This is a genomic window from Lacticaseibacillus parakribbianus, assembly GCF_025490915.1.
Taxonomy (GTDB): Bacteria; Bacillota; Bacilli; order Lactobacillales; family Lactobacillaceae; genus Lacticaseibacillus; species Lacticaseibacillus parakribbianus.
The window spans coordinates 1-56,005 of the sequence record NZ_JANQBA010000013.1 but is presented as its reverse complement, the minus strand read 5'-3'; the positions used below and the strand labels follow the sequence as shown (position 1 = coordinate 56,005).

Below are 56,005 nucleotides of genomic sequence, written 5' to 3'. Positions count from 1 at the left end.
TCAGGGCCGCGGCCTCCCGCAGCCGAGACTCGGCCTCAAGCGGCACGCGACCGAGGGGATCCAGGCCAACGTTAAGCAGGTAGTTGATGCCCAGGCCGTTCAGGTGTTGCAGCGTGGTCGCCAGCTGCTGCGGCGTTTTCCAGTTGTGGTCCTGGTAGGAGAAGCCCCAGGAGTCGTTCATCGTGCCGGCGGATTCGTACAGCCCCAGCGGCGACGGCTTGAAGCCACCGATGTCGTTGTAATCCACGTTGGTGGTGGCGGCCGGGTCGATCGCCTGGGGAATCTCGTTGTCGCCGAGCACCACGTAGTCGTACTGGCCGTTGCCCAACCGCGAGTTGATCAGGCAGTCGGGCTGCAGGCGCTTGACCGTGTCGTACAGGGCCTGGCTTTGGGCCTTGCTCAGCGTCATCGGCACGTCGAACCAGGCGGTGGCGATGTCGCCGTAGTTTTGCATCAGCTCCGTGACCTGCGGCAGAATTTTGGCGGAAAAGCACTGGGCAAAATCCTTGCGCCGCGTGTCGGGAAAGTCCCAGCTGTTGTCCCAGGTGGTGCCGGAGTTGCCCACGTCGTTGCTCAGGTAACCGCCGCCGTTGGGCTCGTGCCAGTCGAGGTCCTGCGAGTAGTACAAGCCAAAGCGCAGCCCGGCGCGGCGGCAGGCCGCGGCGAGCTCACCGATCACGTCGCGGTGAAACGGCGTTTGCGCCACGACGTTGTAGTCGGACACGGCCGAGTCGTACATCGCAAAGCCGTCGTGGTGCTTGGCGGTGACCACGAGGTAAGACATGCCACAGTCCTGCGCCAGCGCGACGATGCGGTCGGCGTCGAAGCACAGCGGGTTGAAGCCCTTGGCCAGCTGCGCGTAGTTGGCAATCGGAATCTGGAGCTTGGACTGAATCCACTCCGCGTAGGCGCTGGCCGCCTGACCGCGGTAGGCCCCACCCAACAGCGAGTAGAGTCCCCAGTGAATCATCATGCCGTACTTCGCCTGCTTGAACCAAGATACATTGTCAGTCATTAGTTTCGCCTCCGCGACCAGTGTACCAGAGAAAACGGTTTCGGGCACGGGACATTTTTGGGCCAGGCGCCGCGCCGCCGCCAGCCTCACGCTAGCCGGTCGCCTAAGCGTCCGGCTTCGCCCTGGTTCGTCGGGCTACGTGCCGCAACGCCAGTGCGTCCAGCTAAGGCCAGCCACTGGGCCAAGTGCGGCCCAATGTCTAGCCTTGTGTTGGCCGACTGGCTAACTGCGCGGCACTTCGCCCTGGTTCGTCGGGCTACGCCAGGCAACGCGGGAGCGGGTAGCGACGCCGCGGCACTCGGGGCCAAGCCCGGGCCCCAAGCACCACGGCTAGGCTACCCGTCCCGCTAAAGGCGCCTGGCTTCGCCCTGGTCCTCGTCGGGCTACGCGGGGCATCGGCGACGCGTCTAGCTCAGGCCGTCACCTGGGCCAAGTGCGGCCCAGCTGCCAGCCTCACGCTAGCCGGTCGCCTAAGCGCCCCGCTTCGCCCTGGTTCGTCGGGCTACACCAGGCAACGCGGGAGCGGGTAGCGACGCCGCGGCACTCGGGGCCAAGCCCGGGCCCCAAGCACCACGGCTAGGCTACCCGTCCCGCTAAAGGCGCCTGGCTTCGCCCTGGTTCTCGTCGGGCCACGCGGGGCATCGGCGACGCGGCTAGCTCAGGCCGTCACCTGGGCCAAGTGCGGCTCAGCTGCCAGCCTCACGCTAGCCGGTCGCCTAAGCGCCCCGCTTCGCCCTGGTTATATCATCTCCAGCGGCTGTTTGTGGGTTGGCCGGCGGAAGGCGCGGTCGATGCTGGCCAATTCGTCTGGGGTGAAGGTGACGTCTCGGGCGGCGAGGTTTTCTGTCATGTGAGCCGGGGTCGCCGCCTTGGGGATGCTCAGCACGTGGTCGCGCATGGTCCAAGCCAGCACCAGCTGGTGGTCGCTCAGGTGCTTGGCCCGAGCGATTTCTTGAACCTGGCGCGGCAGGCGAATCGAGCGACCGGCCCCGGAGCCGAATGGTGAGTAGCCGATCAGGCCGATGCCGCGCTTGGCCTGGTAAGGCATCAGGTCGTACTCAATGCCGCGCGACTGCAGGTTGTAAAGGACCTCGTTGGCCTGAATCTGATCGCCGCCGGGCAGGGCCGCCAGCTCCTTGAGGTCTGCGACATCGAGATTGGAGACGCCGAACGCCCGGATGAGGCCGGCCTGCTGCAGTGCCTGCATCCCGGCAAGCGTTTCGCGCAGCGGCGTTGAGCCGCGCCAGTGCAGCAGGTACAAGTCGAGGTAATCGAGGCCGAGGCGGTGCAAGCTGCCGGCCAGGGCGACCTTCATCTTGGCCGCGGTCGCATGCCAGGGGTAAAACTTGGAGACGACGACCAGGTCGTCGCGATTGTAGCCGCGAATCGCGTCACCGACTAGGGTTTCCGCGGCGCCGTCGCCGTACATCTCGGCGGTGTCGATCACGGACAGACCGTGGTCGAGGCCGCATCTCAGGCTCGCGATTTCCTGCTCGGTTTGCGCCGGGCTGCCTTCGCCGAGGTACCAGGTGCCGATGCCCATCGCCGGCACCTTCCGGCCGGCTAACTGCGTATTTTTCATCACACACACTCCCTTCGAGATGATTGTAGCCAAAACGGCCCTCGCGTGGGAGGGCCTGGCGAACATTATTCGGCGTCGTAGGCCGCCTGAAATAGCGCGATCAGCTCTTCCTTGGTGCCTTTGCGCGGATTGGAGAAGGCGTTGCCGTCCTTCAAGGCGTTCTCGGCCATCAGTGGAAAGTCCACCGGCTTGGCCCCTAAGGCCTTGATGGAAGCGGGAATGCCGACGTCTTGGGCCATCTGCCGCATGTGGCGGATCGCCAGCTCCGCGGCCTCGCGCGTGGTCAACCCCGCAGTGTTTTCACCCATGGCCAAGGCCAGCGAAGCAAACCGATCCGGGCAGGCCAGCAGGTTGTACTGCTCGACAATTGGCAGCAGCAAGGCGCAGCAGACCCCGTGCGGCGCGTCGTACTGGCCGCCCAGCTGATGGGCCATCGCATGGACGTAGCCCAGGTCGGCGTTGTTGAAGGCCATGCCGGCCAGCATCTCGGCCTCGACCATACCGGTGCGAGCCACCAGGTCGTGGCCGTTGGCAACGGCCGGCCGCAGGTGCTTTTCAATCAGGCGAATCGCCTGCAGGCACTGGGCGTCGGTGATCGGGTTGCGGTTGAGCGACACGTAGGGCTCGATGGCCTGCACGTAGGCGTCCATGCCGGTGGCGGCGGTCAGCTTGGCCGGCACGTCCAGCTGCAGGGCCGGGTCGTTGAAGGACACCAGCGGGATGTTGCGCCAAGACACCACCACGAACTTCAGGTGCGTGGCCTCGTTGGTGATGACGCAGTGGCGCGTCAGCTCGGAGCCGGTGCCGGCGGTGGTGTTGACGGCCATCAGCGGTGGCAGCGCCGCCGTCAGGGTCTCGATGCCGGCCAAGGCGGTTATGTCGTCGCCGTTGGTCAAAATGATGCCGGTCCCCTTGCCGGTGTCGTGAGCCGAGCCGCCGCCGACGGTGATGATGCTGTCGCAGTGTTCGGCCAGGTACAGCGCCTTGGCCGCCTGAATGTTGCGAACCTTGGGGTTGGGCTCGACCGCGTTGTAGACGGCGTAGGTAATGCCGGCCGCGTCCAGCGAGGCGAGGGTCTGGGCAACCGGGCCGTTGGCAACGCCCTGCAGGAACTTGTCGGTGACAATCAAGGGGTGGTGCATGTTCAGCATCTGGGCTCGCTCACCGATTTTGGCGATGACGCCGGGGCCAAAGAAGTTGACGCTTGGCATCAGAAAATCAAAGTTTGTCTTCATGGGAAACCTCCGGTAATGTGAAGTGATGATCATTAACAGCCACCAGTGTAGCCGTCGCGGTCGGTGCCGCCAACGGACAGATGGTAGGCGGTGTCCGGTCTCAGCGGCGCGGTTGGTCCCCGCCGCGGGATGCCGGCCGCGGTGCCGGGCGGCGGTCGGCACCAGCCTTCAAAATACGGCGGCGTCTGGCCCAGCGGTGGCGCGGTGAACCGGGGCTACCGCTCGCCCGTGGTGCATGATACACTGAGCTAGTGAAATCATTAACTTTGTTCGCGGCGTAGCGACGCCAAGGAGGCGCAACATGGATTATCAATTGCAGGGCAGCGACACGTTTCCCATCGCGGTGGTTCACCTGGATCAGGGGCAGGCGGTTCAGATCGAATCCGGCGCGATGATTTACCACAACGGCCGCGTGGCGCTTGAGGGGCGGATGAACAGCAACGGCAAAGGGGGCCTGGGCGGCTTGATGAGTGCGATCGGCCGCAGCATGACCTCCGGTGAGTCCTTTTTCATCACCACGGCGACGGCGACGGCGGCTGCCGGCGAGCTGGCCGTGGCGCCGGGCAACCCCGGGGCGATTCGCGAGCTGACGGTTGATGATGACCACCAGTGGCGGCTGAACACCGGCGCCTTTTTGGCCGCGGATGCGACCACGGGCTACAAGATGGAGCGCCAAAGCGTCGGTCGGGCGCTGTTCGGCGGCACCGGCGGCCTGTTCGTGATGGCGACGCACGGCCACGGCACGATGCTGGTCAGCGCATACGGTGACCTGCTGGCGCTGGACCTGGCGGCGGCCGACGATTACGTGGTCGACAACAACCACGTGGTCGCCTGGGCCAGCACCCTGGATTACCGCATCGAGGCGGCTAGCGGCGCCTTTGGCTTCACCACCGGCGAGGGGCTGGTCAACCACTTCTCGGGCTCCGGCCGCGTCTACATTCAGACCCGCAACGTCGAGGCGCTGGCCGGGCTGGTGCAGCCGTTCCTGCCGGACAAGAGCAGCAACTGATTTTGGGCAAAAGCGCCAACCTGTGAAGGCATTGTGCCGGGCTTTGGCGTAGGCTGTGCGTATCGCGGCCAGTGGTCGCACCGATTGCGAAAGGAAGTTTACATCATGACGACAATTCTCGGCACCCGTTACCCCTTGATTCAAGGCGCCTTGGCGCAAATCTCGCTGCCGCCGCTGGTGGCGGCGGTCAGCAACGCCGGAGGACTGGGGGTTTTGACCACCACCAACATGACGGTCGCAGAGCTTGCGGCGGCCATCGCGGCGGTTCGCGCGGCGACCGACCAGCCGTTCGGGGTCAACCTGATGCTGCAACAACCCAACATGGCCGAAATCGTGCCTTACCTGATCGCGCATCCGGTGCCGGTGGTCACCACCAGCGCCGGCACCCCCAAGGCCTTTTGCCAGGCGATCCAGGCGGTGGGGACCAAGGTGGTTGCGGTGATTCCAAGCGTGAAGGTCGCGGTCAAAATGGCGGCGCTGGGCGTCGACGCCCTGGTCGCCGAAGGCATGGAGTCCGGCGGCCACATCGGCACGGAGACCACCTTCAGCCTGGTGCAGCAGGTGGCGGCCGCGGTCGCCCTGCCGGTGTTTGCTGCCGGCGGCATCGCCGATGCGGCCGGCGTCGCCGCGGCCCAGGCGCTGGGCGCCAGCGGCGTTCAGGTCGGCACCGCCTTTTTGGTGGCGAGTGAAACCCCGATCGCCGCGGCCTACAAGGACGCGGTGATCGCGGCCACGGACACCGACACGGTGGTCACTGGCCGGGCGCTGCACGACGCGGTGCGAAGCCTCAAGAACCCGCTGACCGCCGCCTACCTGGAGGCCGAGGCCGCCGGGGCCGACGCCGACTCGCTGCAGGCGATGACCACCGGCAGCCTGACTCGGGCAATCGCTGGCGACGTCGACCACGGCACCTTGATGGCCGGCCAGATTGCCGGCAAGCTGACTCGCGTCGAGCCGGTGGCGGCCATCGTGGCGCGGCTGTTTCCTAATTAAAGCGGCGTCGGCAACGCAAAATGGGCCACACCCAGGCAATCGGGTGTGGCCCATTTTCGGCGTCACTTGATGATTAGCGGCAGCACCAGCAGCGCCAAAACCGTGGCGGCCAAGACGGCGACGGAGACCAGGGGGTGCAAGAACAGGCTGACCAAGAGCAGCAACCCGCTGAGTACCATCGCGCGGCCCAGCCAGCGCAGGGCGGGTTTGGGCAGCGGCCGCCGCGGCTGCAACACGCGGCGGCTGTAGTCGGCCGGTACCGTCGGCAGGTAGTTGCCCATCGCCAGAAACATCACGGCGATCAGAAGCGTCGCGATGCGCCAGACATCGAGCCGCTGGCCCAGGCCGATCTGGATGGTGGTGATGTACAAAATGACGGTGAGAAGCGGCATCAGCCAGTCGACCACCCGCTCGAAGCGCGGGGCGGCCTGCTTGCCGCGCGGCACCAGCAGCACGACGGCCTGGAACACGGCCATCAGCACCGGCAGCCCGAAGACCACCAGAGGCCGCGGCGCCCAGCCGTTGGGTTGGCTGTCGATGCCCCAGTGAATGGCCATCGTCGCCGGCAGCCGGTTATACACCGCCAGGCCGTACAGGATTGGGGCGAGAATGACGGGAACGGTGACGGCAAGCATGCGTTTAGGATTCATCGTGGTGGCCTCCCAGGTCGTAGATCCAGCCCAAAAGCTCCTCGAACACGCTCAGGTTCAGGCTGTAATAGATGAAATTTTTGTCTTTGTTCAAATCGACCAGCCCGGCCTGGCGCAGCAGCTTCAGGTGGTAGGACACCGTGGCCTGTGACAGGTCGAACTGCGCGGCGATGTCGCCGGCGGATTGGTCGCCTTTTTTGAGCAGCTCCAGAATCTGGCGCCGCACCGGGTCGTTGATGGCCTTGAGGGTATCAGTGAGTGCCATGTGACCTCCTTGTGAGCGTGGGTGCATTGCGGCGGCCGGCTCGCCGCCTCACAGCCGCCGCCGGTTCAGCGCGACGATGGCCAGGGCCAGGCAGCCGCCGGTGATCAGCACCGTCAGGGCGAAGGCCGGGGCGACGCTGGTCAGCGTCTTGGTGCCGCGAACCCAGGGCAGCGCGTTGGTGGTCAGGCTCAGCGGGTTGAACCGCCGCAGGGGTCGCCACATGTCGCCCAGTCCCATCACCACGACGCTGGCCGCCACGGCGATGAAGCCGGCAAAGCTGCTTTGGGTGGCGGCCGACCCCAGCAGGGTGATGGCGATGACCATCAGGCCGTACAGGGCCAGCGGCCACAGCCCCTGCCAGACGTGCGGGGTCAGCGCGTCCTTGAAGTAGTAAGTGGTGTAGGCCCAGGTGACGAGAAAACTGCCGAGCAGGGCCAAAAGCCAGGTGGCCGCGGCCAGCGCGAACTTGGCCAGCACCACCGCGTAACGCGGCAGGCCCTTGGTCACGAGGTTCACCAAGGTGCCGCTTTTGACCTCGGCGGCGATGCTGCCGGACCAGACGATGGCGAAGAGGAAGATGCCGAGCTGGTCGATGTTTTTGTAAAACTGGGTCCAAGAATCGACGCTGGTCGGCGCCGGCAGCGTGATCTGAATGCCGTTGCCCATGCTCTTGAGTAGCTGCGGGGTCAGCCGCGCCACCAAGGGGCTCTCGAGGGCAAACAGCAAAAACACCAGCCCAATCAGCAGGAAGCGGCCGCGGCGCCAATGCACCAGCCCCTCCTTGCGCAGGAAAAACCAGGTCGCCTTCATCGTGTCACCTCCATGAACAGATCCTCCAGGCTCGGCTGCACCGGGCTGACGCGAACCGGCACCAGCCCCTGGGCCAGCAAGGCGGCCAGCGCCGGCTGCAGCGCCTGGGTTAGGCCTTGGGCGGCCGGCAGCAGCAGGGTGGTCGCAGTCACTGCGGTGGCGTCCGGTTGCGGGGCCGCACCGGCTGCCACCGGCTTTGCGGCCGCCGCGACGTGAAGCACGGCCGCCGCCTGTTGCGTGGTCGCGGCGTCCGCAAAACCCAGCGCCACCTTGGCCTGGGCGTGAGCGGCGAGCAGTGCCTTCAGCGGCCCCTGAGCCTGAAGGCGGCCACCGTGCAGGATGCCGACGTGGTCGCAGATGCGCTCGACGTCGCCGAGGATGTGGCTGGACAACAGGATGGTGGTTTCGCCGCGCAGGCTGGCCAGCAGGTCCAAAAACTCGCGGCGGCCGGTGGGGTCAAGCGCCGAGGTCGGCTCGTCTGCAATCAGCAGCCGCGGTCTGGCCAGCAGCGCCTGGGCCACCCCGAGGCGCTGCTTCATGCCGCGGGAGAAGCCGCGGATGCGCCGGCGGTTTTGCGGCAGGCCGACCGTCTTGAGCATCGCGGCGATGCGCTGCGGCAGCTCGCGGCCGTCGATGCCGGTCAGTCGACCGCACAGGCTCAGGTACTCGCTGGGGGTCAGCTCGTCGTAAAACTCGGGGACATCCGGCAGGTAGCCGATGCCGGCCGCCACGGCCGCGCCGCCGTAGACCACGGGGCGGCCGGCGACGGTGATGGTGCCGGCATCGCGCTGCAGCAGTCCCAAAATCAGCTTCATCGTCGTGGTTTTGCCGGCGCCGTTCTCACCGACGAAGCCGTAGATGCTGCCCTCCGGGACGGCCAGGGACAGGTCGGTCAACACCGGCTGGTCCTTGAAGGCCTTGCTCACGTGCTGCAGCTCAACCAGGGCCATCACTGCACCTCCCGGCCGAACAGCAGATAGGCGATGGCGCCGAAGGGGTGGATGGCAAAAATCGCGATCAGCCAGATCACCTTGTTGCCGTAGCGGAAGTGGTGGTGGCGCAGAATCGACACCAGCGCCGTGATCAACAGGCCCAAGTCGATGGCGACCAGCGGCAGCAGGAGGGGCAGGTTGTCTTTCAAAGCGGTCATGAGTTGACCTCCTATTTCGAATTTTGTCTAAATTATACGGCCGTCGCATGGGGAAGGCAATCACAATTTCGAATTTTGTCTAAATAGTCGCCACCAAAAAGGCGCCGCCGCACGTGGCGACAGCGCCTGGGCCAGCTAGTCGGCCAGCACCTTGAGAATGTCCGCGGTAATCAGCTCCGGGGTCAGGTGATCGCGCTGCAGCAGCTCGGCCGTGCTTTCGCGGTCGTTGAACTGGCGCTTGGCGCCGATGGTCAACACCCGCGTGGCGGTCGGGCCGAAGTGGGCCGCGACCTTTTGACCGAAGCCGCCGTCTAGGCTGCCTTCCTCGATCGTGACCACCAGCTGGTGGTCGGCCAGCTGGTCGAGGTCCGCTGCGGTCACGGCGTTGGTGCTGCGCGGGTCGGCCAACGTGGCATCGATGTCGTGTGCGGCCAACTGTTTGGCCACCGCCTGGGCGGTCGGCATGGCCGAACCCAGCCCCAAGAGCGCCACTTGGCTGCCGCGGTGCTGGATGTGCAGCCGCGTCGGCGCGAAGTCCGGATCAAGCGGGGCGTTGTGGACGCCATGGGCCGGCACCCGGATCGCGACGGGGCCGGCGGTTTGGCTCAGCGCCCAGTCCAGCTGGGCCAAGAGCTCCTCTGCGGTGGTCGGGGCCAGGTAGGTCAGGTTGGGGATGTTGGCCAGCATCGCGATGTCGAAGGTTCCCTGGTGCGTCGGGTCGCCGCCGGAGACCGCCCCACCGTTGAGAATCAAGACGGCCGGTAGCGCGTTGATGCCCAGGTCGTGGGAGAGCTGGTCGTAGGCGCGTTGCAAGAAGGTGCCGGAGTGGAACACCACCGGCCGCATGCCTTGCTGCGCCAGGCCGGCCGCCAGGGTGATGGACACCTGCTCGGCGATGCCGACGTCGATGTAGCGCTTGGGGTAGTCGGCGGCGAAGCGCTTGAGGCCAAACGAGCCGGGGATGGCGGCGTTCAGCGCGTAGATCGGCGCCGCGTCTTCTTGGATGTGCTTTTCCAGCCGGTCCAGAATCAGGCTGTTGTAGGACACGCTCGCACCCTGGTGCAGGGCGACGCCGGTGGTCAGGTCGAAGGGAACGTGCCAGTGCCAGTGTTCCTTGTCGATCTCGGCCGGGGCGTAACCCAGCCCCTTGTCGGTGTGAACGTGCAGCACAATCGGGTGGTCGAGGTTAGCGACCGCCTGGAAGGCGGCGATCATCGCCGCGACGTCATTGCCGTTGGGCTCGTAGCGGTAGTCCAAACCAATCGCCTTGAAGAGGTTGCGCTCGGCCTTGCCGTCGGTTTCCCGCAGCAACTTCAGGTTCTGGTAGATACCGCCGTGGTTCTCGGCGATGCTCATCTCGTTGTCGTTGACCACGATGATCAGCTGGCCGGCCAGCACCGCGGCGTTGTTCAGCGCCTCGTAGGCCAGGCCACCGGACAGCGAGCCGTCGCCGATCACCGCGACGATGTTGCCGGGCTCGTGCTTGTGATCCCGCGCGATCGCCATGCCGGTCGCCAGGCCGATGGAAGTCGATGTGTGGCCGATGGTGAAGAAGTCGTGGGGGCTTTCCTCGGGGGCGGTGAAGCCGGAGACATCGTCAAAATGGGCCGGGTCCAGCCAAGCCTGCTTACGGCCGGTCAGAATCTTGTGGGTGTAGCTTTGGTGTGAGACGTCCCAGACCACCTTGTCGGTCGGGGAGTCGAAGACGTAGTGAAAAGCGATGGTCAACTCCACGTCGCCGAGGTTGGGCCCGACGTGGCCGCCGGTTTGGGAGACCTTGTTCAGCAGGGCGTGGCGAATTTCCTGGGCGAGCTGGGGCAGTTGGGCCACGCTCAGCTTTTTCAGGTCCTTGGGTGAATCGATTTGTTCAAGTAGCATGTTAGACCTCACTTTTAACGTAATACTTATATTTTGATAGTGTGATCGGCATAAGTCAAGGCACCCCGGCCGCTAAAAAAGGCGCCTTTCCTAGGAAAGGCGCGGGATTACGGTTATTTGCGCTTGCCGAACAGTGGTTTTTCAAAAAGGCTGCCGACAATCAGGATGAAGATGGCCAGTGACCAGGTCTCGGCGATAAAGCCGAAGAACAGGAAGGCGGTGGTCAACACCGGCCAGTAAAAGGGCTGCAAGCCGGCCAGGTCGTGGGGCAAGACCCCGCCGTGGCGCGGCGCGGCGAAGGTTGCCGTCTGCCGGTCACGGGCGGTTGCGGCCGTCGCTTCACCGTCTTCGGTCCAGTCGTCTGCGGGGGCGTCTACGCTTGCGGCGGCGACTTTGGCGCGAGCCAGGCGACTGAAGCCGCTGGCCACGATGCCGGTGTAAACCAGGAAGTAGACGCCGATGGCGACGAACAGGAAGAAGGCGGCGCCGGCCTCGTCACCGGTGAAGTCACCGTAGTTGCTGAGAATCGGCGGAACCAGCGAGCCGATGCACATCAGGATGCCGCCGACCAGGCCGATGCTGTGCGGCCGGTTGTAGGCGTTGGCTTGACTTTGCGCCAGCGCCTGAGTGGCCGCGGTCACCGGCGCGTGTCGCACCGGCCGGCTGATGTCGCGGTAGCCCATGCTGGCGGCGATGATCAGGCCAACGCCCAGGCCGGTGCAGACCAGAAAGGCCACGGCGGCGAGGGGGCCGCCCTGGGTCGACAGCAGCGCGGTGAAGCCAAGCCCCGCGATGATCAGCGCGATGCCGAGGCTCAACAACTTGGCGAAGCGGTCCGTGCCGGCCCAAAAGCCTTCCGCCGCGTCTTCGTTAAGCGCAATCGCGCCGCCGTGCGAGGCCTGGTCGGCGGTTGGGGCGCCGGTCAGCGGTTGATCGACCTCCAGCGCGTCCATCACCTCGTCCACATCGCCGAACTCGCTGATCACAAGCCCCAGCGCCTCGGCCGGCCCCTTGCCCGAGGCGAGCTCCGCGTGGTAGTGGTCGGTCATCAGGTCCAAGAGGTCCTGCTTGGCCTTTCTGGTCTTCGGCGTGTCCGGCACCGCCTTGAACAACCCGTCTAGGTATGTCTGTAAAGTCTCCATGTCACTGCTCCTCCGCTAAAAACTGATTGACAACCCGCTGCACCTGGACCCACTCGGTTTTTTTACCGGCCAAAAAGGCGGCGCCCGCTGCGGTCAGGTGGTAGTACGTCCGGGGCCGGCCGTACGAGATCTCGCCCGGATACGCCGTGATGTAGCCGGCCTTGGTCAGTCGCGTGAAGGCCGAGTACAGGGTGGTCTCGCGAATTTCGTAGGCGCCAGCGGTGCGTTGCGTGATGCGTTGGGCAATCCGGTAGCCGTATGAATCGCCGTCTTGCAGGACGGTCAGAATAATGGCGTCGTTGTAGCCGCGGATGCCGTCGCTTGAAATCATGCGCTCACCTCACTACTTCGTCTGTCGGAGTAATCATAGCACGATTACCCCGACAGGTGAAGTAGTCCCTGAGACTGATTTTTGAGCCAGAGCGGCGGCCGGCGAATTGAGCGGGGCGGGTAGCGTAGGGGTGGTGATTGCGGCCCGAACCTGGCCGCGAGTGCCGGTCCGAGCTAGGCGCTCCCGCGTTGCCGGTTGGCGCTCGACGAAGCCGAAGCGGCACCGCCCGATCTGACTCTGCCGGCGACCAGGTGGGTGGTCGGCCTCAACCACGCGCCGGTGACAGCCGGCGGCAGGCAGCGGCACGGTTGAGCGGCGCCGAACGGCCTTGCCCGGCCCGGGCGGCAAGCGTAGACTGTGAGCAACGAGGAGATGACACCATGTTTATGTATCCAATCGATGACGAGCTAGCGCTGGCCCTGCCGCGGCCGGCGGTTGACGCGCCGGCGCTGTTTGCGCTGATTGCCGCCGACCGCGCTGCAATCGGGCGGTTTTTGCCCTGGGCGCTTGAGACCAAGGACGCGGCCGGGGAGCAGGCCTTCTTGACCATGACGCTGGCGCATTTTGGCACCGGGCAGTCGGTCAACTTGGTGATTTACTACCGAGGGCAGCCAGCCGGGACCATCAGCTTCAACGGCTTCGATGACGCCGGCGCCAGCACCGATCTCGGCTACTGGCTGGGGGCCGCCTTTCGCGGCAAGGGCATCATGCACCGGGCGGTGGCCGCGATGTGCGACCTGGCCTTCACCGAGTACGGGCGCAACCGCGTGGTGATTCGCGCGGCGGTGGACAACCCGGCCAGCAACGCCGTGGCGGCCAAGGCGGGCTTTCACCTGGACGGCACCCTGCGGCAGGGCGAGCGGCTTGCGGATGGCTTCCACGACGTCCACGAGTGGTCGCTGCTTCAAAGCGAGTGGGCCAAGGCGGCCGAGCCCGCGCAGGGGTGACCGCGTGAAACCCGGCGCGGCGGCCCGAAAGTTCTTCCTATATATTGCCCACCGGCGCTTTTTCTGATACGATGGGGCCAATATGCGTACCCAATCAAGGAGGAAAAATCACCTTTGCTTACTGTGAATAACGTGTCGATGACCTTCACCGACCGCACGCTGTACTCGGATGTCAACCTGAAGTTCACGCCGGGCAACTGCTACGGCATCATCGGAGCGAACGGCGCCGGCAAGTCCACGTTCCTGAAGATTCTGGAAGGAAAGCTCGCGCCGACCACCGGTTCCGTCTCGCTTGATCCGCACGAGCGGATGAGCAGCCTTAAGCAGGATCACTTCGCCTACGACGATCAGACCGTCCTGAACACCGTGCTGCAGGGCTACGCTCGCCTGTATGAGGTGATGACGGAAAAAGACGCGCTTTACGCAGATCCGGACTTCGACGAGGCCAAGGGGATGCGGGCCGCCGAGCTTGAAGGTGAGTTCGCCGAGATGGACGGCTGGAATGCCGAATCCGACGCCAGCCAGCTGCTGCAGTCCTTGGGCATCGGCGAAGGCCAGCACCAAACCCTGATGGGCGAGCTGTCCGAAGGCGAGAAGGTCAAGGTGCTCCTGGCCCAGGCGCTGTTCGGCAAGCCCGACGTGCTGCTGCTCGACGAGCCGACCAACGGGCTTGACCCGCAGACCATCGACTGGCTCGAGGACTTCCTGGCCGACTACGAGAACACCGTGCTGGTGGTCTCACACGACCGTCACTTCCTGAACGCCGTCTGCACCATGATGTGCGACGTCGACTTCGGCAAGATTCAGCTGTTTGTCGGCAACTACGACTTTTGGATGGAGTCTTCCAAGCTCGCCCAGCAGCTGCGCGCCAACGCCAACGCGAAGAAGGAAGAGCAGATTAAGCAGCTGCAGGAATTCGTCGCGCGGTTTTCGGCCAACGCGTCCAAGTCCAAGCAAGCGACCTCTCGCAAGAAGCAGCTGGAGAAAATCACGCTGGACGACATCAAGCCAAGCTCGCGCAAGTACCCGTTCATCAAGTTCGTGCCGGAGCGCGAAATCGGCAACGACCTGCTGCGCGTCGAGAACGTCTCCTTAACCGTCGAGGGCGAAAAGGTGCTGGACAACGTGTCCTTCATCCTGCGCCCGGGCGACAAGACCGCGTTCATCTCGCGGTCGGATGTCACCACCAGCTACCTGATGCAGATCGTCGCCGGCGCGATTGAACCGGACACGGGGACCGTCACCTGGGGCGTCACCACGTCTCGGGCCTACATGCCCAAGGACCTGAACCCCGAGTTTTCAGACGAACGGTTCGACATCCTGGAGTGGCTGCGCCAGTTCGCCAGCAAGGAGGAGTCCGACAACACCTTCCTGCGCGGCTTTTTGGGCCAGATGCTGTTTCGGGGCGACGAACCGCTGAAGAAGGTCACCGTGCTGTCCGGGGGCGAGAAAGTGCGGTCCTTCCTGGCCAAAATGATGCTGAGCAAGGCCAACGTCCTGCTGCTGGACGACCCGACCAACCACCTGGACCTTGAGTCGATCACCAGCCTGAACGACGCCTTGATCGACTTCCCCGGGGCCGTGGTCTTCACCAGCCACGACCACCAGTTCATCCAGACCATCGCCAACCACGTGATCGAAGTCGGGCCCAAGGGCGTGGTCGACCGCGCCGACACCACCTACGACGAGTTCATGCAACACGAGGTTGCCCAAGCCCAAGTCGCCAAGATCTACTGATCCCACGCTGCCCGGACATTATGTGTCCCGGGCGAATGGTAGAATAGGCCAGTACTTGCCTCAGCGCAAGTGCTGTGCCGGCCGCGATTCGGGGGAGTAGCGCCCGGCACAGGTCATCACCAGCCACACCACGAAAGGCACTGCCACAACGGGCAGGGCCTTTTTTCGGCTGCTGGGAACACGAAAAACCCCACCGCAAAACGGTGGGGTCGCCGAAGCCACCGGGCAGCGTACCGCTCGGTGGCCTTGGCCTGATGCTTGCTGGTTGCAATCCTTCGGTGGTCGCGCGTCGGTACGAGGCCGAGTCGCGGCTGCTTGGTACAAGCCACCGGTCAATGCCCCGCCGCAGCTACCTCGCAGTGCGAGTAGGCGGGACAATAAGCAATCGGTGGGTGGTGGTCCACACCCTGGTGGTCGGTCCCAATCGGAGGGGACCGTTGCGCGAAAACGTCGGCGTTGTTGCCTGGTTCGGCATGGCATGAGTGGGGTACTGGGAATGCTTATGTCCCGGACCGTTCCCCATAGACGGTGGCCGTGCTGCGGCTGTGATCAAAGCCGCCACCCCGTCCTAAGATAATCATCTGAAACCAGTGTAAGCCCTGTTATTTTAGTCGTCAACTATTAAGCTCACGCCTTTGAGCTCGGCGCGAACGGCCGGCTCAGGCCAGCGTCAGCAGGTCGGCCGGCGCCTTCAGGTAATGGGCAACCGGTGCTTCAACCGCGGGCGTGGTCCAGGTACACAAGGCGAAGGGAACGCCGGCCGCCTGGGCCGCCTGGGCGTCGGTTTCGGTGTCGCCGATGTACACTGCGTCTTGGGGCGTCGCGTTCAGGCGGCTCATCGCCAGCTCGATCGGGTCGCCGAAGGGCTTGCTGCGCGGCGCGTCGTGGGCCCGCACCACGGTTTGAAAGAAGCGCGAGAAGCCGAAGCGCTGGGCGTCTACGTCGTACTGCGCGGTGTTTTTAGAGGTGACCAGGCCCATGGCGACGTTGCGGTGGGTCAGCTCGGCCAAGGCGGCCTCGAGCCCGGGAAACCAGGCGACGGTGTCGGCGAAGGCCTGCGAGTCTTGGGTCCACTGGGCGACCATTGCCGTTGCGGCTTCGCCGGTGAACCCCAGCCGCTCGGCGGTGGCGCTGGACGGAATGCCGTTGGAAAAGCGCAGGTCGGTGATGCTGTAAGTGCGGTTGTAGCGACGCATGGTCTGCTGCAGGCCGCGCAGGTACATCGCGACCGAGTCGATCAGGGTGCCATCGATGTCAAAAATCAGAGTAGTCATGCTCAATTCCTTTCGCGAATCGGATACCCTCAGTGTAGCAGAAGCGGGAGTTGACAGGAACCTGAACGTGTGTTTGGATAGGTGCAGGAACGGATTCCGCAACACGCGGTCGGGCAGGGGCAGGCTGACGCCAGGCCGCTGCGCGGACTCGGGCCAAACCAGAATCACGCCACTGGTTCGGCGCGGCGTCCAACGCAATCACGCACACAATCACGCACAATGGAGGCATTAGGATGCGCATTTTACACACGGCCGACTGGCACATCGGCAAGAAGCTTGCGGGCTTTGACCTGCAGGCCGACCAGGACTTTGTGTTCGAGCAGCTGGTCGCCTGCGCCAAGCGCGAGCAGGTCGACGCCATCGCAATCGCCGGTGACCTTTACGACCGGGCGCTGGCCAACGAGGACGCGGTCGCGCAGGTCAACCGGATGCTGTACCGGCTGAACCGCGAGCTGCACTACCCGGTGCTGGCCATCGCCGGCAACCATGACTCGGCGGTGCGGCTGGGTACCGGGCGGCAGTGGTTCGACGCCACCGGGCTGCACCTGAACACCGAGCTGGCCGAGGCCTTCACCCCGGTGACCATGGGCGACGTGCAGTTTTTCCTGCTGCCGTACTTCGAGCCGGTCGCGGCCCGGCAATACTTTGAAGACGACAGCCTGATCACCATCAACCAGGCGATGCACCGGGTCAGCGCAGCGCTTCAGGCGGCCTTTGACCCGACCAAAAAGCACGTGCTGTTCGCCCACTTTTTTGCGGCTAACAGCACCCGCTCGGATTCGGAGACCCAAGTCGCGGTCGGGGGGCTGGACGCCGTCGACGTGGCGGATCTTGCCGCCTTCGACTACGTGGGGCTCGGCCACCTGCACAACCGCAACGCGCTGTCTGCGCCGCGGGTTCAGTACGCCGGCTCGCTTTTGAAGTTTTCGACCTCCGAAGTCGCGCAGGAAAAAGGCGTCTACATCTTGGACACCGACACGATGACGCGGCGTTTCGTCGCGCTGAAGCCGCTGCACGAGTTTCAGCACCTGACGGCGAGCTTCGCCGACTTAACCGCGCCAAGTGCCGGTGACGCCTACGACCGCGACGCCTACACGGCCGTCACGCTGACGGACATGGCGGTGATTCCCAACGTGATGACGGCGCTTCGGCAGGTGTTTCCGCGGGTGACCGGGCTCGATCGGCAGCAGGCCGTGGCGCTTGACCGGGCGACGGCGGCGGATCCAAGCCTCGGACCGCTGCCCTTGCTCGGCGATTTTTACCAGCAGGTGACCGGCGACTTGCTCGACGACGCGCAATTGGCGGTCGCCAAGGCGGCGCTTGACGCGGCCAAACAGGAGGGTAACTGATGCAGCTTGAGCAGCTTCACATCCAAAACTTCGGTCCGTACCGCGACGAGCGGGTCGACTTCACCCATTTCGCCCAGACCCCTGTGTTCTTGATCAGCGGCAAAACCGGCAGCGGCAAGACCACGATTTTCGATGCGCTGGTTTACGCCTTGTACGGCACCACGGCCGGCGACGACCGCAGCGGCGCGGAGATGCGGTCGGCCTTTGCCGCCACCGACGCGGTCACCCGCGTCACGCTGAGCTTCAGCCACGGCGGCCGGCACTATCAGATCTGGCGCGAACCCGAGCAGGTGATGGCCAAAAAACGGGGCAGCGGCACCACCACCAGCAAGGGGAACCAGAGCCTGACCGAGTACGACGGCACAAGCGAGCGCAACCAGTGGACCAAGCTGCGCGACATTCGGCCGCGTCTGGCGGCCATGTTGCACCTGGATGCCGATCAGTTCCGCCAGATGGTGCTGCTGCCGCAGGGCAAGTTCCGCCAGTTCCTAGACGCCAAAAGCGACGACAAGGAGGCCCTGCTGCGTCGCCTGTTTGGCACCGGCTTGTACGACCGCTGGCAACAGGCCCTGCGCCAGGCCGCCAAAACCACCGGCGCCGCGGTGGCCAAGGAAGCCGATCGCCTGGACACCCTGGCCTCGCGCTTCGCCTACCCGGAGGCGGCGCCGGATGCGGCCGCCCCGATGGCCGACAAGCTGGCGGCGATGACGGCCGGCGTGGCGACGCTGGCCGCCGCCAACGACCAGGCCCAGGCGGCGCTTGAGGCGGCCCAGCAGGCGGCTGGCGCCAGCACCGAGGCCCTGAGTCTCGGCCAGCGCCTCGCCGCGGCCTTTGCGACCAAGGCGGCGGCGACCGCGGCCCTGGCCGAACTGCAGGCGGCGGCGCCAGAACGCGCCGCCGCAAGCTCGCGGCTGGCGCTGCTGCAATGGGCCCAGGCCCAGCTGCCGCAGCAGGCGCAGCTGAACAGGACGGCGCAGGCGCAAGCCTCGCAGCAGGCGGCGCTTGCCAAAGATCAGGCCAAGCGGCCGGCCGCCGCGGCGGCGCTGGCTTCGGCGACGGCGCGACTGGCAACGCTGACTCAGGCCGCCCCTGAGGACGCCGACCGGGTTGAGCGGGTTCAGACGCTGAAGCGGCTGCAGCCGCTTTTGGAACAGGCGGAGGCGGCGACCGCCCAGGCCGCAACCGCCCAGCGTAAGCTGACCGCGGCCCGGCAGGAAGCGGCGGCCGCGACTGAGCGCCTGGTGCAAAGCCAGGACACGGCGGCCGCGACCCAGACCGCGCTTGCGGCGGTGGCCGACCACCAACCGGCGCTTGCGGCCGCGCAGACGACTTGGGCCGGCCTGCAGCCACAGCTTGCGCGGTGGCAGGAGCAGGCGACGGAGCTTTCGGCGCTGCAAAAGCAGCTGACCGCGCAGCAGGCGGCGCAAAGGGCCGCCGTCGCGGCGGCCCAGACTGCGGCCGCGGCCTACGTGACGCTGCGCGATGCGCGATTGACCCAGCAGATTGCGGTACTTGCGGCCCAGCTGAGCCCTGGGCAACCCTGCCCGGTTTGCGGCAGTCTGGAACACCCGCAGCCGGCGGTCACCGACACGGCCCCGGTCAGCGACGCGGCGCTGGCCGAGGCCGAGTCTAAGCGCCTGGCCACCAGCCAGGCGCTAGCTGCCTTGAACACAACCGTGGCAGCGCAGGTGACCAGAGTCCAGACACTGGCGCTGGCGCAAGCCCAACAGGCCGCAGCGCTGACCGGCATTGCGGCCAGCACCGCACCGGACGCGGCTGAAGCGGCGGTCCGGCGGTTGAAAACCGATACCCAGCGCGACGTGACCGCCCTTGAGGCGGCGGTGGCGAGCGAGGCGGCCGAACGCACCCGCCTGACCCAGACCCTTGCGGCCCAAACGGCGGCAACGAATTCGGCCGCGGCGGCCGTGGCCGCCGGGCAGTCGGCGGTGGCCAACGCCGAAACGACCGCCGCCCGGGCCCAAGGCGTGGCCGAAACGGCCGCCGCCCAGCTACCGGAGGCGGCGCCGACCCCAGCGGCGTTGCGAGAGCAGATTGCCGACTTACAGGCCAAGCACCAGCAACACCTCGCGGCGACCACGGCCGCCACGACCACCCGCCAGCAGGCGCAAGACGCCTTGACGGGGCTGGACGCGGCGATTGCCGCCCAAAAAACGCAGTTGGCCCGCCAGCAGGCCGACCTCGAGCAAGCGCGGCAGGCCTTTGACGCGGCGTTGACCGCCAAGCTCGGTGCCGACGCCGCGACTCAGTTTGCGGCCCTGGCCGCTGCGAGTGGGGAGGCGGCGACACTTGAGGCACAGCTGAGCGAAGCCGCCCAGGCCCAGGCCGCCCAAAAGGCGCTGCTCGCGCAGGCGCAACAACAGATTGGCGACCGCGACGCACCCGACCTCGCGGCGCTGACCAGCCGGCGCGATGAAGCCGCGGCGGTTTTGGCCCAGGCCCAGGCGCATCAGGCGCAGACGGCGCAGGTGCTGACGCAAAACCGCACGTTGCGCGACGAAATCGCCAAGGCCTACGCCAAAAATCGCCGGGCGCTGGACGACGCTGCCGTGGTGGCCAACCTCGCCGCGGTGGTCAACGGCAACAATCCGCAGAAGCTCGGGCTGGAACGGTACGTGCTGCGTGCCTACCTCGACCGGGTGTTGCAGGTTGCCAACGGCCGCCTGACGCAACTGACCGCCGGGCGGTACCAGTTCGCCTTGCACACCGATCCGGGCAGCTACCGCAACGACTCGGGGCTTGAAATCGACATTTACGACGATCAAATTGGCCAGCTCCGCTCGGTTCACACGCTGTCGGGCGGTGAGAGCTTCATCGCCGCCTTGAGCCTGGCGCTGGCCTTGGGCGAGGTGATCGGGCAGGTCGCCGGGGGCGTGGCCATTGATGCGCTGTTCATCGACGAGGGCTTCGGGTCGCTGGACGCCGCCAGCCTCAGCACGGCGATGCAGGCGCTTGAAAGCCTAGAGGGCCAGTCGCGCATGATTGGCATCATCAGCCACGTCGAGACGTTGCGCGAAGGCATTCCGGATCAGCTGCAGGTCATCCCAACCGGCAGCGGTGAGAGCCACATTCGGGAGCGGCACGGCGCCTGATTCGACCGAATTAGCAATTAAATGTGCCAACTGCCAAAAAAAGTGGTATAACAGAACTGTCGAGAGCGCGATCTTACACTCAACTCTAATTCAAGGAATAAGAGGCGAGAATGATGGCAGGAAAACTCAGTAAGCAAGAACGCAAGGCGCTGATTCAGGAAGTTGAGAAGAAGCGTGCTGAGCACCCAGTTAAGAAGACCGAGTCAGGGTTTGCCACAATCGACAAGGATGCCGAGAAGCTGGAAAGTGAAAACTAACCTGACTGTCTGTTGCGACCACCGCTAAGGGTGGCCGTTTTTTTTTGCGTCAAAGCGACCGCTGCGCCGTGGCGTTGGCGAATCGCAGGGCCTGGCGACGCCCTGCGGCGAGCGGCCGTTCGCCATTGACGGTCTGGGCCAGGCAGATTCTTTTACATCCGGTGGGGTAACCCGGTACAGTTAGGGTATACCGCAGCCGCAACCAGAAGGAGGGCCTATGAGTAATTTGTCCACGCAGATCGAACGCGACCTGAGCATTTTGAACGCCGTTGCGCTGGCCGAGCAGACCCGCGCCGTGTACCACATCCAGGCGGCCCGGGGCCATGTTCGCGCCATGCGCGATTGCGCCTTGAAACGCGCGATGACCAGCCGCCTGGCCGCTGTCGGTCAAGACTGAGCCAACCGTCGGGGAGCCCCGGCGGTTTTTTGTTGCCGGCGTGACGAACTGCGCGAACCCAACGGCTTGCGGGATGCGGGTGGTAAAGGGCGGCACCTTTTCGTATAATGAGGCTCTGGAGGTGGCACAACATTGAATTGGTCACAAGCTAAGATTAACGACTTTCGCCAGACGCTTCTGGCCTGGTACGACCGCGAGGGGCGCGACCTGCCGTGGCGGCGGGACCACGAGCCGTACCACGTGCTGCTGTCTGAGACCATGCTGCAGCAGACGCAGGTGCAGACCGTGATTCCCTACTACCTGAACTTCATCGCGCAGTTCCCGACGGTCGCGGCGCTGGCCCAGGCCCCGGAGGCCGCGGTGCTGAAGACCTGGGAGGGGCTGGGGTATTACTCAAGGGCCCGCAACCTGCAAAAAGCGGCGCAGCAAGTGGCCAGCGACCGCAATGGCAGGTGGCCGACCACCGCCGCCGAGCTGCGGCAGCTTCAGGGCGTTGGGCCCTACACCGCCGGCGCGGTGGCCAGCATCGCGTTTGGCGAGGTGACCCCGGCGGTCGACGGCAACGCCTTTCGCGTGTTCGCCCGGCTGTTTTGCATTCCCGACGACATCACCAAGCCCAAGACGCGACAGGTGTTCGAGACGTTGATTCAGCAGGTGATCGACCCCAAGCGCCCCGGCGACTTCAACCAGGCGATCATGGACCTCGGCGCGAGCTACATGACCGCCAAGGACTCGGATCCGGCGCATTCGCCGGTGGCCCGATTCGACGAGAGCCTGAAAACCAACCGGGTGGCGGATTTTCCGGTTCGCACCCCCAAGGCCCGGCCGCGGCCAATCGAATACTACGCCCTAGCGGTTCGCAGCCCGGCCGGCTGGCTGATGCAGCAGCGGCCGGCCAAGGGGATGCTGGCGCGGCTGTGGCTGTTTCCGCTGGTTGAGGTCGCGGCGCTACCGGAGGCGACCCCGGAGGCGGCCGCTGCGTGGTTTGCCGCCGCCACCGGCCACGAGGTGCGGCTCACGCCGGCGCCTTGCCCGGTGGTGACCCACACCTTCACGCACCAGAAGTGGCAGATGACGCTGCTTGCGGCCGACACCGCGGCGTTTGATCCGGCCGGTGCGGCCTGGGTCGCGGATTTTGACGGCAAGGCGCTGCCGACGGTGCAAAAAAAGCTGCTGAGTGCGTTGAGCAAAGCGGGGCGGCTGGCATGAAGACGCTGATCATTGTCGGCCACCCCGCCGTGGCCGAATCCACCACCCAGCAGTTTCTCAAGGCCGCGGCCGCACCGGTTTCAGGCGCCAGCTGGCACGAGCTGCCGGCCGCCACGCCGGTTGCCCAGCTCGCCGCCTGCCAGCGACTGGTGCTGCAGTTTCCCCTGTACTGGTACCAGGCCCCGGCGCTTGTCGGCACCTGGCTGACGCAGACGCTGGCCCAACCCGGGGCCACCGCGGCGCTTGCGGGCAAAACGCTGGGCCTGGTGGTCGCCTGTGGCCAACCCGAGGCCGCCTTTCAAGCCGGCGGCCGCGTCGGCGTGACGCTCGACGCGCTGCTTGCGCCGTACGTCGCCTTGGCCAACAAGCTCGGCATGCACCTGCTGCCCAAGCTGGTCGTCGCTCAGTTCGCTTACCAAAGCGAGGCCGCGCATCAGGCGCTGTTGGTTCGCTACCAGCAGTATCTGAGCCTTCAAGACCCCACCAGCTTCGCCCAGGTGGCGGCGTGGTGGCAGACCCAGTTGCGTCGGCGAGCCGGCCAGCAGGCGACCGAGCCGGCGCTTGCGGCGCGGTTGCGCTTGGTGGCCGATACGCTGGCGACGCGCCAGGACGCCTTGGCTAACCTGCAAGACGCGCTGGCCGATCTGGAAGGAGGGACAACCCTTGGATGAAGCCGAAACCGAGTGGCTGATTGGGCAGGCCCAAGCACTTCAACACCAGGCGGTGAGCTACCCCGACCAAGCCTTTTACGCCGAGCTGGCCGCCTTTGCCGAGGCTCAGTCAAGGCGACTTGAGCAGGCCCAAGGCGAGCTCGACGGCCGGCTTTGGGACCATCGGGGGTGGTGAGTTCAGCCCAGCGGCGGATGCGCCGCCCTTGCCGCGATGGTAAGCTAAAGGCATTGAATTAATGGAAGGTGACACTATGCAAAATGTAATCACAAACCTGCGCCGCACCACCGCGCTTCGCGCCGTCGTGTTCATCGCGCTGGGGGTGTGGCTGGTGCTTGCGCCGGCCGCGGCCTTTGCCGTCGTGAAGTACCTGATCACGCTTGGTCTGCTGGCGATGGCCGGTGCGGCCGCCATCGGCGCTTTGCGCCGGCGCAGTCGCGGTGAGGCCACCGGACTGGCCTGGGGCCGCGCGGCGGGTTACGCCATCGCTGCTTTGCTGGTGCTGGTGCTTTTGCAAACGGCCGTCAGCCTCTTGCCAGCGCTGGTCGGGCTGATGCTGGTCCTGTACGGGGTGCAGCGTATCGCCGGGGCCAAGCAGCGCCAGCAGTACGTCAACAGCGCGACGTGGCCGTGTACCGTCTACGGCATCATCGTCGTGGCGGCCGGGGTGTTCCTGCTGTTCAACCCGTTCCACACCATCTTGCTGATGCTGCGGGTGCTGGGCATCACCCTGATCGTGATGGCGGTGGCCGAGTGCGTCACGGCCTGGCGGGCCAAGTGAATCAAGACATCAAAACGGCAGTTCCCAAAACCTCGCGGGGACTGCCGTTTTTAGTTTTGCTTGAAGTCTGATCGGTCGGGCCCAAGCGTCACGGCTAAGCTAACCGTCCCGCTAAAAGCGCGGCGTTACGCCCTGGGTCGTCGGGCTTCACGCCGCAACGCGGGAGCGTTTAGCTGCGCCGCGTCACTCGGGCCAGGGTCGGGCCCAAGCACCACGGCTAGGCTAAGCGTCCCGCTAAAAGCGCGGCGTTACGCCCTGGGTCGTCGGGCTTCATGCCGCAACGCGGGAGCGTTTAGCTACGCCGCGTCACTCGGGCCAGGATCGGGCCCAAGCGCCACGGCTAAGCTAAGCGTCCCGCTAAAAGCGCGGCACTACGCCCTGGGATGGACCAGCGGATTCGCCCAGTGGTTGATTGGGCCGAACTGGTGGCCGACGGCGATCTCGTTTTGGATGGCGGTGTCGACGAAGCGCTTGGCGATGCGGATCGCGTCCTCAACGCTGTTGCCCTTGCCAAGCTCCGCGGTGATGACCGCAGACAGCGAGTCGCCGGTGCCGTTCTTGCGGTCGGTGGCGAAGTAGGGGCCGGTCAGCCAAAAGGCGCGGCCGCTTTCAAGCATCACGTAATCGCGAACCTCGGTCTGCTGGTCGCTGTCGTGGCGCCCTTTGAGCACCACGTTCTTGGCCCCCATCGCGCGGATGGCCTGGGCGGCTTCGACAATCTGCTCCGGGGTGTCCAGCGTCATGCCGGTCAGGTGTTCCGCCTCGTAGAAATTCGGGGTAATCACCGTCGCCAGCGGGATCAGCTCCTTTTTGAGCGTCTCGAAGGCGTCGCTTTCCATCAGCAGGTTGCCGTGCTTGGTCGAAATCACCGGATCGAGCACCAGCGGTCCGAAGTCGTACTTGGTCAGGTTCCGCGCGACGTCTGAGATCATCGCGGCGTTGGCCAGCATGCCGGTTTTGCAGGCGCGAATCTTGAGATCGGCGGCCAAGGCGTCGAATTGGTGATCGATGAAGGTGTTGGTCATCAGGGCGGCATCGTGAATGCCGTAGGAGTTACCGGCGACCGCGGCGGTCAGAATCAAGGTGCCGTAAGTGCCGCGCATGAAGAAGCTGTGCAGATCCGCCTGGGCGCCGGCCGAGCCGTCGCTGTCAACCCCCGCGATAGTCAGAACTTGTGGAAATTCATTGGCCATGTTGTATCCCCCTTTGTGTTGCGACCATCGTAACGTTTTTTCACGCAAAAAACAATCATTTACAGAAAAGCTCGGTTGAATCTTCGTCACACCAGGGTGAATCAGCGGCAGGGGTGTCGCGAACGTATGGAAACTCACCGCACCGCCAATTCAAAAACGCCGCCACCTCGCAAGGAGGCAGCGGCGTGACCGCGCTCAGTTGAACGCGCGGCGCGACGGCAGAATTGCCTTGAGCCACTCGCCGATGAACGGGTAGGTGTGATTGAGCTCGATCAGCTGGCGCGTCGGCTCCGGGTACTGCAGGGTCAAGGCGTCGGAGTCCGGATCGACCTGGATGCTCAGCTGCGCGTGGTTCGGCAGATCCAGGCTGTAGTCGCCCGGCTGCCCCTGCCGCATCAAAATCGCGTTGGCACTGGCGATGACGAACAGCTCATCCAAGGCAGGGGAGTTCTCGCCGGTGCGAACCTGCGCCACCAGCTTGAGGTTTTGCCCCTCGAGCTCCTCCGGTAGGTCGGCCCCGGTCCAGGCGAAGGCCTGGGCGTCTTGGTTGGCCGCGCCGGCGTCGGCCCAGTCGTGCTTGTGATCGTCCAGCACGCTGAAGGCGGTGACCGACGCGTTGGTCAACGGCACCGTCAGCGTGGCGGTGTGGTTAGCGACCGTCTTGGTCACGTTGAGGGTTCGCACGTTGGTGTAGCGGGTCTTGAAGCTCAGGCCGGCGACCGGCTGCAGCACGGTTTCGTCGATGGTGGTGAAGGCAAAATCGGCGGTGTACAGGCACTTGATCAAGGCGATCAGCGCGGTGACCTCGGCGTCCGTGTAATCGAGCGTCGGGTCTTCGGCCGTGACCTGCAAAAGCGTCGGCAGGTTCTTGGCCTTGAGCTTGGCGTCTTGGGTGAAGGGCCCGTCGATGGCGAGCAGCTCCTGGTTGCTGTCGGGACCCGCGAGGTACAGCGTAATCGTGCTGTGATCCGCATCACCGACCGTCGCGTCGAACCACAGCCGGGCGGCGAAGGTCTTGTCGAGGTGTGAATCGGCCCGCAGCGCGGCGAGCAGCTTCTCGGCCAACAGCGTGGTGTAGCTGCGGGTCACCGCCTCCATCGCCGGCAGGTTGGCCTGCCACAGCGAATCGTTGCGCATGGCGTGAATCCGCGCCTTGTAGGCCTTGGTCACGGCCTGCCGCGCCGCCTTGGCGTCCATCGTGGTGGTGACGAGTTTTTGAAGCGATTGGTCTTCCAAGTTAAGCATCCGGCTGCTCCTCCTTCAGTTCCAGTGCCCGCATGAAGTCTGCCTGCAGGTTGGTCAAAATGTTCTCGAACTGCTCGACCGAGCTGTAGGTGGCCATGACCGCCTGGTACTCGTAGCGGGTGATGGCCGCGGCGACCTGCAGCTCGCGCTTGTGGGCGTCGAAGGCTTGGTCGGCCTCGGCCTTGGCCGCGTCAAAGCGCAGGCGCAGCTTATCCGCGCTGCCGGCGGCCGGGCTGCGGCGCTGTGGGGTACTGGTTGGGGTCTGCTCGTCTGGGTCGATGAAGTTCTTCAGCAATCCGCGGAACCCGCTGCCGGCACTGCGGGTCGGCTCGGTGACGCTTTCGGCCGTGGCGGCCTCGAGCTGGTTGTGCAGCGTGTCGACCTCTTGGTAGGTGGCGCGGCGCATGTCCTCGAGCTGGTGGTCCAAGAAGTGGTCGGGGTCCTCGGCGAAGGCGTGAAGCTGCGGCAAAATGGCCTGCTCTTCGGCCGTCGCTTGGGTGATGGTCCGGGCAATCACGTCGATGTGGCCGAATTGGCGGCGGTGGTACCAGTCGCCGAAGAAGACGGCACCGTCATCGGCGACGACGAAAAACGGCACGTGCTGGCGCAAAAAGGCGATCAGGTCGCGCTGCAAAAAATCGTGCAGCTCGTCTTGGGCGGCTTTGTCGTAGGCCAGAATGTAGCCGGGGGTTTCGGACAGTGCCAGGCGTAGGTTGTCGGCGGTGGCGTCGATGCCCTTGTACAGGCGGTACGTCGACTTGGCGTCCCACGCCTCTGCGAACGCGCCGAAAAATTTTTGCTGGTAGTTCAGGCTTGATTGAATTGTCATGGATTGACCTCTCAGTAGTGGTTAATGATAATACCTTCAGTTTACCCCAACGCCGCGCTTTGCGACACCGTGAACGCGGCGGAAAAACTGAAAATTTACCTAACTCTAATAAGCATTCGGTGAAAACCGGCCGCTGCTCGATGAGAAAGTGCCCATTTTTCCGCACATTGGCTGAGTCGTCCGCTAGAATGGAAAAAGACTTTGTTTCGGGAGGACGCAATGGGACGCAAAACACTCACACTCAAATGGCTGTTCCTGGGCTCTTTGATTACCAACACTGGGATCAGCTTCATCTGGCCTTTGACCACCATCTACATGCACGAGTACCTCGGCGAGACCTTGACGGTGTCCGGCATCGTCTTGTTCTTCAACTCCGTGGCGATGATGCTGGGCAATTACGTCGGCGGTCGGCTCTTCGACGGCTGGAAGCCGTACCACACGATTCTTTCGGGCATTGCGCTGGATGTCATCGCGTCCGGTTGCCTAATCGTCTGGCACGGCTGGCCGGCCTACCCGCTGTTTCTGATCGTCATGGGCTTTGGCAACGGGGTGGTCGGCACGGCGGTCAACTCCTACGCGACTTTGGCCACCAGCCACCGGGCCAGCTACGTCTTCAACGTGCTGTACTTCATGTCCAACCTGGGGCTGGTGATTGGGACCCTGATTGTCGGCTACGTGCTGCCGCTGGGCATTCAGTACATTTTCGCGTTGGCCTTTGCGCTGTTTAGCCTGTTTTTCGTCGTCGCCTTGCTGCACTTCAACGTGGAGCGGCCGCACCACGCCGGCAGGGCCGCGGCGGCGGGGGCCCGTCGCGCGACGCCGTACCAGCTGCCGATCGTGCTGCTTTTGGTCACGCTGTTTTTGACCTGGGTCGCCTACGAGCAGTGGCAAAGCAACATCTCGACCTTCATGCTCAGCCTGGGGATGACCGTGCGGGATTACAGCTTCCTGTGGACCTTCAACGCCGTGTTGATTGTCCTGGGGCAGCCCATCCTGACGCATTTTGACGACTGGCTGACCCACCACCTGCGGCTGCGCCTGGGCGTCGGCTTTACGCTGTTTGGCACCGCCTTTTTAATTCTGATTGCGGCGCGTCAGTACTGGGTCTTCATGCTGGCGATGGGGGTCTTGACCCTCGGCGAGATCTTGGCGCTGCCGAGCGTCTCAACGTACGTGGACATGCACACCGAGCTCGCCGAGAAGGGGCGCTTCCAGGGTTACGTGCAGATGTTCGCGTCGGCCGGCCGGGCGGTGGGGCCGCTGGTCGGGGCCCTCTTGATTGAGTCCTTGTCCTACCACATCTTGTTTGCCATGCTGGCCGTCATCTTGTTCGTCGCCATTGCGATTTTCAGCTGGCGAGCCAAACTTGTGAAATAAATAACTGATGAACTTCATAATATTTCGGTTCAAAATTCACAGTTTCTTCACAATTAGGCGTTATGATGTACCCATCAAGATGAGTTGCCCGCTCGCTTGATACCCATATCAACTTTTTCATTTTTACTCCTCCAAAGTAGAAATCGCCATGGCAATGCCCGTTGCCAGGCAACCCCTTACTCCTCAGGCCGCTATGCCCGTAGCGGTCTTTTTGTTTGCCCTTTTTCGGTCCAGTCGGTTCGAATTAGTTCACGCGTGAAACCTTATGTCAGACGCGACACAAAAAAACACCGCGAACGCGTCGCGGCGTCACTTGGGACAAGGAATGGAGACTAACGGGTTCGAACCGTCGACCTCTTGCATGCCATGCAAGCGCTCTCCCAGCTGAGCTAAGCCCCCAAAAGTTGTTGCCTATATGGTGGTGCAAATGGATCCGAAGAGATTCGAACTCTCGACCTCTGCCATGCGAAGGCAGCGCTCTCCCAGCTGAGCTACGGACCCAAAACACAAATATAATCTTACCATATTCCCGTAGGCTGTAAAGCCTTTTTTTCCGCGTCCGGGGACACGAAAGGCCAGCCCGGGAACGTGGCCGGGCTGGCCTCATTGCGTCGTGCCTTATTTCTTCAGGTAGGTCTGGTAAACCCAGTACAGGCCAAAGACGATCGCGGCGAACAGCACGAGCTTGATCAGCAGGCTGATCAGGCCGGTGATGAAAGGCAGCAGGATGGCGGCGATGACGATGATCGCAATGATGATTCCGAGTTGTTTGAGCTGTTGTGTATTCATATTGAACCTCCTTGCAGGGTGGTGGCCCTTTTAACCTCATTGTAGCAGGATGGCGGCGGTCAGCCAATCCGCCGTTGGGCTGAGAAACACCCGTGAGCCGGGCGCTTGCGCGTGAAACACCGATTTGATTGGACCCACCAGATATAGAAAAAAACAAGTCACAGACAAAAAGATACGCAATATCTTGGGGGTGTGCTAGACTGTACTTACGGCCAAAAGTGACTTGGCCGTTTGTATTTGCATAGGGGGGAGACAACATGATCGACATCAAGGTTCACATCAACGTCAAGAAGCGTGACGGGCGCAAGGTTGCGTTCGACCAGGCCAAAATCACACGGGCAATCGAGAAGGCGGCCAAGGCCGTCGACGGTGAGCTGTCACCGACCGACTACGCGCAGATCGAGGCGATTGCCGACGACGCCGTGGCGACGATTACCGAGCGCTTCGACAAGGACGTCCGCATTCCGGAGGTCCAAAGCATCGTCGAGGAGGCGCTGCTCAACGCCCACCAGTACGACTGGGGCAAGGCCTACACCGACTACCGGGTGCAGCGTGACATCGAACGCGCCAAGAAGGCGGATGTGAACTACAACGTCGAGAAGCTGTTGAACCGCGACTCCACCGTTGTTCACGAGAACGCGAACAAGGACTCGCGGGTGTTTTCCACCCAGCGCGACCTGACCGCCGGCGCCGTGGCCAAGGCCATCGGGCTCAAAATGCTCCCGCCGGCCGTGGCCAACGCGAACCTGCGCGGCGACATTCACTGGCACGATCTGGACTACACCCCTTACATGGCCGAGACCAACTGTTGCTTGATCGACTTCAAGGAGATGCTGACGCACGGTTTTTGCATCGGCAACGCCGAGGTTGAGCCGGCCCACTCCATTCAGGTCGCGGTCACCCAGATGACCCAGATCATCGCTAACGTCGCCAGCTCCCAGTACGGTGGCTGCTCCAGCGACCGGACCGATGAAGTGCTGGCGCCGTTCGCCCAGAAAAACTACGAGAAACACCTGGAAGAGGCCAAGGAGCTGACCCAAGACGCTGACACCGCCGACGCCTACGCCAAGCGCCGCACCCGCAAGGACATTTACGATGCGCTGCAGACGCTGGAGTACCAGGTCAACACGCTGTACTCCACGCAGGGGCAAACCCCGTTCGTGACCGTCGGCTTCGGCCTTGGCACCAGCTGGATTGAACGCGAGATTCAGCAAGACATTCTGAAGATTCGCATCAAGGGCCTGGGCAAGGAACGGCGCACCGCGATTTTCCCGAAGCTCGTCTTCACGCTGCGCCGCGGCCTGAACCTAGCGCCGACCGACCCGAACTACGACATCAAGCAGCTGGCCATCGAGTGTGCAACCAAGCGGATGTACCCGGATGTTTTGTCGTACGACAAAATCATTGACCTCACCGGCAGCTTCAAGGCGCCGATGGGCTGCCGCAGCTTCCTGCAGGGCTGGAAGGATCCGGAAACCGGCAAGGAGGTCAACGCCGGCCGCATGAACCTCGGCGTGATCACGCTGAACCTGCCGCGCATCGCCATGGAATCCAAGGGCGACAAGAAGAAGTTCTGGGACATTCTGGAGCAGCGCCTGGCCATCTGCAAGCAGGGGCTGGTCTACAAGGTGGAACGCACCAAGGAGGCGACGCCGGAATCTGCGCCGATCCTCTACAAGTACGGTGCGTTCGGCAAGCGCCTGGCCGACGATCAGAAGGTCGACGAGCTGTTCAAGAACGGCCGCGCCACCGTCAGCCTGGGCTACATCGGCCTGTACGAGGTCGGCACCGTGTTTTACGGTCACGCCTGGGAGACCAACCCGGAGGCCAAACAGTTCAGCCTGGACGTCGTGAAGGACCTGTATGACCACTGTGTCGCCTGGGAAAAGGAGTACGGTTACCACTTCTCCGTCTACTCCACGCCTTCCGAGTCTTTGACCGACACCTTCGCCCGGCTGGACAAGAAGCGCTTCGGCGTCGTCAAGGACATCACCGATAAGGACTACTACACCAACTCCTTCCACTACGACGTGCGCAAGGCGCCGACGCCGTTCGAGAAGCTGGACTTTGAAAAGGATTACCCGCAGTACTGCTCCGGCGGCTTCATCCACTACTGTGAGTACCCGAACCTCAAGCAAAACCCGAAGGCCCTCGAGGCCGTCTGGGACTACGCCTACGACCGCATCGGTTACCTCGGCACCAACACGCCGATCGACCAGTGCTTCGCCTGCGGCTTCAAGGGCGAGTTCAAGGCCACGGAGAAGGGCTATGAATGCCCCGAATGCGGCAACCACGACCCGGCGCAGTGCGACGTGGTCAAGCGGCTGTGCGGCTACCTCGGCAACCCGAACAAGCGGCCGATGGTTCACGGCCGCCAAGAAGAGATCATTCACCGCAAGAAGCACCTGGTGCTGGGCAATGACGACCTAGCAGGGCAGGCTTAGGCAGCCAAAATAAATACGACCCGAGACGGGTCGTATTTATTTTGGCCCGGTGCTAGACTGATGGGGCAACGCGGGAGGAGAGGCAACATGGCAATTCTGAAGTGGTTTTTGGCGGTTTTAGGGCTAGCCGCCTACTGGTTCTTTTTGATGGTGCTGACCGGAAGCTACAACCTGGGGCCTTGGGCGCCGTCCCTGATCTGGGTGGTGACCGTCGGCGCCTGGGCGCTGGAGTGGTGGCAGACCAGGCGGTGGCGCAGCGCGATCAACTACCTGTGGCAGCTGGCCGCGCGGCTTGGCCTCGACGATGCGGCCCTGGCGCAGGTGCTGGGCTGCGGGCGGCTAGACGTCGTCGCCGCCAAAAGTGACAAGCGGGTCGCCGCGCTTTCGCCGCGGCGGGTCCGCCGGGCAATCGCGACGCTCGAGTCTCGACTCGGGGGCAAGCCGCTGTGAGCGGTCCAACGCAAAGAGAACCGGCTCCGCATTTTGCGGGGCCGGTTTTCTCTTTTTGGTGTCGGGCGTTATTTTTCCGCCTGGAAGGTGCCGGCCGCCAGGAACTTGGCGATGCGGTCGTTCGGGTGGTTGAAGAACTGGTCGGGATCGCCGTCGTAGGCAATTTCACCGTCCTCCACGAAGACGATTTTGTCGGCGACACCCTGGGCGAAGGCCATGTTGTGGGTGACGATGATGAGCGAATTCTTGGCCGCCGCGAGCTGCTGAATCACCTTGAGCACCTCGACTTCAAGCTCTGGATCAAGCGCCGAGGTCGGCTCGTCGAACAACATGTACTGCGGCTGCATCGCAATCATTCGGGCAATCGCCACGCGCTGCTGCTGGCCACCAGACAGCTGGGCGGGGAAGGCCTGGGCTTTGTCGGCCAGGCCGACCTGGGTCAGCAGCCGCTCGGCGGTCGCCGTGGCTGCCGCCTTGGCCTGCCCCAGCACATGCACCGGGGCCTCGATGATGTTGGCCAAAACGCTGAGGTGGGGGAACAGGTTGTAGCTTTGGAACACGATGCCGAGCTTGCGCCGGGCGGCCAAGACGTCCTGGCGGGTCACCGGCTTGCTCAGATCTAGGTCTTGGTCGCCGAAGCGGTACCGTCCGGAATCCGCGGTTTCCAGAAAATCCAGGTGCCGCAGCAGCGTGGTCTTGCCCGAGCCGCTGGGGCCGACGATGACGGTGGTCTGATGCTCCGGGAAGGTGACGCTGACGTTTTTCAGGCCGTGGCCCTGGCCGAAGTCCTTGTTGAGATTCTCAATGGTAAGCATGGCACCCTCCTAGAATTGCTGACCGACCTGGACGTAGCGGCTGGTGCGACGCTCAAGCCAGGTCTGAAGCCCCGACAGCAGCGTGGTCAGCGCCAGGTACAGCACCGCGACCAGCGAGTAGGAGACCAACGGATTGTAGTACAGCGCGGCGAACTGCTGGCTGACCTGAAACATCTCGATGATGGTGATGCCCGAGGCCAGGCTGGTGTCTTTGATCAAGCTGATGAAGCTGTTGGACAGCGGCGGCAGCGCGATGCGCGTCGCCTGCGGCAGGATGATGCGGCGCAGCATCAAAGGCTTACTCATGCCCAGCGCGTAGGCCGCCTCCCACTGAGCCTGGGGAATCGAGGCGATGGCCGCGCGGATGGTCTCCGACGCGTAGGCCCCAGTGTTCAACGAAAAGGTCAGGATGCCGGCGGTCCAGGCGTTGAGCTCGATCAAGGCGTGGCCGTTGACCTTCAGGTAGGGCAGGCCGAAGAAGACGATGAACAGCTGAACCAGAAGCGGGGTGCCGCGGAAGATCCAGACGTAAAACCAGGCCAGCCCCTTCAGCAGGCGCATGCCCCAGTTCTTGGCGGTCGAGATTCGCACCAAGGCGACCAAGACGGCCAGAATCAGGCCGAGGGCAAAGGACACCAGGGTGATTGGAATCGTGTATTTGAGCATCGCCGCCAGAAGAGACGGCAGCGACTTGATGACAATGTGCCAAGCAGACATGAGGCACCTCCAATGTTTAGTGTACCCAATTCACGCGCAACCGCAGGCTCGGTCACGCGCGGCGGTGAGGCGGCCGTCGCAGTGTCGCCGGCAGGTCCGGCGTATGTAGCCGGCCGAAGCCGGTGTTAATTATTCTGTGATGTCGCCGCCGAAGTACTTGGTGGCGAGCTTCTTCAACGTGCCATTGGCCCGCAGCGTCTCGATGGCCTTGGTGACCTTCTTTTGAAGCGGCTTTTCGTCCTTGCGCAGGAGGCCGCGTGCCGGCACCGGCGTGATGGCGTCACCGACGGACATCAGCTTGATGTCGGCGTTGGGCTTTTGCTTCAGGTAGGCGGCGAAGGACGCGGCGTCGTTGACGGTGCCGTCGACTCTGCCCTGCTCGATCAGCGTGACGGACTGGGCGAAACCGTCGACCGGCACGATGACGCCGCCGAGCTTCTTGACGTTGGCCGCGTTGTTGGACGTGACGCTTTGTGCCATTTTCTTGCCTTTGATGTCTTGAATCGACTTGATGGTCTTGTTGTCCTTCTTGACGGCTAGCTGCGACTTACCGGAGGTGTAGGCGCTGGTGAAAATGTACTTTTGCGCCCGCTCCGGGGTCTTGGCCACGTTGTTCAAAATCAGGTCGTACTTGTTGACGTCGAGCCCCGCGATCAGCGAGTCCCACTTGGTTTCGACGAACTTGGGCTTGAGCTTGAGCTGCTTTGCAATCTGCTGGCCGAGCTCGACCTCAAAGCCCTTGAGCTTACCATCTTCGTGGTAGCTGTACGGCTGATAGGTGCCTTCTAGGCCGATGGTCAGGGTGTTTGCCGTGACCAGTTTGAGGTCGGATTTGCTGGTGCTGGTCTTGCTGCTGCAGGCGGCCAAGCCCACGGCAAGCGCAGCGGTGAGTAATGTGAGTGCGAATTTCTTCATGTCAATCGTCTCCCTTGCGTGAAAAAGCGTCCATTAAATTATACCCGACTTACTTTTTGTTCGCGAGCTTTTTAACGCGATTCTCATTGGAAGTTATTTGCCCTTTTCATCACCACCGACAACCTTTAGAATTATAGTTATACCGAATGCTTCAAAAAATCGGAGGTTATAACTTGGAAATTGATAACAACCACCTGATGACGCGTTACTACGACCTGCAGGCTAAGAACGGCAAAGTCTTCAAGGCCGTCGAAGCTTACGTCAACGCGCAGGTCGAGGCGACCTACGAGCAGCTGAAGACGCACTTTGTCGACACCATCACCATCGACCTGGAGCAGGCGATGGCCATCGCTAAGGCCGCGGGTTTTGACATCGACCCGGCCGAGGCCGAGATCGCCGTGAAGAACTTCATCCTCAAGGACCTGGATTCCATCGGTCTGTGGATCCTGCCGGCCGCCCAGTGCGACCCGAACACGATTGTCGCGCATCTGAACTTCTTCAACCGCTCGCGGTACTACTAGGCAGTTGGTCTAGCGAACATGGTCGCCGGCGCGGCCGACTGCCGCAACCAAGTGCAGATTGACGCGAGAAGGCGCCTACCGTTGAGGGGGCGCCTTTTTGTTGCGGCTCGGGTTAAATAAAAAATTCACAAAGCGCTTTCAATTGGTACCGTTTTCGGTAATAATGGAGCCAGATTGTTCCAGCGAACATTTTGGAGGAAACCAACCATGGAACTTGACCCAAAAATTGCCGAGGAAATCGTCACCAGCCTCAAGAGCATCATCAATTACGAAATCAACCTGTTTGACACGCACGGGGAGATTGTGGCCTCCACCGACAAGCAACGCATCGGCACCAGCCACCAGGCGGCGCTGATTGCGGCGCGGGAGAACCGCAGCGTCAACGTCGATGCGACCCACCCGTTCCCGGGCTCCAAAACCGGGACCAACATGCCGATCGTCTTTGATGACCTCGTGGTGGCCGTGATCGGCATCACCGGTGACCTGCAGGCGGTGCTGCCGTTCGGGAACGTCATTCGGCGCATGACCGAGGTGCTACTGCGGGAGAATTGGGAGCAGACCTACCGCTTCAACCGCCAGAAGAACTACCAGGAGTTCTTCGAGCTGTTCTTGTCGCGCCACCCGGATCTCTCCTACGTTCACTACCTGGCGGCGGTTTTGAACGTCGACCTGGGCCTTCAGCGTCGGGCGGTGGTCGGCCGCTTCGACCTCAGCGGCCCAAGCGCGGTGCGGCCCGATGAGCTGGATCACGTGCTGACGATGCGCCTGGCGGTCACCCCCAACACCGTCTACGCGCTGACCAATCAGGAGCTGCGGCTGCTGGTAGCCGACAGCGAATGCCCGGACTTGGCGCTGCTTTTGCATCAGATTGGCACTGACCTCGCCGGCTGCGGTCGACCGATCCAAAGCTTTGGCATCGGCGATTCCGCGGTCGAGGGCGGCCTGTCCGACAGCGTCCAGCAGGCGATGCTGGCGGCCAAGTGGGGCCAGTTCGAACGGGTACCGGTTCAGCACTTTTGCGACCTCGATACGGCCTTGGTCTACACCGCGATTTCGGACGAGGAGGCGCAGCAGGTGGTCAACAAGGTGCTGGGCAAGCTGACGCCGGCGGAGCTGGTCAAGTACCAGCAGGTGTTTGATGAGTACACCGCGATGAACGGACGCCTGGCCTCAGCCTCGGCCGATCTGTTCATGCACAAAAATACCTTTCAAAACCGACTCAATCAGCTGGCGGCAAAGACTGGGTACAATCCGCGGGACCTCCGCGACTACACGGCGTTGAGCATGGCCTTCAAACTACGTGACTACCTTGCGTTTCTGACCCACAAGGCCTGATGGTCGCCAGACCACCTAAGGCCCGTTTTTCACGGTCGCACATGTTCTGGAAACCCTTTTCTAGGTCTTGTGAAATTACGTACAATGAATGGCGAAACTAACGGAACACAAGCGGAGGCAATCATGGGACCAAAAGTCACTGAAATGCAGGTTTATCCAATCGCGGGGTTCGACAGCATGCTGCTGTCCCTTTCCGGGGCGCATGCGCCTTACTTCACGCGCAACATCGTCGTGCTCAAGGATTCGCTGGGCCACGTTGGCATCGGCGAGATCCACGGCGGGGAGTACACCTGTCACCAGCTGGAAAGCTACATTCCCGGGGTGGTCGGGCAGGAGGTCACGCATTACCGCGATATCTTGCGGCAGCTGCGCCAAGGCAATCGCCAGGCGGCCGACGACAACGGCGAGGGCATTCAGTCGCTGGACATCGATCAGCTTAAGTACGTGGTGCAATCCGAAACTGCGGTGGAATGCGCCTTGCTTGACCTGCTGGGCCAGTACCTCGACCTGCCGCTGGCCGCGCTTTTGGGCGACGGTCAACAGCGCGATCGCGTCGAGTTTCTGGGCTACATGTTCTACGTCCAAGACGCGGCCCGGACCGGTCTGCCCTACGTGACCGGTGACCCGACCGGCGACGATTGGGAGCGGGTGCGGCGGCTGCCGGCGATGACGCCGGAGGCCGTGGTGGAAAAGGCCAAGGCTGCTTACGCCCGGTACGGCTTCAAAAACTTCAAGCTCAAGGGTGGGGTGCTGGCGCCGGAGGTTGAGATGGCGACGGTCCAAGCGCTGCACGAGGCCTTCCCCAAGGCCCACATCAACCTCGACCCCAACGGCTCCTGGCCGCTGGCGACAGCGATTCGCCTGACCAACCAGTACCGCGACGCGATCACCTACATGGAGGATCCCTGCGGAGCCGAGCGCGGGTTCTCCGGCCGCGAGACCATGGCGGCCTTCCGCCAGGCCACGGGGTGCCCGGTAGCCACCAACATGATCGCGACCAACTGGCCGCAGTTCCATCACGCGGTGGTGCAACACGCCGTCGACATCGTGTTGGCTGATCCGCACTTCTGGGGCCTCGCCGGCTCGATTCGCATGGCCCAGGTGCTCAACGACTGGGGTCTGACCTGGGGATCGCACTCCAACAACCACTTCGATATCACCTTGATGACCTACGCGCAGGTCGCGGCCGCCGCTCCGGGTCACATCACCCCGGTGGACACCCACTTCATCTGGCAGGACGGCCAGCAGCTGTGCAACGACATGCCAAGCATTCAAAACGGTGAAATTGTGCTACCGAACCGCCCGGGCCTTGGCATCACGCTGAATATGGCCAAGCTGCAGGCGGCCCACGCGCGGTACTTGGCGTTGCCGGTTAACATCCGCGACCGCCACGACGAGGTCGCGATGCAGCCAATCATTCCGGGCTGGCGGTTCGATCCCAAGCGGCCGGTGATGTGCCACTAACTGAACTCTGATAGAAAGACGCCTGGCCGCTGACCGGGCGTTTTTGCTTGCCTCACGTGATTAGGCCTGGCGAACACGAAATCGCCGAAAATTCTTGGCGAACTTGGTCTGCGTAACATGGGCAATGTGAATGTTCTCACGTATACTCTTTTCTTGTAAGCGGTTGACAGGCGTTCGAACCATGAACGTAGCGGCCGCCGGTAATTGTGATTAATTGCACGTCTAAGGGGTGACACACGTGACCAAAAAAGTAATTTACATCATTCAACCCTTGAAGCCGGAGAACGTCGCGGCCATCGCGGTGCTGGCGCCGGACCACGAGGTGATTTGCGCCTGGGAGACGGACATCGCGCCTGAGCGGCTCAAGGACATCGAAATCATCATCGGCGGCAACGGCCCGTTCACCAACCGGGTGCTGGACACGCCGGGGCACTGCCTCAAGTGGGTGCAGGTTCACTCCGCCGGGATCGATTATCTCGACCTGCCGCGCCTGCAGGCCGAGGGCATCCTGCTCAGCAACACCTCAGGCCTTCACGGGCGGCCAATCGCCGAACATGTGATTGCGGTGCTGCTGGCCAAGACCCGCGCGATTCGCGAATCGATTCTCAACCAAGGGACTAAGACTTGGAACCGGGTGGTCGACTACGACGATTTGGATGCCAAGTCGATGCTGATTCTCGGGGCCGGCCGTGTCGGTTCGGAAATTGCCAAGCTGGCCTCGGCCTTTGGCATCAAGGTCACGGGCGTCAACCTGGAAGGCAAGCCGATTCCGTACTTCGACTCGGTGGTCTTGATGGACCAGCTGGATCAGGTGCTGCCGGGTAAGGACATCGTGGTCAACATTCTGCCGCTGACCGCGGCGACTAAGCACTTCTGCAATGACGACTTCTTCGCCAAGCTGGAACCCGGTGCGACCTTCATCAGTTGCGGTCGCGGCCCGACCGTTGTGACCGCGGATCTGATCGACGCCATCACTTCCGGGCAGATCGGCTACGCCTGCCTCGACGTGTTCGAAACCGAGCCGCTGCCGGCCGACAGTCCGCTGTGGACGTTGAAGAACACTTTAATCACCGCTCATATCGCCGGGCAGGTGCCGCACTTCAAGACCAAGGCCACGGCGATTTACACCGAGAACCTCGCCGCATTCCTGAAGGACGGGACCTTGGCTCGCAATCAGATCAATTACGCCAACGGCTTTTAGCCGCTGAAGCCGCGCAGGTGCGGCTTGTTGAACCGCCCAATCCTGGGCGGCTGCCCAAGCTGCGCCTACGGGATTGAAGTGAAAAGGAGAAGCGTATGAAACCAGTTCTTTACGTCATCCAGCCGCTGCACGAGGATCAGGTTCAGGCACTGGCCGTTGATTACCCGCAGTACGATGTTTACACCGCGTGGCAAGGCTTGCCGGCTGAACGCAAAGCAGACGTCGAGATTATTCTCGGCGGCAAGGGCAACGACTCCGACGCCATCATGGCCGTGCCGAATAACCGCTTGAAGTGGATTCAAGGACGCTCGGCCGGGGTCGACTTCTGGGACCTCGCGAAGCTCAAGGCGGCCGGGGTGATGCTGAGCAATGCCGCCGGGTTGCACGGCGACGCCATTGCCGAGCACGTGATGGGAATGCTGCTGCTCGACGTTCGCGACCTGCGTCAGATCTTGACGCTTCAGGCCAAGCACGAGTGGGGCCGCGACACCGTGGTGCAACGGCCGCTAGCTGGTCAGACCATGCTGATTCTCGGCGTCGGCCGCGTCGGCGCCCGGGTGGGGCAGCTCGCCGCCGCCTTCAAGCTCAACGTGGTGGGGGTCGACAAGTTCCCCAAGCCCCACGACGGCTTCAGCGAGGTCGTACCGCTCGACCGGTTGCCCGAAATTCTGCCGACGGCGGATTTCATCGTCAACACGCTGCCGCTGACACCTGAGACCACGCACTTTTACGACGACGCGTTCTTCGCTCAGGTTCGCCCGGGGGCCAAGTTCGTCAACGTCGGGCGCGGCACCTCGATGGACACCCAGGCCGTGATTCGGGCCTTGAAGGCTGGCAAGTTGAGCAACGTTTACCTGGATGTTTACGAAACCGAGCCGCTGCCGGCGGATGACCCGCTCTGGCAGCTGCCAAACGTCGTGCTGAGCCCACACGTGGCCGGCATGACACCGAAGTTCAAGACGCACTTATTGAATGAAATTTTTTTGCCCAATCTTGCTCAATTCGTAACAAATGGCGACTTGCTGATCAATCGTATTGTCTAGAAAGGATGGGTGCATGATGCAAAACACCGTCACACCAACTGAAAACAAGCAAAGTACTACCGGTACCAAGGTTAAAACATTCCTGAGAAACATCGGCCCCGCCGTCATCACCGTGTTCTCCTGGCTCGGTGCTGGGGACATCATCAACTCAGCGGTGTCAGGCGCCAGCTACGGCTACGCTCTGATGTGGGTCCTGATCCTCTCAAACCTGATTCGCTTCGTCATCGTCAACACGATGACGCGCTACGAGCTGATGAACAAGGACGGCAAGTCGATGGTCGCGACCTTCGCCGAAATCACCAAGATCTTCCCCCTGTTCCTGTTCATTGCCTCGGTCATCATGGGTAACCTGACCGTCGGCTACATTCTCAAAGGGGCGGCGCAGTGCTTTGGCTGGTTGATCAATGTTCCGGCCGAAACGCTTTGGGCGGCCGTCATCGGGGTTATCGCATTCCTGCTTCTCGGCCGCAGCCTGTTCGGCAAGGTCGAGTCAATTTTCAAGATTCTGATGGCCGTTCTGGTCTCCGTGTTCATTATCCTCGCAATCTACGTGAAGCCGGATGTCGGCCAGATTGCGCAAGGCGCCTTCTTGTTCCAGATTCCTAACGACGATGGGGCCTACGACGTGATGCTGGTCATCATGGGCTTGGTCGGAGCAACTGCCGGTTCACTGGGCAACCTGTTCCACGGCATCAACCTGTCCGAAGGCGGGGTGCGTGACCCTAAGACCATGAAGAGCCAGACCAAGAGCCTGTTGTTCTCCGTCATCATGGGCGCCCTGCTGGTGTTGTGCGTGTGGATTGTCGGCGCCGAAATTCTTCGTCCTAACGGCATTCAGGTCAAGTCTTTGTCCGATATCGGCAAGGCGCTTGAGATGTACCTGGGCACCACCGGCTCCAAGATCTTCTACCTGGGCGTGTTCGGGGCGCTGTTCACCTCCACTGCGGGTAACGCCATTGGCTTCACGAAGCTGGCCATCGCCAACCTGAACGAGCTGATTCCATCGCGCAAGGGCAAGTACGACAAGATTCAAAACGACAAGATTTACCCGATTTTCCTTGGCCTGATGCTTGCCTCCGCGTTCATCTGGTCTCTGCCGCACATGCCTGGTCAAGTGTTCCTGACCTTGTTTGGGAACTCCCTGAACGTTGTGATTGTGCCGATCATTGCGCTGGGCGTCCTTTACGTGACGAACAGCAAGAAGTTCCTGGGCACCGCACGGCGGAACAACTGGTTTGAAAACATTGTGCTGGGTGCCACCACGATTCTGGCGCTGGTAACGGTGTTCAAGGGCTTTCTTTAACCGCTAACTTAACCTTGTCGCAGTCAGGAGCCGCGGATGGTTCTCGCATCCGCCGGCTCCTGCTGCCGCACTCGGTGCTGATTTGGAAAGGATGACTACCATGACTTTAGATCCAAGTGATATCAAGGGCATCATTGTCCCGCTTTTGACGCCGGTTGACGCCGACGAGAACATCGACGACGAGAAGCTGGCCAAGCAGGTCAACCACGTGATCGACCACGGTGTCGACGGCATTTTGGCCTTCGGCAGCAACAGTGAGTTCTACATGTTCGACGACGACGAGCTGCTTCACGCGGCCGACGTGATTGTCAAAACCGCGGCCGGGCGGGTGCCGGTGTTCTTCGGCATCGGTCAGATTCGCACGAAGCACGTGATTCGGCTGGCCCAGGCCGCGGTCAAGCTCGGCGTCGACGCGATTTCCGTGCTGCAGCCGATGTTCATCCACCCGACCGATGAGGCGCTGTACCACCACTACAAGGCGATTGCCGACTCGATTCCCGACACCCGCGTCTTGATCTACAACAACCCGGGGCTGACCGGCTACACGGTGAAGGCCGATACGATTGTGGACCTCGCCCACAACGTCGACAACATCGTCGGCATCAAGGACTCAAGCGGTGACATCACCTTTGATTCCGAGCTGCTGCGCCGGACGCAAGACATCGCGTTCCAAGTATTGGTCGGCAAGGACACCGTGATTTTCCCGGCGCTGTGCCTGGGTGCGGTCGGGGCCGTCTGCTCCACCGCCAACATTTTCCCAGATTTGGTCACGTCCATCTACGACCTGTACGAGGCCGGCGACGTTGCCGGCTCCCGGGCGGCTCAGTTCCGCCTGAACCCGGTGCGGCTGTCGCAAAACCCGGCCAGCTTCCCGGCGGCCACCAAGGACATGGCCAACCTGATGGGCCTGAACGTCGGTGCCTCGGTGCTGCCGACAGAGGCCGCCAACCCGAAGATTCTGGCCGACATGAAGGCGGCGATGATTGAGGCCGGCCTGCTCTAAAGTCTGGGAAGAAAGAAGGTGTTGACAATGACGATGAAACGCGTGGTGATCGCGATTGATTCGCTCAAAGGGAGTGCGACCAGTCGCGAAATCGGAACGTGGGTCCAGGAAGGCATTGCCGGCGCTGACGCAACGCTTGAAACCACGGTGGTCCCGATAGCAGACGGCGGCGAAGGCACCCTGGCCGCACTGCTGGCGGCGCGACCGGGTCAGCTGATTGTCCGTCAGGTCACCGGGCCGCTCGGGCAGCCGGTGGCCGCCAAGTTTGCCATGCTCGACGCCACAACGGCGGTGATCGAGATGGCCGAGGCCGCCGGGCTGGGCCTGACGCACCAGACCGCGGCCGATGCCCTGGCCGCGTCGACCTACGGGGTGGGGCAGCTGCTTTTGGCCGCCGCCGAGCTCGGGGCGCGAACCGTCTACATGGGGCTTGGTGGCAGTGCTACCACCGATGGCGGGGCCGGGTTGGCCCAGGCCATCGGGGTGCGGCTTGAAGATTCGGCCGGCCACCAGATTCCCCGTGGCGCCCAGGGGCTGTCGCAGCTGGCGCGAGTCGACGCCGCCGGGATCAACCCGCAGGTGGCCGGGCTGACCATTCGCATTTTATCCGACGTCCAAAACCCGCTGTGCGGCCCCACCGGGGCGGCGGCGGTGTTCGGGCCGCAAAAGGGGCTGAACCCAGCGCTTGTTCAGGCGGTCGACGGCTGGCTGGCGCATTACGATCGGCTGCTTGAGTCGGCGCTTGGCGAAGGCGTCGCCAACCGCGCCGGGGCTGGGGCGGCCGGTGGCCTGGGGGCAGGGCTTTTGGCCTTCACCCGGGCGACGGTGACCTCTGGCATCGATGAGATCTTGCGGCTGGTGGGCTTTGAGGCCAAGCTGCGGCCGGGGACCTTAGTGGTGACCGGCGAGGGCCGGCTGGACAACCAGTCGGCGGCCGGCAAGGCACCGGTCGGCATCGCCCGGCTGGCCAAGGCCCATGGGTTGCCGGTGGTCGCCGTCGTCGGCAGCCGCGCGGCCAAGCTGGCCGCAAGCTATGCGGCCGGCATCGACCTGGTGTTGCCGCTGCCGGCGGGGCCACAGACGCTGGAAGAGGCGCTGGACGAGACCCGGGCCAACGCCCACATGGTCGGCGAGACCATCGCGCGGCTGTGCGGCTTGCTGAACCGGCAGACGGTGGATGCCTACGCTGAGCGGCCCCAGGCCCAACAGGCGCAGTAGCGTGAAAACCAAAAAGACGGCCCCACCACCGCGGCAACGCGGTGGTGGGGCCGTCTTTTTGGCAGTGGCTCAGCGCCAGTTGATGCGCGACAGCAGCCGTCGCCCCAGGAACTCCTGAAGCAGGAAGTAGACCGGAACGCTGGAGGCCAGGGCCGGCAGGTAGACTAGGGCCAGGTCGATGCGCCACAGGCTGGCCAGCGAGAACACCGAGTTGGCGACGAAGAAGGTGCCGAAGAACGCGGCGGCAATCAGCACCAGCATCAGCAGCTTGTAGCGGTTGAACGGCCGGCAGACCAGAATCAAAACGTGGTACTCGATGACGCCGATCATGAAGACGACCAAGGTGGAGGTGGTGGCAAACGACCAGCCGAACGCCGCCTCAAACCAGGTCAGGACAAGGGTGTAGGCGACCACGGCCAAGGCGGCCGGGGCGGCCAGCGTCATCACTTTTTGCATGAACTGGCCGGTGACCCGCGCGAAGTTGGGCTCGAGGGTCAAGAAGAACGAGGGAATCGCCACGGCAATCGCCGACACCGGCGTCAGGTTGATCGGGGTAATCGGGTAATCCAGCGGCAGGAAGACGAAGATGGCGGTGAGAATCACCGAGAAAATCGTTTTGACCAGGTACATCGAGGCGACGCGCTCGATGTTGTTGATGACGCGGCGGCCTTCGTTCAAAACGCCGGTCATCGCGTCGAAATTGGAATCCAGCAGCACGAAGTCGGCAATCGACTTGGCGGCCTCGGCGCCGCTGGCCATGGCGATGCCACAGTCGGACTGGCGCAGCGCCAGCACGTCGTTGACGCCGTCGCCGGTCATCGCAACGGTGTGGCCGGCCTGCTGCATGGCGGCGATCAGCTGCTTCTTTTGGGTGGGGGTGACGCGGCCAAAGACGGTGTAGGCCGCGGCCAACGCGCCAAAATCCGCGTCTTCGCCGACGGTCGCCATGTCCAGGTAGTGCTCGGCCCCGGCCAGCTCGGCCTGCTTGGCCACGTTGGCGACGGTCACCGGGTTATCGCCTGAAATCACCTTCAGCGCCACGCCTTGGCTGGCGAAGAACTGGAAGGTAGCCGGGGCGGTTGCCCGCACCTCATCGGCGATGGTCAGGTAGCCCAACAAGCGCGGCTTAGTTAAGGGCGTCAGGGCCTGCGCCTCCGCCACGGCAATCACGCGAAAGCCGGCCTGGGTCGCCTCGGCGATGGCGGCCGCCGCCGGCACCACACCCTGGAAAATGAACTCGGGGGCCCCCATCATCAGGTGCCGTTCGCCAAAGCTGGCGCCGGACCACTTGCGGGAGCTGGAGAAGGGGACGGTGGCGCTGGCCGAACCAGTCGGGCGCGGGTAGGCGGCCTTAATCGCCAGGGCGGTTTCGTTGTCGTCGTTCAGCGCGTAGGTGATGGCGGCCGCGGCCGTGGTCAGCGTCTGGCTGGTGGTGCCGGCCACCGGATGGGCGCCTTGGACCCGCAGCTTGCCCGAGGTGATCGTGCCGGTTTTGTCCAGGCAGATGATGTCGACTCGCGCCAGCGCCTCGATGGCCGGCAGGGCCCGGACCAGAACGCGGCGGTTGGCAAGGTTGCGAGCCGACACCGCCAAGGCGACGTTGGTCAACAGCACCAGCCCCTCGGGAATCATGCCGATCATCGCGGCGCTGGTGCTGAGAATTGCCCGGTCGTAGTTACCCCGCCGAATCATCGACACGGTGAACAGCGCGACGCCCAGGGGAATCAGGACGTAGGTTAAGACGCGGATGATGCGGTTGATCGTGTCCAGCAGCTGGCTTTGGCTCTTTTTTTCGGCCTTGGCCTCCAGCGCCAGCTTGGCCGCGAAGGTGGCGGCGCCGACCGCGGTCACCTGCATGGTGGCCTGACCGGCGACGATGAACGAGCCGGACAAAAGCGCGTCGCCCACCTGCTTGGTGATTGGACGCGATTCGCCGGTCAGGGGGCTTTCGTCGGCCTCCACGCCGTTGGTGGCGACGACCTGGCCGTCGACCGGCACCTGGGCGCCGCGCCGCAGCAACAGCAGGTCGCCGATGACCAAGTCCTCCTGGCGAATCTCAACGTCTTGACCGGCGCGGCGAACCGTCACCGGTGTCTCGGCGAGGATGCTCATCGCGTCGATGCGCCGCTTGCTGCGAATTTCCTGGAAGGTGCCGATGGCGGTGTTGATGATGGCCACGCCCAAAAACAGCAGGTTTTTGTAGCTGCCGGTGGTGAAGATGAACGCGCCGAGCACGACGTTCACCAGGTTGAACAGGGTGAGCGTGTTTTGGGCGATAATGGTGCCGACGCTTCGCGTCAGCGGTTTGAGGGGCTGGTTATGGTCGCCGGCCGCCAGCTGCGCCTGGACTTGCGCGGCGGTCAGGCCCTGAATGGGGTCCGTGGGTTGAAGTGACACGACAACACCTCCGATATTGATAATCTTATTGTAAGCGATGGTGGTGAGAATGGGAAAAAACAGCTTCGGTGTTAAGCAAACTTTATAAGCGGTATGATAAGGGCAAGACAATAAAGGAAGTGTTGAGATGAAAACAGCGCCAAATGGCACCCACTTCGTCACCCTGGCCAACGGCTACCACCTCTGGACCCAAACCACCGGTAGCGGCCCAATCCACCTGATGACTTTGCACGGCGGCCCCGGTGGCAACAACCAGGTGTTCGAGAACTTCGGGGAGAAGCTGGCCCCGTACCAGGTCCGGGTCACCCGCTACGACCAGCTGGGCTCTTGGTTCTCCGATCAGCCCGACTGGACCGACCCCGCCAACCGCGAGCGGTTTTTGACCATCGATTACTACGTGCAGGAGGTAGAGGAGGTGCGGCAGAAGCTTGGCTTGGACCACTTCTTCTTGCTGGGGCAAAGCTGGGGCGGGGTCTTGGCCATCGAGTACGCCCTGCGCTACGGCCAGCACCTGCGCGGCCTGATTCTGAGCTCGATGATCGACAACCTCGACGAGTACCTGGTCAACGTCAACGCGATTCGTGAGGCGATGTTCGCCCCGGCCGATGTCGCCTACATGAAGGACGTCGAGGCCCGTCACGCCTTCACCGAACCGCGCTACGAGGCGCTGGTGGCCGAGCTGGGTGAACACTACCTGCACCACCAGGCCGATCCGCAGCCGCGCCACCTAATCAGCACCATGGGGACGCCGGTTTACAATCATTTTCAGGGCGACAACGAGTTCGTGATGGTCGGCGCCTTGAAGGACTGGGACCGCCGCGCGGATATTCATAGAATCGCGGTGCCGACCTACCTGACCTTCGGCGGCCACGAAACGATGCCGCTGGCGGCCGCCCGGCGCATGGCCGCGACCATCCCGGATGCCGAGCTGCACGTGACCCCGGGGGCCGGGCACGGCCAGATGCTGGACAACCCGGCGGATTACTTCCAGCACCTGGGCGAGTGGCTGGCCAAAACGGCCAAAAAGTAAGCGGTTGCCGCAGAAAGCTGGTATGATGGAAGGGTAAGCGGCGGTTAGTCGGAAGGTGCCGCCGCACGTGTCTCAGGTTGGTCAATACGAAAGGAAACGTGACGCGCCACCTTCCCGCGTGACTCAGGTATTCGCCATGTTCAAAACCTCTAAGGAATTCATCAAGTCGGCGACCCAGGCGGCGACGGCCTTCAACGACACCATCAAGAACGACCCGGAAATTCTGGTTCCGCTGGCCTTGGTGCATGTGATCCCAATCGCCTTGACCATCGTCGGCGGCACCCAGATCTGCCTGATGCACCAGCGCCTCAAGATCGAGCGCGAGCACACCAAGCAGGTGCGGCTTCGCGCCGAACTGCACCGCGGCCACTGTGAGGCAGGCAAGGGCGGCCACTGCCAGCACCACGAGCAACCGGTTGCGCCGAAGGGCCAGGCCGGCGCCGACTTGCCGACCAAGCCACACAAGCATCACCACGGCAACCACCACGAGGGCTGAGTTGCGACAGCGCGTCTTTTCTGCGTGAAAGGACGCGCTGTTTTTGTCCCTGTGGGTGGTCTGGCGCCACGTTGCCTTTTGGCGGGTTTTGCGCGAAAATGGTGTATGACAATTTTCATGGAGGTGGCAGTATGCCAGCAATTTACACCCGTCCCGGGACGACGGCCGATATTCCCGCAATCATGGGCATCATCGCGGATGCCCGGGCCTTTTTGAAGGCGCAAGGCATCAACCAGTGGCAGGGGACTTACCCGGATCAGCCGGCCGTGGCCGCCGACATCGCCCAAGGCACCAACCGCGTCTTGGTGATGGCCGACACCGTGGTCGGCACCGCCAGCCTGATCGTCGGCCCGGATCCGTTCTACGGCCGGATCGACGGGGCCGGCTGGGTCGGGGATGCGGATTACATGATGATTCACCGCTTCGCCGCCTCTGCCAAGGTGCGAGGCCAAAGGCTCTCCAAGCTGTTCATGACCAGCCTGCTGTCCGAGGCTTACCGCCGTGGCTTCCGCGACGTTCGCATCGACACCCACGCGCAAAACCAGATCATGCAACACGTCATCTTGGGCAACGGTTTCGCCTTTCGCGGCATCGTCTACCTCGACGAGCCGGTGCCGGAACGCAACGCCTACCAGCTGGTGATGCCGTGACCCCGGTTATCCGGCGTTTCGAGGCGGCGGATGCCGCGGCGGTGGCGGCGATGGTCGCAAAGACTCTGCGCATCAGCAACGCCGCCGATTACGCAACCGCCTACCTGGAGGCCGACATCGCGCGGCTGACGCCTGGCTTCTTCGCTCGCTCGGCGGCGGTGCGACACCTGTACGTGGCCGCCAGCGCAACCGGTGCAATCGTCGGTTGTGCCGCCATCGGCCCGTTTTGGGATGTGCCGCACGAGTATTCGCTGTTCAACGTGTTCGTCGACCCGGCGACCCAGGGCCAAGGCATCGGCCGCCGGTTGATGGCGGCGGTGGAAGCGGACGCGTTCTTTCAAGACGCCACGCGCGTCGAGATTCCCGCGTCGCTGACCGCCGTGCCGTTTTACCGTAAGTTCGGCTATGACTTCAAGAACGGCATCACCGAGCCGGATGCCGAACGCCTGATTCGCTTGGAAAAATTCCCGCACCGCTAAGGAGGACGACATGGCAGACATAGGCACGTTGGCGCTGATTCTCTTGGTGACGCTGGCGCTCAGTCAGCTGAGCCTGAAGCTGGGCGTCCCGGCGGTGATTGGCCAGCTCGCCGCCGGGTTGATTCTCGGGCCGGCCGCCTTGGGCTGGGTGTCAACGACGCCCAGCGTCGCCACCTTCGCCGAAATCGGCGTGATTGTTCTGATGTTCATCGCCGGGCTTGAATCCGACCTGTCGATGCTGCGCCGCTACCTGCGTCCGGGCGTTTGGGTGGCGGTGATCGGGGTGGTGGTGCCGGTCGTGGTCATCTACTTGTTCGCGACGCTGTGGGGCTTTTCGTTGGTGGCCGCGACCTTTCTTGGCATCACCTTCGCCGCCACGTCGGTTTCAATCTCCGTGGAGGTGCTTAAGGAGCTCGGCGCCTTGGATGGCCGCAGCGGCGCCACCATTCTCGGGGCCGTGGTGGTCGATGACATCTTGACGGTGATCGTCTTGAGCGTCGCCGTGGCGATGTTCGGCGAGGGCGAGTCGGTCAGCGCCTGGCCGCTGTGGGTGACTTTGCTGCTGCAGGTCGCGTACTTCGGGGTGATTTACCTGGTCGTGCGGTGGCTGGCGCCTTACGTCATGCACCTGGGCGAGCGGCTGTTGCCGACCGCCAGCGTGACGATTACCAGCCTGCTGCTGTGCCTGGGGCTGTCGTATCTGGCCGATTGGTTCGGGCTGTCGGCGGTAATCGGGGCCTTTTTCGCCGGGATTGCGGTCGGGCAGACGCCGTACCGGCAGACCGTGGATCGCAGCCTGGAGGCCATTGGCTACGCGGTGTTCATCCCGGTGTTCTTCGTGTCCATCGGGTTGAACATGCGCCTGGCCGGCCTCGGGCAAGACGTCTGGTTCATTCTGGCGCTGACTTTGCTGGCACTGCTGACCAAGTGGCTGGGCTGCGGCGCCGGGGCGAAGCTTGCTGGGCTTGACTGGGCCGACGCCAACGTGGTCGGCGCCGGCATGGTGTCGCGCGGCGAGATGGCGCTGATTGTCGCCCAGATTGGTTTTGACGCCCATCTGCTGCACCGGGACTTTTACTCCGCGGTCATTCTGGTCATCATCTTGACCACCCTGATTGCCCCCTTCATGTTGAAAATCGCCCTGCAAACCGGGCAGCGGCCAAAGGAGAACGCATTGTGAAACAGCTATTTTTTGATTTTGACGGCACCATCGCCGATTCGCAAAAGGGCATCGTGGACGGCATCGTCTACATGTTGGACAAGTCCGGGCTGCCGGCGCTTGATCAAGAGACCTACCTGAAGTTCATCGGGCCGTCCTTGACCCAAAGCCTGCACCGCTACTACCCGACGCTTTCGCCGACCGGCGTCCAGGCCGCGATTCGCCACTACCAGGACTTCTACCTGGCCCAAGGCCTGTACGAGCTTGAGGTCTACCCCGGGGTCGAGGACGCGCTGGCGAGCCTGCAAGAAGCCGGCTACCAGCTGAATATCGCCTCGGCCAAGCCCGAGGTGATGCTGGCCAAAATTTTGCCGCACTTCGGGCTACGCGACTACTTTGCAGGCGTCTACGGCGCAACCATCGACGAGAGCATTCGCAGCACCAAGGCCGCGGTGTTGGCCTACGCGCTGGAAAACGCGGAGGCGTTGCCCGAGGCCAGCCTGATGATCGGCGACCGCGACAACGACATGCAAGGCGGGGTGCAAAACGGCACCAAGACCCTCGGCGTCCTGTACGGCTTCGGCGACGAAACCGAGCTGCTGGATGCCGGCGCCAACGCCGTGATCGCCCGGCCCGACGAGCTGCCGGCGGCGGTGCGTGAGCTACTGGGCTGACGGCCACGTTGCTTTTTGGACAAGCGCTGGTGCGATTTCCCCTCGGGGCCGATTCGCACCGGCGCTTTTTGGCGTGAACTGGGTTACACTGGCAGTGACAGGAGGTGGCAACATGGGATATGTTGAGGACTTGCGCGGTCTAGTCGGGCACCGCCCGGTGATTCTGTGCGGCAGCTGCGGGGTGCTGGTGGCACCAGACGGCCGGATTCTGCTGCAGCAGCGCAACGAACCGGCCGCGCGGTGGGGGCTGATCGGTGGGCTGATGGAGCTTGGTGAAAGTAGCGAGCAGGTGCTGATTCGTGAGGCGCAAGAGGAGTGCGGCCTGGTGCTTGAGGCCCAAGCGCTGCGGCTGCTCGGCGTCTACTCCGGCGACCACCTGAGCGTCGCACCCAACGGCGATCAGTTCTACGCGGTCAGTGTCGCCTACGTGGTGGCTGGCGTGGTCGCAAAGCCGCGGGTGGCGGACGGCGAAAGCCTGCGCCTGGCCTGGTTTGAGCCGACCGCGCTGCCGGCCAACATGGTGCCGCGCTACGCCCAGGTCGTGGCGGATTACCTTGAGCGGCGCTGAGAAGCGGCCGCCCGCAGCGGCAAAGCGGTCGCCTACAGCGCTCAAGCGGTCGCCTGGCGCGTTCAACGGCCCGGCGCTGCTGCAGGCGGTGGTGACGGCGGCCCGGGCCGGGGGTGGCCGCGAGCTCGTCGGCGTCTACCTGCACGGCTCCTGGTGCCTCGGCGGCTTCGACCCGCGAGTCTCCGATCTCGATTACGTTATCGTGGTCCGGCACGGGCTGAAGCAGGCCGCCAAGCTGGCGCTGATGCAGGCGACGATGCGCCTGGCCTGGCCGCTGGCACCGGTTAAGGGGCTGGAGTTTCATGTCCTGACGCTGGCGGCAACGCGGCATTTCTCGCACCCCTGCGCGTTTGACCTGCACTTTTCGCCGCTGCACCTGGCCGCTTACCGGGGCGACCCGGCGGCCTACGTTGCCGGGATGCACGGCGTGGATCCGGATTTGGCCGCTCACCTGACCGTGCTGAAAGCGTGCGGTCAGGTGCTTTGCGGCCCCGCCATTGCCGCGACCTTTGGCCCAGTGCCGGTGGCGGCCTACTGGGCCAGCGTGATGGCCGATGTCGAGGACGCCTCGGCGGCCATTGTTACCGATCCGGTTTACGTGACGCTCAACCTGTGTCGCAGCCTGGCCTTTCAGGCGACCGGCCGGGTGATGGGCAAGGCGGCCGGCGGCGAGTGGGGATTAGCCACGCTGCCCGAATGGGGCGATGTGATTGCCACCGCCTTGGCCGGCTACCGCGGCCGAGGTGGCGGCAAACTCGCTGCTTCGCGGCTGATGGCCTTCGCCACCTTTGCGCTGCGTACACTGAGGCGGGGACCGTCGCCGGCCGCGACACCATTGCCGGACTGATGCGATTGCAACCCGCGTTGGCGATGGCCAATTCAGGAGGCCGGCGACCGACGCACGTCAAAATCTTGATTGGGGCAAAAAACTACCGCGTCATCGTCGCGAGTGTGTGCGGCGATGCGCGGTAGTTTTTTCGGTGAGGTTAGAGCCGCTTGCGGCGGGTGGTGCCGGCCCCGAGAGCGAAGAGGCTGGCGAGGGCCAAAACCCCGAGGGCCACCAGGCCGCGTTCTTGGCCGTCACCAGTTTGCGGCAGCGCGGTCGCGGCCTGGGCACCGGTCGACTGTTCTGCACGCGCGGCCGGCTGCTTGGTCGTCGGCTGCGTTGTGACGAGCGTGGTGGCTGGTTGCGTTAACGGCGTCGTGGCCGGCTTGCGGTGATCGTAGAAGGCGGCCCGAGAAACGGAGACGGCGCCTGGGACCTGAGAGCGAACTTGCGGTCCGTCGTCGAGTTGGGACTTGGTGAAGTCGTAGAAGTCGGCCTGGGTGACGGAGACGGCGCTAGGGACCTGAGAGCGAACTTGCGGTCCGTCGTCGAGTTGGGACTTGGTGAAGTCGTAGAAGTCGGCCTGGGCGACGGAGACGGCGCCTGGGACCTGAGAGCGAACTTGCGGTCCGTCGTCGAGTTGGGACTTTGTGAAGTCGTAGAAGTCGGCCTGGGCGACGGAGACGGGGTCTGGGACCTGGGTGCGAACTTGCGGTCCGTCGTCGAGCTGGGACTTGGTGAAGTCGTAGAAGTCGGCCTGGGTGACGGAGACGGCGCTAGGGACCTGGGTACGAACTTGCGGCCCGTCGTCGAGCTGGGACTTGGTGAAGTCGTAGAAGTCGGCCTGGGCGACGGAGACGGGGTCTGGGACCTGGGTGCGAGTTTTGGGCAGCTCCTTCGTGTAGGTCACCGTCGCGTGCTGAATTGCGTGATCGGCGGCGGTCAGGGTTACGGTCAGCGGCCCGTGGTTTTGGGTGTAGCCAGCAATCAGTGGCGCCGGCAGGGTGATGACCTGACCGGCGACCCCGTTAATGACCTGATCCGTTGCCAGCCGGTTACCGGCGGTGTCCTCAAAGCTGACGACCAGGGTTTGCTCGCTCGCGCGGTAGTCGACGGTGGTGCTGAAACTGGTTTGGCTCAGGTCTGCCCAGATGTTGGCCGCCGGCAGGAAGTTGAGGTGCTGGGTGCCGGCGATAGTCGGCAACGTGACGTCCGGGGTCCACAGGGTGAGCGGGTTGGCCTCGCGCGTCTTCGTGAAGGTCTTTGTGATCGTGATTGGGGCGTGGTCGATGCCGGTGAAGTTCACGGTGTAGGTGACCGTTTTGGCCATTACGCCAGTCGGCTTGGCCACTTGGTGCGGCACCGCCTTGTAGACGTAGTGCGTGATCACCTCAACTTCTGCGGCGTGGGCCTCACTCACCCCCATGTCTGCGGTCAGGCCCAGCGCCTTGTAGTAAAGGAGGCCGAGGTTGTAGAAGTTGCCTGCGGTGCGGTTCCAGTGGAAGCGAGTCGCTGCGGCTTTCAGCTGGTTCAGCAGCCCTGAATCGGTGGTTGGCTCAAGCTCGCCAATACGCTCGTGTTGCAGGACGTAGCTCGGCATGGTCATCAGCAGCGTGATGACAGGACTGTTCGGGGCGACAAACCAGTCTTGAATGGCCGGAAAAATCGCCCCCAGGTAGGCCGGCTTACCGGTCGCCTTGGCCGGATAGAATTCCTTGCCGCCGGCGAGAATCTGAATGGTCGACTTGAATGGATCCAGCTCGTAGCCGTTGATGCCCGGCGCCACCGGCAGCGCCTCGGTTTCGGCGGTGCTTGGTAAAATGGTCTTGCCGTCCTCGTCCGTGTAGGTATGAATGCCGGTCACGTGCTGGGCCTGGTAGACGAAGGTCGGCGTGTGGGTGCCCCAAGACAGCATGGCGGCGCCGCGCTCGGTGGTGCCATTGACGGGGTAGTCGGCGTCTAGGTTGTTGGTCATCAGGTACTCGGTGGTCGCATTCAGCTTCTGGTAAGACTTGACCGCCGCATACCCATCAATAATCGGCGCCTCGATTTCGGTTTGGTACGCGAACGGCGTGATGCCGTGGTTGTTGTACTGATCGCGAACCCAAGACAGTGGGGGCATGTAGTTCTTGGCGGTCACGAAGGTGCGTTTGATAAAGTGGCCGTCTGTGTCAACCAGCCGCACTGGGACCTGGCGCGTGGCTCTGAAATAGTGAACCGTGATACCCAAGGCGCTGCGATCGGTGGGATCCAAGCTGATCAGGTGAGCGGGGATGTCATGTGAGTAGTGGTAGACTTGATCTTCGCTTTTACCCGAGCGGAGGTCCTGGTTGTAATACCAGATCACATCGTAGCCTGACTTGTACGGCAGCTGGACGGCGCCGATGGCCACGTGATCGGAATCGTCAGCGGCAATTGAACCATCGATGCTGTTGTAACGCACGATGTGAAGCGATGCATCGCTGTTGTAGCCCGCTTCCTTCAGCGTTTGCGCCAACGCGGCGTCTGGCGTGAAGTCAAAGGTGATGCTCGTCATCGCGGTCGCAGTCGTGGTGCTGCCTTTGGGACCGCTGGCCCCCGGCGTGATTGAGATCACGGGCTGTGTGCCTTCGTCCGTTGCCGCTGGGACAGGGGTGGTTGATGTTGTGGCTGGCGTCGCATCAGTGGGCGCTTGCGCCGTCGTCACTTGTTGGGCCACTTTGGTCTGGTCAGCCGCGGTTGTTGCACCAGTCGCGGCGTTAGCGGGCGCCGAAGCGTCGGTGGTCGACACGGTGGTGCTGGTGGCCGGCGTTGCCGTTGGCGCGACGCGCGTCATCGCGGGTGTATCAGTTGGGTCGCTTGCAGAGACCGCGGTGGGTGCGGCCACGAGCAGCCCGGCGGCACCGGTGGCGAGGCCGAAGGCGACCCAGGTCTTTTTGGCCTTGTACAGTTTCTTGGCCCCTGAACGTTGTGTTCCCATGTCTTTCTCCTCCAGATATGATATGAGTCTTCGCAAAAATCCGCTGGTTATGATCAGCGGTAATGGTAAGCGGTGCGACACGTCAACTATACTTTCGTTCCCCTGCTCAAAAGAATACCACGTAAAATGATAGCGTCAACATTTTATTTATTACATCGGGCGTTATGAATAAATGATTGGTTAAATATCTAAATGTGCGAAGCGTTAGATGAAACGATTCACAACATAAAAAGCTCTTTCCGTCAGCACGGGGCTGGCAGAAAGAGCTGATAGTGGCCTTTGGATCGACCGTTGTTTCAAAATTTACCGAGTGTGGCGCCGGCGCGGACTTGTGCCTAAGGCCAGCAGACCACCGAGGAGAATGACGCCCAGTGCCGCTAAAGCTCCGTTGCGATGTTCGCCGGTTTGCGGCAGCGCCGCGGCAGCAGTTCGTGTGGCTCGCCCAGTCCGGCTGAGCGGTTGGACAACTGCCTGTGTGGTTGTTTTGCCGCCGGTCAGTGGTAGTGAGGCGACGGTCGGTTCTGGATTTTGGTTCTGCTCAGTGGATGGGACGACATGATTCGAATCCGGGTTCTCCGGTTGCGACTTGGTGTTGTCGTAAAAGTTTTCAGGTGTGACGTAAATGCCGCCGGTGACCTGAGTGCGAACGCGCGGCCCGTCGTCGAGTTGCGGCTTAGGCTTGGTGTTGTCGTAGAAGTCTTCAGGTGTGACGTAAATGCCGCCGGTGACCTGAGTGCGAACGCGTGGCCCGTCGTCGAGCTGCGGCTTAGGCTTGGTGTTGTCGTAGAAGTCTTCAGGTGTGACGTAAATGCCGCCGGTGACCTGGGTGCGAACGCGCGGCCCGTCGTCGAGCCGCGGCTTAGGCTTGGTGTTGTCGTAGAAGTCTTCAGGTGTGACGTAAATGCCGCCGGTGACCTGAGTGCGAACGCGCGGCCCGTCGTCGAGCTGCGGCTTAGGCTTGGTGTTGTCGTAGAAGTCTTCAGGTGTGACGTAAATGCCGCCGGTGACCTGAGTGCGAACGCGCGGCCCGTCGTCGAGCCGCGGCTTAGGCTTGGTGTTGTCGTAGAAGTCTTCAGGTGTGACGTAAATGCCGCCGGTGACCTGAGTGCGAACGC

Annotated in this window: 53 protein-coding genes and 2 tRNA genes (1 of these 55 cut by a window edge); 31 read left to right on the top strand and 24 right to left on the bottom strand. The window is 63.1% G+C overall.

The window, feature by feature from the left end:
* The 3 genes from NUH19_RS10655 to NUH19_RS10645 all read right to left on the bottom strand — a co-directional run.
* Nucleotides 1-1,015, bottom strand: the 5' portion of a protein-coding gene (locus NUH19_RS10655) for an alpha-L-fucosidase (RefSeq protein ID WP_262316539.1). Its footprint begins 8 nt before the window's first position; the window shows 1,015 of its 1,023 coding nt (coding positions 1-1,015); its start codon is at nt 1,013-1,015; its stop codon lies off the left edge, out of view.
* Nucleotides 1,016-1,754: 739 nt separating this feature from the next.
* Nucleotides 1,755-2,597, bottom strand: coding sequence for an aldo/keto reductase (locus tag NUH19_RS10650; RefSeq protein WP_262316538.1), 843 nt, complete (start codon nt 2,595-2,597; stop codon nt 1,755-1,757).
* Between the two features lie 65 nt (nt 2,598-2,662).
* Complete coding sequence (locus NUH19_RS10645; protein ID WP_262316537.1) at nt 2,663-3,832, bottom strand: iron-containing alcohol dehydrogenase; 1,170 nt, start codon at nt 3,830-3,832, stop codon at nt 2,663-2,665.
* A 301-nt stretch (nt 3,833-4,133) separates the two neighbouring features.
* On the opposite strand from NUH19_RS10645, the gene NUH19_RS10640 reads away from it, so the two are divergent.
* On the top strand, nt 4,134-4,841 hold the full coding sequence (locus NUH19_RS10640; RefSeq protein ID WP_262316536.1) for a TIGR00266 family protein: 708 nt from the start codon (nt 4,134-4,136) through the stop codon (nt 4,839-4,841).
* Nucleotides 4,842-4,946: 105 nt separating this feature from the next.
* On the top strand, nt 4,947-5,834 hold the full coding sequence (locus NUH19_RS10635) for an NAD(P)H-dependent flavin oxidoreductase (RefSeq protein WP_262316535.1): 888 nt from the start codon (nt 4,947-4,949) through the stop codon (nt 5,832-5,834).
* A 62-nt stretch (nt 5,835-5,896) separates the two neighbouring features.
* Here the strand turns inward: NUH19_RS10635 and NUH19_RS10630 are convergent, their stop codons facing one another.
* The 8 genes from NUH19_RS10630 to NUH19_RS10595 all read right to left on the bottom strand — a co-directional run bounded on the left by NUH19_RS10630 (nt 5,897) and on the right by NUH19_RS10595 (nt 12,060).
* Nucleotides 5,897-6,484 (bottom strand): DUF1648 domain-containing protein, encoded by a 588-nt coding sequence (locus NUH19_RS10630; protein WP_262316534.1) that lies wholly within the window; start codon nt 6,482-6,484, stop codon nt 5,897-5,899.
* Nucleotides 6,474-6,749 (bottom strand): autorepressor SdpR family transcription factor, encoded by a 276-nt coding sequence (locus NUH19_RS10625; RefSeq protein WP_262316533.1) that lies wholly within the window; start codon nt 6,747-6,749, stop codon nt 6,474-6,476. The genes NUH19_RS10630 and NUH19_RS10625 overlap by 11 nt, the downstream gene beginning before the upstream one ends.
* Before the next feature lie 48 nt (nt 6,750-6,797).
* Nucleotides 6,798-7,559: an ABC transporter permease gene (locus NUH19_RS10620; protein ID WP_262316532.1), complete on the bottom strand. Its 762-nt coding sequence runs from the start codon at nt 7,557-7,559 to the stop codon at nt 6,798-6,800.
* Nucleotides 7,556-8,509, bottom strand: a complete 954-nt coding sequence (locus tag NUH19_RS10615) for an ABC transporter ATP-binding protein (protein ID WP_262316531.1) — start codon at nt 8,507-8,509, stop codon at nt 7,556-7,558. The genes NUH19_RS10620 and NUH19_RS10615 overlap by 4 nt, the downstream gene beginning before the upstream one ends.
* Nucleotides 8,509-8,709 (bottom strand): PLD nuclease N-terminal domain-containing protein, encoded by a 201-nt coding sequence (locus NUH19_RS10610; RefSeq protein ID WP_262316530.1) that lies wholly within the window; start codon nt 8,707-8,709, stop codon nt 8,509-8,511. Before NUH19_RS10610 ends, NUH19_RS10615 begins: the two co-directional genes overlap by 1 nt.
* A gap of 135 nt (nt 8,710-8,844) precedes the next feature.
* Nucleotides 8,845-10,587 carry a 1-deoxy-D-xylulose-5-phosphate synthase gene (locus NUH19_RS10605; RefSeq protein WP_262316529.1) on the bottom strand — a complete coding sequence of 581 codons (1,743 nt, stop codon included), beginning with the start codon at nt 10,585-10,587 and terminating at the stop codon, nt 8,845-8,847.
* A 113-nt stretch (nt 10,588-10,700) separates the two neighbouring features.
* Nucleotides 10,701-11,729 carry a permease prefix domain 1-containing protein gene (locus NUH19_RS10600; protein ID WP_262316528.1) on the bottom strand — a complete coding sequence of 343 codons (1,029 nt, stop codon included), beginning with the start codon at nt 11,727-11,729 and terminating at the stop codon, nt 10,701-10,703.
* Between the two features lies 1 nt (nt 11,730).
* Nucleotides 11,731-12,060: a PadR family transcriptional regulator gene (locus tag NUH19_RS10595; RefSeq protein WP_262316527.1), complete on the bottom strand. Its 330-nt coding sequence runs from the start codon at nt 12,058-12,060 to the stop codon at nt 11,731-11,733.
* A gap of 380 nt (nt 12,061-12,440) precedes the next feature.
* Here NUH19_RS10595 and NUH19_RS10590 point away from each other — a divergent pair, with 380 nt between their 5' ends.
* Nucleotides 12,441-13,007 carry a GNAT family N-acetyltransferase gene (locus tag NUH19_RS10590; RefSeq protein ID WP_262316526.1) on the top strand — a complete coding sequence of 189 codons (567 nt, stop codon included), beginning with the start codon at nt 12,441-12,443 and terminating at the stop codon, nt 13,005-13,007.
* A 114-nt stretch (nt 13,008-13,121) separates the two neighbouring features.
* The gene (locus NUH19_RS10585) at nt 13,122-14,744 is read left to right on the top strand and encodes an ABC-F family ATP-binding cassette domain-containing protein (protein ID WP_262316525.1); all 1,623 of its coding nucleotides are present in this window, start codon (nt 13,122-13,124) and stop codon (nt 14,742-14,744) included.
* 659 nt (nt 14,745-15,403) lie between these two features.
* Here NUH19_RS10585 and NUH19_RS10580 read toward each other — a convergent pair.
* A complete protein-coding gene (locus NUH19_RS10580) occupies nt 15,404-16,018 on the bottom strand; it encodes an HAD family hydrolase (protein ID WP_262316524.1) in 615 nt (204 codons plus the stop codon).
* 233 nt (nt 16,019-16,251) lie between these two features.
* Between NUH19_RS10580 and NUH19_RS10575 the strand changes: the two genes are divergently transcribed.
* The 8 genes from NUH19_RS10575 (at nt 16,252) to NUH19_RS10540 (ending at nt 23,790) form a co-directional block, all read left to right on the top strand.
* Nucleotides 16,252-17,367, top strand: a complete 1,116-nt coding sequence (locus tag NUH19_RS10575; RefSeq protein WP_262316523.1) for an exonuclease SbcCD subunit D — start codon at nt 16,252-16,254, stop codon at nt 17,365-17,367.
* Complete coding sequence (locus NUH19_RS10570; protein ID WP_262316522.1) at nt 17,367-20,477, top strand: AAA family ATPase; 3,111 nt, start codon at nt 17,367-17,369, stop codon at nt 20,475-20,477. The genes NUH19_RS10575 and NUH19_RS10570 overlap by 1 nt, the downstream gene beginning before the upstream one ends.
* Before the next feature lie 110 nt (nt 20,478-20,587).
* Nucleotides 20,588-20,734 carry a hypothetical protein gene (locus NUH19_RS10565; protein WP_262316563.1) on the top strand — a complete coding sequence of 49 codons (147 nt, stop codon included), beginning with the start codon at nt 20,588-20,590 and terminating at the stop codon, nt 20,732-20,734.
* Nucleotides 20,735-20,951: 217 nt separating this feature from the next.
* Entirely contained in the window at nt 20,952-21,131 is a 180-nt protein-coding gene (locus NUH19_RS10560) for a hypothetical protein (RefSeq protein WP_262316521.1), read from the top strand.
* A 132-nt stretch (nt 21,132-21,263) separates the two neighbouring features.
* On the top strand, nt 21,264-22,340 hold the full coding sequence (mutY, locus tag NUH19_RS10555) for an A/G-specific adenine glycosylase (RefSeq protein ID WP_262316520.1): 1,077 nt from the start codon (nt 21,264-21,266) through the stop codon (nt 22,338-22,340).
* Nucleotides 22,337-23,011, top strand: coding sequence for an NAD(P)H-dependent oxidoreductase (locus tag NUH19_RS10550; protein WP_262316519.1), 675 nt, complete (start codon nt 22,337-22,339; stop codon nt 23,009-23,011). The genes mutY and NUH19_RS10550 overlap by 4 nt, the downstream gene beginning before the upstream one ends.
* Entirely contained in the window at nt 23,004-23,186 is a 183-nt protein-coding gene (locus NUH19_RS10545; RefSeq protein ID WP_262316518.1) for a hypothetical protein, read from the top strand. The genes NUH19_RS10550 and NUH19_RS10545 overlap by 8 nt, the downstream gene beginning before the upstream one ends.
* A gap of 76 nt (nt 23,187-23,262) precedes the next feature.
* Complete coding sequence (locus NUH19_RS10540; protein ID WP_262316517.1) at nt 23,263-23,790, top strand: DUF308 domain-containing protein; 528 nt, start codon at nt 23,263-23,265, stop codon at nt 23,788-23,790.
* Between the two features lie 371 nt (nt 23,791-24,161).
* Here NUH19_RS10540 and thiD read toward each other — a convergent pair whose 3' ends face one another.
* The 3 genes from thiD to NUH19_RS10525 all read right to left on the bottom strand — a co-directional run bounded on the left by thiD (nt 24,162) and on the right by NUH19_RS10525 (nt 27,057).
* Entirely contained in the window at nt 24,162-24,983 is an 822-nt protein-coding gene (gene thiD, locus NUH19_RS10535; protein WP_262316516.1) for a bifunctional hydroxymethylpyrimidine kinase/phosphomethylpyrimidine kinase, read from the bottom strand.
* A 195-nt stretch (nt 24,984-25,178) separates the two neighbouring features.
* On the bottom strand, nt 25,179-26,228 hold the full coding sequence (locus NUH19_RS10530; protein WP_262316515.1) for a hypothetical protein: 1,050 nt from the start codon (nt 26,226-26,228) through the stop codon (nt 25,179-25,181).
* Complete coding sequence (locus NUH19_RS10525) at nt 26,221-27,057, bottom strand: SbcC family exonuclease (RefSeq protein ID WP_262316514.1); 837 nt, start codon at nt 27,055-27,057, stop codon at nt 26,221-26,223. Before NUH19_RS10525 ends, NUH19_RS10530 begins: the two co-directional genes overlap by 8 nt.
* Nucleotides 27,058-27,276: 219 nt before the next feature.
* Between NUH19_RS10525 and NUH19_RS10520 the strand changes: the two genes are divergently transcribed.
* Complete coding sequence (locus NUH19_RS10520; RefSeq protein WP_262316513.1) at nt 27,277-28,434, top strand: MFS transporter; 1,158 nt, start codon at nt 27,277-27,279, stop codon at nt 28,432-28,434.
* Nucleotides 28,435-28,760: 326 nt separating this feature from the next.
* Here the strand turns inward: NUH19_RS10520 and NUH19_RS10515 are convergent.
* The 3 genes from NUH19_RS10515 to NUH19_RS10505 form a co-directional block, all read right to left on the bottom strand.
* A tRNA-Ala gene (locus NUH19_RS10515) sits at nt 28,761-28,833 on the bottom strand.
* Between the two features lie 29 nt (nt 28,834-28,862).
* Nucleotides 28,863-28,935: transfer RNA gene (locus tag NUH19_RS10510), tRNA-Ala, on the bottom strand.
* Nucleotides 28,936-29,052: 117 nt separating this feature from the next.
* Nucleotides 29,053-29,223 (bottom strand): hypothetical protein, encoded by a 171-nt coding sequence (locus NUH19_RS10505; protein ID WP_262316512.1) that lies wholly within the window; start codon nt 29,221-29,223, stop codon nt 29,053-29,055.
* 257 nt (nt 29,224-29,480) lie between these two features.
* On the opposite strand from NUH19_RS10505, the gene nrdD reads away from it, so the two are divergent.
* Together nrdD and NUH19_RS10495 are read left to right on the top strand one after the other, a co-directional pair.
* Complete coding sequence (nrdD, locus tag NUH19_RS10500; protein ID WP_262316511.1) at nt 29,481-31,667, top strand: anaerobic ribonucleoside-triphosphate reductase; 2,187 nt, start codon at nt 29,481-29,483, stop codon at nt 31,665-31,667.
* An 87-nt stretch (nt 31,668-31,754) separates the two neighbouring features.
* Nucleotides 31,755-32,117, top strand: a complete 363-nt coding sequence (locus NUH19_RS10495) for a hypothetical protein (RefSeq protein ID WP_262316510.1) — start codon at nt 31,755-31,757, stop codon at nt 32,115-32,117.
* Between the two features lie 68 nt (nt 32,118-32,185).
* On the opposite strand, the gene NUH19_RS10490 is transcribed toward NUH19_RS10495, so the two are convergent.
* From NUH19_RS10490 to NUH19_RS10480, 3 genes are all read right to left on the bottom strand, one after another.
* Complete coding sequence (locus NUH19_RS10490) at nt 32,186-32,932, bottom strand: amino acid ABC transporter ATP-binding protein (protein WP_262316509.1); 747 nt, start codon at nt 32,930-32,932, stop codon at nt 32,186-32,188.
* A gap of 9 nt (nt 32,933-32,941) precedes the next feature.
* Nucleotides 32,942-33,649 (bottom strand): amino acid ABC transporter permease, encoded by a 708-nt coding sequence (locus NUH19_RS10485; protein ID WP_262316508.1) that lies wholly within the window; start codon nt 33,647-33,649, stop codon nt 32,942-32,944.
* Between the two features lie 129 nt (nt 33,650-33,778).
* Nucleotides 33,779-34,564 carry a transporter substrate-binding domain-containing protein gene (locus NUH19_RS10480; protein ID WP_262316507.1) on the bottom strand — a complete coding sequence of 262 codons (786 nt, stop codon included), beginning with the start codon at nt 34,562-34,564 and terminating at the stop codon, nt 33,779-33,781.
* Between the two features lie 173 nt (nt 34,565-34,737).
* On the opposite strand from NUH19_RS10480, the gene NUH19_RS10475 reads away from it, so the two are divergent.
* The 8 genes from NUH19_RS10475 to NUH19_RS10440 all read left to right on the top strand — a co-directional run bounded on the left by NUH19_RS10475 (nt 34,738) and on the right by NUH19_RS10440 (nt 43,652).
* The gene (locus NUH19_RS10475) at nt 34,738-35,085 is read left to right on the top strand and encodes a hypothetical protein (RefSeq protein ID WP_262316506.1); all 348 of its coding nucleotides are present in this window, start codon (nt 34,738-34,740) and stop codon (nt 35,083-35,085) included.
* Between the two features lie 207 nt (nt 35,086-35,292).
* Nucleotides 35,293-36,420 (top strand): CdaR family transcriptional regulator, encoded by a 1,128-nt coding sequence (locus NUH19_RS10470; RefSeq protein WP_262316505.1) that lies wholly within the window; start codon nt 35,293-35,295, stop codon nt 36,418-36,420.
* A gap of 123 nt (nt 36,421-36,543) precedes the next feature.
* Nucleotides 36,544-37,884: an enolase C-terminal domain-like protein gene (locus tag NUH19_RS10465; RefSeq protein WP_262316504.1), complete on the top strand. Its 1,341-nt coding sequence runs from the start codon at nt 36,544-36,546 to the stop codon at nt 37,882-37,884.
* A 238-nt stretch (nt 37,885-38,122) separates the two neighbouring features.
* The gene (locus NUH19_RS10460) at nt 38,123-39,085 is read left to right on the top strand and encodes an NAD(P)-dependent oxidoreductase (RefSeq protein WP_262316503.1); all 963 of its coding nucleotides are present in this window, start codon (nt 38,123-38,125) and stop codon (nt 39,083-39,085) included.
* A 95-nt stretch (nt 39,086-39,180) separates the two neighbouring features.
* Nucleotides 39,181-40,128: an NAD(P)-dependent oxidoreductase gene (locus NUH19_RS10455; protein WP_262316502.1), complete on the top strand. Its 948-nt coding sequence runs from the start codon at nt 39,181-39,183 to the stop codon at nt 40,126-40,128.
* A gap of 13 nt (nt 40,129-40,141) precedes the next feature.
* Nucleotides 40,142-41,431, top strand: a complete 1,290-nt coding sequence (locus NUH19_RS10450; protein WP_262316501.1) for an Nramp family divalent metal transporter — start codon at nt 40,142-40,144, stop codon at nt 41,429-41,431.
* 100 nt (nt 41,432-41,531) lie between these two features.
* On the top strand, nt 41,532-42,434 hold the full coding sequence (locus NUH19_RS10445) for a dihydrodipicolinate synthase family protein (protein ID WP_262316500.1): 903 nt from the start codon (nt 41,532-41,534) through the stop codon (nt 42,432-42,434).
* Between the two features lie 27 nt (nt 42,435-42,461).
* Nucleotides 42,462-43,652 carry a glycerate kinase gene (locus NUH19_RS10440; protein WP_262316499.1) on the top strand — a complete coding sequence of 397 codons (1,191 nt, stop codon included), beginning with the start codon at nt 42,462-42,464 and terminating at the stop codon, nt 43,650-43,652.
* Between the two features lie 69 nt (nt 43,653-43,721).
* Here NUH19_RS10440 and NUH19_RS10435 read toward each other — a convergent pair whose 3' ends face one another.
* Nucleotides 43,722-46,049, bottom strand: a complete 2,328-nt coding sequence (locus tag NUH19_RS10435; protein ID WP_262316498.1) for an HAD-IC family P-type ATPase — start codon at nt 46,047-46,049, stop codon at nt 43,722-43,724.
* Between the two features lie 127 nt (nt 46,050-46,176).
* Between NUH19_RS10435 and NUH19_RS10430 the strand changes: the two genes are divergently transcribed.
* The 8 genes from NUH19_RS10430 to NUH19_RS10395 all read left to right on the top strand — a co-directional run bounded on the left by NUH19_RS10430 (nt 46,177) and on the right by NUH19_RS10395 (nt 51,952).
* Nucleotides 46,177-47,079 carry a proline iminopeptidase-family hydrolase gene (locus NUH19_RS10430; RefSeq protein ID WP_262316497.1) on the top strand — a complete coding sequence of 301 codons (903 nt, stop codon included), beginning with the start codon at nt 46,177-46,179 and terminating at the stop codon, nt 47,077-47,079.
* Nucleotides 47,080-47,215: 136 nt separating this feature from the next.
* Nucleotides 47,216-47,575: a hypothetical protein gene (locus NUH19_RS10425; protein ID WP_262316496.1), complete on the top strand. Its 360-nt coding sequence runs from the start codon at nt 47,216-47,218 to the stop codon at nt 47,573-47,575.
* A 131-nt stretch (nt 47,576-47,706) separates the two neighbouring features.
* Nucleotides 47,707-48,225 carry a GNAT family N-acetyltransferase gene (locus NUH19_RS10420; protein ID WP_262316495.1) on the top strand — a complete coding sequence of 173 codons (519 nt, stop codon included), beginning with the start codon at nt 47,707-47,709 and terminating at the stop codon, nt 48,223-48,225.
* Between the two features lie 50 nt (nt 48,226-48,275).
* On the top strand, nt 48,276-48,704 hold the full coding sequence (locus tag NUH19_RS10415) for a GNAT family N-acetyltransferase (protein WP_262316562.1): 429 nt from the start codon (nt 48,276-48,278) through the stop codon (nt 48,702-48,704).
* Between the two features lie 10 nt (nt 48,705-48,714).
* Nucleotides 48,715-49,884 carry a cation:proton antiporter gene (locus NUH19_RS10410; RefSeq protein WP_262316494.1) on the top strand — a complete coding sequence of 390 codons (1,170 nt, stop codon included), beginning with the start codon at nt 48,715-48,717 and terminating at the stop codon, nt 49,882-49,884.
* Entirely contained in the window at nt 49,881-50,537 is a 657-nt protein-coding gene (locus NUH19_RS10405; protein WP_262316493.1) for an HAD hydrolase-like protein, read from the top strand. The genes NUH19_RS10410 and NUH19_RS10405 overlap by 4 nt, the downstream gene beginning before the upstream one ends.
* A gap of 112 nt (nt 50,538-50,649) precedes the next feature.
* The gene (locus NUH19_RS10400; RefSeq protein WP_262316492.1) at nt 50,650-51,105 is read left to right on the top strand and encodes an NUDIX hydrolase; all 456 of its coding nucleotides are present in this window, start codon (nt 50,650-50,652) and stop codon (nt 51,103-51,105) included.
* On the top strand, nt 51,092-51,952 hold the full coding sequence (locus tag NUH19_RS10395) for an aminoglycoside adenylyltransferase domain-containing protein (RefSeq protein WP_262316491.1): 861 nt from the start codon (nt 51,092-51,094) through the stop codon (nt 51,950-51,952). Before NUH19_RS10400 ends, NUH19_RS10395 begins: the two co-directional genes overlap by 14 nt.
* Nucleotides 51,953-52,091: 139 nt before the next feature.
* Here the strand turns inward: NUH19_RS10395 and NUH19_RS10390 are convergent, their stop codons facing one another.
* Nucleotides 52,092-54,890 (bottom strand): LPXTG cell wall anchor domain-containing protein, encoded by a 2,799-nt coding sequence (locus NUH19_RS10390; protein WP_262316490.1) that lies wholly within the window; start codon nt 54,888-54,890, stop codon nt 52,092-52,094.
* Between the two features lie 303 nt (nt 54,891-55,193).
* Nucleotides 55,194-56,005 (bottom strand): LPXTG cell wall anchor domain-containing protein (locus NUH19_RS10385; protein ID WP_262316489.1); only part of this gene is annotated, 812 nt, incomplete at its 5' end.

Excerpts from the sequence above, each read along its gene's own strand:
- NUH19_RS10650 (WP_262316538.1), bottom strand. The coding sequence starts at position 2,597 with ATGAAAAATACGCAGTTAGCCGGCCGGAAGGTGCCGGCGATGGGCATC.
- NUH19_RS10645 (WP_262316537.1), bottom strand. The coding sequence starts at position 3,832 with ATGAAGACAAACTTTGATTTTCTGATGCCAAGCGTCAACTTCTTTGGC.
- NUH19_RS10640 (WP_262316536.1), top strand. The coding sequence starts at position 4,134 with ATGGATTATCAATTGCAGGGCAGCGACACGTTTCCCATCGCGGTGGTT.
- NUH19_RS10635 (WP_262316535.1), top strand. The coding sequence starts at position 4,947 with ATGACGACAATTCTCGGCACCCGTTACCCCTTGATTCAAGGCGCCTTG.
- NUH19_RS10630 (WP_262316534.1), bottom strand. The coding sequence starts at position 6,484 with ATGAATCCTAAACGCATGCTTGCCGTCACCGTTCCCGTCATTCTCGCC.
- NUH19_RS10625 (WP_262316533.1), bottom strand. The coding sequence starts at position 6,749 with ATGGCACTCACTGATACCCTCAAGGCCATCAACGACCCGGTGCGGCGC.
- NUH19_RS10620 (WP_262316532.1), bottom strand. The coding sequence starts at position 7,559 with ATGAAGGCGACCTGGTTTTTCCTGCGCAAGGAGGGGCTGGTGCATTGG.
- NUH19_RS10615 (WP_262316531.1), bottom strand. The coding sequence starts at position 8,509 with ATGGCCCTGGTTGAGCTGCAGCACGTGAGCAAGGCCTTCAAGGACCAG.
- NUH19_RS10610 (WP_262316530.1), bottom strand. The coding sequence starts at position 8,709 with ATGACCGCTTTGAAAGACAACCTGCCCCTCCTGCTGCCGCTGGTCGCC.
- NUH19_RS10605 (WP_262316529.1), bottom strand. The coding sequence starts at position 10,587 with ATGCTACTTGAACAAATCGATTCACCCAAGGACCTGAAAAAGCTGAGC.
- NUH19_RS10600 (WP_262316528.1), bottom strand. The coding sequence starts at position 11,729 with ATGGAGACTTTACAGACATACCTAGACGGGTTGTTCAAGGCGGTGCCG.
- NUH19_RS10595 (WP_262316527.1), bottom strand. The coding sequence starts at position 12,060 with ATGATTTCAAGCGACGGCATCCGCGGCTACAACGACGCCATTATTCTG.
- NUH19_RS10590 (WP_262316526.1), top strand. The coding sequence starts at position 12,441 with ATGTTTATGTATCCAATCGATGACGAGCTAGCGCTGGCCCTGCCGCGG.
- NUH19_RS10580 (WP_262316524.1), bottom strand. The coding sequence starts at position 16,018 with ATGACTACTCTGATTTTTGACATCGATGGCACCCTGATCGACTCGGTC.
- NUH19_RS10575 (WP_262316523.1), top strand. The coding sequence starts at position 16,252 with ATGCGCATTTTACACACGGCCGACTGGCACATCGGCAAGAAGCTTGCG.
- NUH19_RS10570 (WP_262316522.1), top strand. The coding sequence starts at position 17,367 with ATGCAGCTTGAGCAGCTTCACATCCAAAACTTCGGTCCGTACCGCGAC.
- NUH19_RS10565 (WP_262316563.1), top strand. The coding sequence starts at position 20,588 with ATGATGGCAGGAAAACTCAGTAAGCAAGAACGCAAGGCGCTGATTCAG.
- NUH19_RS10560 (WP_262316521.1), top strand. The coding sequence starts at position 20,952 with ATGAGTAATTTGTCCACGCAGATCGAACGCGACCTGAGCATTTTGAAC.
- NUH19_RS10550 (WP_262316519.1), top strand. The coding sequence starts at position 22,337 with ATGAAGACGCTGATCATTGTCGGCCACCCCGCCGTGGCCGAATCCACC.
- NUH19_RS10540 (WP_262316517.1), top strand. The coding sequence starts at position 23,263 with ATGCAAAATGTAATCACAAACCTGCGCCGCACCACCGCGCTTCGCGCC.
- thiD (WP_262316516.1), bottom strand. The coding sequence starts at position 24,983 with ATGGCCAATGAATTTCCACAAGTTCTGACTATCGCGGGGGTTGACAGC.
- NUH19_RS10530 (WP_262316515.1), bottom strand. The coding sequence starts at position 26,228 with ATGCTTAACTTGGAAGACCAATCGCTTCAAAAACTCGTCACCACCACG.
- NUH19_RS10525 (WP_262316514.1), bottom strand. The coding sequence starts at position 27,057 with ATGACAATTCAATCAAGCCTGAACTACCAGCAAAAATTTTTCGGCGCG.
- NUH19_RS10520 (WP_262316513.1), top strand. The coding sequence starts at position 27,277 with ATGGGACGCAAAACACTCACACTCAAATGGCTGTTCCTGGGCTCTTTG.
- NUH19_RS10505 (WP_262316512.1), bottom strand. The coding sequence starts at position 29,223 with ATGAATACACAACAGCTCAAACAACTCGGAATCATCATTGCGATCATC.
- nrdD (WP_262316511.1), top strand. The coding sequence starts at position 29,481 with ATGATCGACATCAAGGTTCACATCAACGTCAAGAAGCGTGACGGGCGC.
- NUH19_RS10495 (WP_262316510.1), top strand. The coding sequence starts at position 31,755 with ATGGCAATTCTGAAGTGGTTTTTGGCGGTTTTAGGGCTAGCCGCCTAC.
- NUH19_RS10490 (WP_262316509.1), bottom strand. The coding sequence starts at position 32,932 with ATGCTTACCATTGAGAATCTCAACAAGGACTTCGGCCAGGGCCACGGC.
- NUH19_RS10485 (WP_262316508.1), bottom strand. The coding sequence starts at position 33,649 with ATGTCTGCTTGGCACATTGTCATCAAGTCGCTGCCGTCTCTTCTGGCG.
- NUH19_RS10480 (WP_262316507.1), bottom strand. The coding sequence starts at position 34,564 with ATGAAGAAATTCGCACTCACATTACTCACCGCTGCGCTTGCCGTGGGC.
- NUH19_RS10470 (WP_262316505.1), top strand. The coding sequence starts at position 35,293 with ATGGAACTTGACCCAAAAATTGCCGAGGAAATCGTCACCAGCCTCAAG.
- NUH19_RS10465 (WP_262316504.1), top strand. The coding sequence starts at position 36,544 with ATGGGACCAAAAGTCACTGAAATGCAGGTTTATCCAATCGCGGGGTTC.
- NUH19_RS10455 (WP_262316502.1), top strand. The coding sequence starts at position 39,181 with ATGAAACCAGTTCTTTACGTCATCCAGCCGCTGCACGAGGATCAGGTT.
- NUH19_RS10450 (WP_262316501.1), top strand. The coding sequence starts at position 40,142 with ATGATGCAAAACACCGTCACACCAACTGAAAACAAGCAAAGTACTACC.
- NUH19_RS10445 (WP_262316500.1), top strand. The coding sequence starts at position 41,532 with ATGACTTTAGATCCAAGTGATATCAAGGGCATCATTGTCCCGCTTTTG.
- NUH19_RS10440 (WP_262316499.1), top strand. The coding sequence starts at position 42,462 with ATGACGATGAAACGCGTGGTGATCGCGATTGATTCGCTCAAAGGGAGT.
- NUH19_RS10430 (WP_262316497.1), top strand. The coding sequence starts at position 46,177 with ATGAAAACAGCGCCAAATGGCACCCACTTCGTCACCCTGGCCAACGGC.
- NUH19_RS10425 (WP_262316496.1), top strand. The coding sequence starts at position 47,216 with ATGTTCAAAACCTCTAAGGAATTCATCAAGTCGGCGACCCAGGCGGCG.
- NUH19_RS10420 (WP_262316495.1), top strand. The coding sequence starts at position 47,707 with ATGCCAGCAATTTACACCCGTCCCGGGACGACGGCCGATATTCCCGCA.
- NUH19_RS10415 (WP_262316562.1), top strand. The coding sequence starts at position 48,276 with ATGGTCGCAAAGACTCTGCGCATCAGCAACGCCGCCGATTACGCAACC.
- NUH19_RS10410 (WP_262316494.1), top strand. The coding sequence starts at position 48,715 with ATGGCAGACATAGGCACGTTGGCGCTGATTCTCTTGGTGACGCTGGCG.
- NUH19_RS10400 (WP_262316492.1), top strand. The coding sequence starts at position 50,650 with ATGGGATATGTTGAGGACTTGCGCGGTCTAGTCGGGCACCGCCCGGTG.
- NUH19_RS10390 (WP_262316490.1), bottom strand. The coding sequence starts at position 54,890 with ATGGGAACACAACGTTCAGGGGCCAAGAAACTGTACAAGGCCAAAAAG.